Source organism: Bacillus sp. S71 (assembly GCF_016625265.1).
GTDB classification, from domain to species: domain Bacteria; phylum Bacillota; class Bacilli; order Bacillales; family Bacillaceae_G; genus Bacillus_A; species Bacillus_A cereus.
This window is the reverse complement of the sequence record NZ_JACVUW010000021.1, coordinates 1-50,186: the sequence shown is the minus strand read 5'-3', so window position 1 is coordinate 50,186 and position 50,186 is coordinate 1. Positions and strand designations below refer to the sequence as shown.

The following is a 50,186-nucleotide window of genomic DNA, read 5'->3' as shown; positions in this document are numbered from 1 at the left end:
CAAGAAATAGTAAAGCCTAAAGAAGAGGCAAAAGTCAAAGAAGAAGTAAAAGTTAAAGAGGAACCGAAAGCGCAAGAAATAGTAAAGCCTAAAGAAGAGGCAAAAGTCAAAGAAGAAGTCAAAGAAGAAGTAAAAGTTAAAGAAGAACCGAAAGCGCAAGAAATGGTAAAGCCTAAAGAAGAAGTAAAAGCTAAAGAAGAAGAAAAAGCGCAAGAAATAGCAAAAGCTAAAGAAGAAGAGAAAGCAAGAGAAATAGCAAGAGCTAAAGAAGAAGAGAAAGCAAAAGAAATAGCAAAAGCAAAAGAAATAGCAAAAGCTAAAGAAGAAGAGAGAGCAAGAGAAATAGCAAAAGCAAAAGCAAAAGCTAAAGAAGAAGAAAAAGCAAAAGAAATAGCAAAAGCAAAAGAAGAAGAGAGAGCAAGAGAAATAGCAAAAGCAAAAGCTAAAGAAGAAGAAAAAGCAAGAGAAATAGCAAAAGCTAAGGAAGAAGAAAGAGCAAGAGAAATAGCAAAGGCTAAAGAAGAAGAGAGAGCGAAAGAAGTATCAAAAAACAATATACAGTCTGCTAAACGTGAATTAACGGTAGTAGCGACAGCGTATACTGCTGATCCAAGTGAAAATGGTACATATGGTGGACGCGTTTTAACTGCGATGGGGCATGATTTAACGGCAAATCCGAATATGAGAATTATCGCAGTTGACCCGAAAGTAATCCCATTAGGATCTAAAGTATGGGTAGAAGGTTATGGAGAAGCTATCGCTGGTGATACTGGAAGCGCAATTAAAGGTAATCGTATTGATGTATTAATGGGGTCAAAAAGTAAAGCTATGAATTGGGGAAGAAAAACTGTTAAAGTAAAAATTTTATAGTAACTATAATGATCCAAATAGAAGTCAGTTCTCTTTATTGAGGCTGGCTTTTATTTTTTTAGTGGAAGTATAATAGGATTTTTAAATGACTTATTAATAAACCTGTAATAAAACATAAAAATTGTCTCATGTTTAGAAAAACTATTAAGAATGAGGTAAGGAAGTAGAACAGAAGGTTATTGAGAAGTAGAGAAGAATAGTATGTTGAAAACGAAGGGTTAACGTATAATGAAATATATAAATCGGATCAAATCGTTTACTAAACACTTTCACTCATAATAGTGTAATTAAGTTCAAAGGATAGGTGTATTTCATGAAAGAAGTAAGAGAATATATTGAAACAAAGAAACAAGGTGTATTGGAGTTGCAAATAAAAGAAACGGAAGAAAAGCTAGGTGCTGCTTTCCCAAATCAATATAGGGATCTTATTAAATTAGTTAATAATGCTGAAATAGGGGAATGGATACTATATCCGATTAAAGATAATAGAAATGTAACGAAAACTTGGGATGATATTGTTAGACAAAACATTGACATGAGAGATGAGTCTATACCAGAAAATCTTATCATAATTGGTGACGATGGTTCAGGGGATAAATTGTGCTTTAAAATAAATAATGGAAAAACGGATGATAAAATATATATTTGGTATCACGCGGATGACGAAATGGAAGAAATATCTCCGAGTTTAAAAGAATTTATTATGGAAACTATTCAGGAAGACGATGTTTTTTAGTCTTAATTATTATCATTTTGTGAATCATTCTTATAAAAGGCGAGGATAGAATATGACAATAGAATTATATGGCGCACATTGTAATGAGCGGAAAGGGTATAGAGTAATTGAAGGAAGAGGTTCATATAATCATTACTTTGGCGGTCAAGATTGTAATTTGCCAGTATGTAAGTTATGCGGTGAGAAGATGCATCAAATTCTCTGTTTTGATTTAAAAGATGGGAGACTTGCTGAACTTAAAAGTAATGAACTAAATATTTTACCATTCGTTTCACGCTTGAACTGCGCGATGGTGTGGGAACCGCAATATTTTCAGTTAAGTGATGGAGGTAAAACAGTTCAAATCATAAAGCAGCAAAATACAGAAGAATGGATAATGGAAGAGGAAGATAAGTTACCAGTTTCATTACCAAAAACAACGGTAAAGCTTATAAATATGAAAAATGAAGATATACCTACAGATGAAGATAGGTACTGGGAAGCTTTCGACTTGTTCGGTTCGGAATATGTATGTAGATTGTTAGGGGCACCATTATATGATGATCTTCCAGAGGATTTGGCGTGTCCAACTTGTTCTAAAGAGATGAAGTATGCTGCTACAATTACACAAGATATCGAGGAACGTGAACTTATTTCAGTAGTTGATTTCCAGTTTTGGGAAATGAATATCTATTTTTATTTATGTAAAGATTGTTCAATTATAAAAACGGAAACACAAAGTACATAACAAGACTAACATATTATATTAGTCTTGTTTTTGTATCGCAACATCGTTAAGAATCGCATCAAATATATCTTTTTGTGTAAAATTATCTGTAAAAATAGTTTCACTAGCAACTTCAATTGTATCGTGCGGATTATACCATTTTTGAAGGGAATATTCACCAAATTCATGTCGTTTGTCCCTTGTGTTATGTCGTCTAATGGTTTCCTCGAGTGATAAATCAAAGTAATATGTATATGCATTTCCATCAAAATAACGAATTAATTCTTTCAACATATCACCGTATCTACGATTGTTTAAAATACCTTCTAAAATAACAAACTTACATTTTCCTTTTCCGTACTTCGTAATTTCAAATAGTAGATCATGAGATAAGTTCCCCATCGTGTCGTGTACTCTTAGCATATCTCTACGCACGACGTCTTGAGAGACTAAAAGTGTACCTTGTCCGAAATGTTCTTGTAGTTGCTTTGCGATCGTTGTTTTACCACTTGCGGAGTTTCCTCTAAGAATGATTAAAGTGGATGTAAGTATATGATTAGACATAATGCATTCCCCCAACAGTATTGATTATATAGAAAATTTTAACAAATAACGTGGAGAAAGTGTATAATCAATATGATGGATATTTAAGGAGGGGATTAGATGGGGGATATATTAAAAAATGCACAACCTATATGGAAACGGACTTGGTTTCGTTATCTAGGGGCATTTTTTATTGTTCAGTTACTGTTTATTTTGTGTGAAATAACTGCGTGGGCACCAAACTTTAGGCCAGGCGGAGAGTTTTTTAATAGAATATTAAATTCTCAATTTTTCACTGAATGGTTCACACTCTATACAATCCCGCAATTTAACGTATTTACAGCATTTTTTGCGATTACATTACTACCATATGCATTAGTAGGTGCAATGAAAGATGTAACATCAAGAAAAAATATAAAGGAATAATAGAGGTATAATATGCTTTTTCAAAAAGAAGGTTTATTGATTAGATACGTAATGGAAAATGATGCAGCTATCATTTCTAAATGGTTAACGGACCCAGCAGTCCTGCGGTATTACGAAGGGCGAGATAATCCGCAATCTGTAGAAAAGGTGCTTGATCATTTTATGCATAATCCAAACAGTAATGAAAATAGATGTTTAATAGAATTTGATACCGTTCCGATTGGTTACATACAAATGTACCCAGTTGATTCAGAGTGGAAAGCGATATATGGCTATAAAGAATCACAAAATGTATGGGGAATGGATCAATTTATCGGTGAACCAGTCTATTGGGGAAAAGGAATTGGACAAAAACTCGTTCAGGCAGCAATTACATACATTATGGGGGAAATGGGAGCAGAAGCAATCGCAATGGATCCGAAAGTAAATAATGAACGAGCGATAAAGTGTTATGAAAAATGCGGATTTAAAAAAGTAAAGATTTTAAAGGAACATGAGCTGCATGAGGGGGAACTAGAAGATTGTTGGATGATGGAATACAAACAATTATAATGAATATGCAATGGCTTATATAAACGAAGGGAGCTGTGTGAAATGAAAAAAGCATTAATCGTAATTGATGTGCAAGCCGGTATGTATACAGCTGGAATGCCAGTACATAATGGGGGAAAGTTTTTACAAACATTGCAAGAGCTTATTGGGGAATGTCGTTCAAATGATATTCCAGTTATTTATGTCCAACATAACGGTCCTAAAGACCATCCGTTAGAAAAAGGTACGGATGGATGGCGAATCCATGCAACAATCGCTCCGCAAGAAGGGGATGATATTGTTGAAAAGACGACGCCAGATTCATTCCATAAGACAAACTTAAGCGAAGTGTTACAAGAGAAAGGAATTGAACACGTTATTCTTTCGGGAATGCAAACAGAGTATTGTGTAGATACGACAACGCGCAGAGCATGTAGTGAAGGATATAAAGTAACGTTAGTTAGTGATGCGCATAGTACATTTGATGCAGAAGTGTTACGTGCTGAAGATATTGTGAAACATCATAACGCAGTATTGGGAGCGTTTGCGGATGTTGTTGCATTAAAAGACTTGAAAGTGGCTGCCTCTAAATAAGAGGCAGTTTTTTTATTAGAAAAATAGCGTCAAATATTGTTGGTAAGTCGATATTTTGAAATAATCGTTTATATAATTTCACGTACCATAATAAAAATATACAAAAAAGGAGCACCACATAATTAAAAAGGGTGCTCCTGCATTAAAATGTTACTTTTTCTTGTCTTTATCCAATATATTTTGTTCTTCAGCAAACTCCGTACCATATGCAAAGCGGCGATTAATACGAATGTTATCATTGTTGTGCCTTGTATGAGAGTTAGAGAAGCGATGAACGATTACTTCAGATAAAGTGAAGACGATGGCAGAAAGGATACTGCCCCATGCAATTTGCATATAGTTGTCTAATAAAATATTACCGAAAATCCATACGCTTAAATATGTTAATAAGAAATCCGACATAATGGCACCAGTATTGCCAATTCGATTTAAAATAATTTTATCAACGAACATGTAGGATACGATTGTAACAAAGAGACTGAATGAAATAATTTGAACAAACGTTGCAGGGAAAAATAAAGCAAGCCCAATGCTAAATGCGATAATGCACGATATAAACTTGATAAGCACTACTGTGAAATCATTCAAAATTTACACCTCCGATTTATACATAGTTTTGCAATAAATTCTGGAGTTCATACATTGTAACGGATTTATTTACATAAAACTTTTTCATGTTCGGAATTTAGTCTAAATATTATAAAAATAACGAAAAAATGTTATAGTAAAATGAGAGTGTATGACATTTTTAGGTAAGGGGGAATCCAGGATGTGGATTACTTCAGAAGTAGAAATTCCAGATGAGTTAATTGATCACATTGAGCAAGGAAAGTTAGTGTTATTTGTTGGAGCGGGAGTTTCTATGAAAGGGAAATCAAACTTACCAAATTTTGATGATTTAGTTGATGAAATTGCAAAAACGTTATATGTCGAAAAGCGTGAAATAACAGAACCACATGATTATTATCTTGGTAAAATTGCGAAAACAAAAGATGTACATCAAGTCGCAAGAGATCTTGTTCATATAGAGAAATCAAAACCGAATCCATTACATTATGCAATTCCAAGGTTATTTCCTTTAGATACAGATATCCGCATTGTAACAACAAATTTTGATCAACATTTTACAACTGCAATTAAAGAAATAAATAGAGATATCAATGTTTATTACGCTCCAGCTTTACCGACTGGGAGAGCTTTTAAAGGTCTTGCTTATATACATGGTAATGTAGAACAGGAGAAAGAGGCTTTAATTTTAACAGACGGTGATTTTGGAAGGGCTTACTTAACGGAAGGGTGGGCGAGAAGATTTTTAGTCGATCTATTCTCAAATTACACCGTTTTATTCGTTGGATATAGTCATAATGACCCAGTAATGAAATATTTAGCAACTGGTTTACCACCAAGTACAAGACGATTTGCTTTTGTCGCACAAGGAGAAAATACGTACCACTGGGAACATTTAGGGATAAGACCGATTGTGTATCCGAATAAAGTGAATAATCATCAATCTCTCGTAAAAGCGGTAAAACGCTGGGCGGAATTAATGGGTGATAATTATATTACGAAAAGAATGCGTATTCGGGATATTGTAACGGTTCCCCCGTCAGTAGAACAGGAACAATTATCATACATAAAGCAATCAATTAAAAAAATTGAAACAGTTCGTTACTTTGTGGAATTTGCTCACGATTATGAATGGGTCGAATGGTTAGAAGCAGAAGGTAAATTACAAAATTTGTTTATGCTTACGCCAAACTATAATGAAGTAGATGAATTACTTGCAGAATGGTTAGTGGAACAATTTCTTTTTAGTCATCAGATAGAATTATTTCAATTAATTTATAAAAACTATTCTAAAATATCACCGTTATTATGGAGAACAATTTGTAACTACTTAAACGAAACGAAGAGTAAGATGGACCCATTGTTGTTTGCCAGGTGGACACTCCTTTTATTAGAAACTGCTGAAAAAGATAGTAGCTCTATAGAAAAGATTTCTAAGTTACTGCAAAAATGTTCTTTTCCTGAGCATAAGGAAATTGCGTTATTGTTACTAACTTTTATTTTAGACGGAAAGCTGAAGTTGAAACGTGTAAGAAAATGGGGAAATGATACGCAAGAAGCAATAGAACTCGAGGAATCGAGTCGCTTACCAGTATCAACATTTTCTCATGTGGAGCAAATTTGGAATGAAAAGATGAGGCCATATATCGCCTATTATGCTGTTCCAATTATGATGATTGGATTAGAAAAATTGAGAATGTTGTCATTAAGACAAACGGCACTGAAAAAAAGAAATACGGAAGATGTAGAAAAAGAGTTTCATCAAAATGATCTTGCATTTTTAATACAAATTGTAAAAGAGTGTCTAACTTATTTATGTGAAAACAATGAGAAAAAAGCGGATTATTATATTACAGAAATGATAGAAGCGAATAGTGTACTTCAAAAGCGAATTGCAATTGATGCGATGAATAAAAATATTTTTGTTCGTGTAGATGACAAAATGAAATGGTTGTTACAGGAAGGACTTCTTTTAGATTTCACTTATAAACATGAAGTTTTCCAACTTTTAAAAAGTCATTATGCAAATTGTTTGGAAAAAACAAAAGAAGAAGTCACTCGAACTGTAATAAAGCGTCTTACAGAAGAGAGAGTATTTGATGCATGTCTCGTATTAGACTTATTATTCAAGTGTGATTCAAATAGTCCATCTACGGCAAATGGGTATGAGTTAATGAAGCAAAAGCATCCTCATTTTCATTCTGAACGATACAGTGTACAAAAGAAAGAGGATACAGCGCAAAGCATTACTTGTAATGTAACAGCTGACGGATTATTGCAGCTGAAAGATGTTGAAATTATGAAGCAAGTTCGGCAATTTTCGCAAGATGGTGTTTTTGAACAACGCCATTTTTTAGAGATGTTATCAAAAGCATGTAAATTGAATACAGAGTGGAGTATTTCATTCGCATATCAATTAGTAGGAGTGCAAGAAATAAGTAATGAAGTATGGTTTGTTTGTATTAGAGAATGGCGAAATAACAGAGGATTGACAAATGATCAAATCCAAAAAATTATTCCGTTATTGCAGAAATTTGTTAGAAATACTGCTTTTCATTGGTTAATTAGTAGTTTTCTATATGAAATTAGTAATCGACTAGAAGAGTTAGAAGAGAATAGTATACGTGTTGTAAAACGCTTTGCTTTTTCAGTGTTTCCTCAAGTTATGAAGAGTGATACGGATTTTAAGCTTGGAAAACAAGATTTTTACAATGAATCAATTCAGCATCCTGTTGGAAAAATGACGGCTGTATTATTAAAGTTGTTATCATATGATCATTTATACGATCGTAATGTATATGAATATTTATTTTTATTTGAAGAACAAGTAAGAGTTAATTCAGTACGAACAAACTTTATGTTTGCTCGTTTAATAGCAGATATTACATTTCTATATCATATTGAAAAGCAATGGTGCCGAAAATATTTGTTACCATACTTAGATTTAAAAAAACAAAATGAAATTACGGAATATGCATGGGCTGGTTTATGTTACACGCAAATAAATTTACCTTTATTTACAGAAATGAAGCGTTTTATTAAGTATGCGATAGAACATTTGGAAGTATTACATCCGCATACGAGGGAAGCTTTCTTGAAGTGGCTTAGCTTTGTATTTATTAAATGTGTACTATATTGGGAGCAAAAAACAGATTGGTTATACCCTTTACTCGTATTAGAAAATGAAGAAAATAAAATTAAATTTATGCAGTTTTTATGCTATTACGTCAAAACATTAAGTGTAAAAGAACAACAAAAATTTTGGACAGCTTGGCTCAGTGTATTTTTGCGAGAACGACCAAAAATGGGTGAGATAACAGCGAGAGAATATGTAATGCTTTTACGTATTATTTTATACATGGATGAAATATTAGAAAAAGGATTATGTATTATGTCTCGTGCATTTTCAAGTGTAAATGGTAAATGTACAGGTGAGGAAATGAAGCAGTTATTGATTGAAATGCTTCATAAGAAAGAAAGTATGAAAGCGCATAAAGAAATGTTTGCAAATGTGTTTTTTATTTTACTACAAACATGTCAAGAAGCCGTTTTATTTGAAAAAGAAATCATAAAAATAAAAGAATTATTAGTTCAGTATGGAGTAGAGGAATATGTTTTACATTTACTAGAAAATGAAATAATTCGCATAGGAATTGTAATGGGTGATTTACAAGAAGAATTATAGGACGAAAGTGGAATTTTAAAAAATATATAAAAAGTTGTTGACAGTGTTTTGAAAAGCGTTCTATAATACGAATCATACTTATTCAATTTCAAAAACATTTGAATAAACAAAGTGCAATGAAGAGATCACAGTAGTGGTTAGTCTTACTGTAACAGAGAGCTGGTGGTTGGTGTGAACCAGTACAGGGATAATCATGAATTACAGTCTTGGAGCATCTTTTTCGTAATAAAGATAGTTTGTCTTTATGAGGAAAAAGCGGTCAATTGATCGTTAACAGTGAAGAGAGGTAGACAGAAAGTTAGTCTACAACTAGGGTGGTACCGCGATAAATATCGTCCCTACTGATTTATTCAGTAGGGACTTTTTGTATTTTAGTGGTCCAACTTGAAAATAAAATAGTCATGCATTGAAAGGAAAAGCAGTAGTTGTTGTTTCCCTGTAACAGAGAGCTGGTGGTTGGTGCGAACCAGTACAAAAACAAGAGCGAATTACAGTCCTGGAGCATCTTTTTCGTAGTAAAGATAGTATTGTCTTTATGAAGGGAAAGACGGTCAGATGATCGTTAACAATGAAGAGAGGTAGACGAAAGAAGTCTACAACTAGGGTGGTACCGCGATAAATATCGTCCCTACTGATTGGATCAGTAGGGCTTTTTTGTACAAAAAAGTGGCTTTTTAACTAGTAGTTCATGTCTTTGTACGAATTATTAGTTTAAAATAAGAAGAGGTATCGATTCCACTATAAATTTGTATAATTAACCAGTTCAGAAAATAGAGAATCTTTTATTCTCTTACTATACTTTTAAAACATTAGAGGAGGATTTCCAAATGGCAAATCATGAATTAGATCAATTACGTAAACAGGTAGATGAAATTAACTTACAACTATTACACCTTTTAAACAAACGTGGTGAAATCGTTCAAAAAATTGGAGAACAAAAGCAAGTACAAGGTACGAAACGCTTTGATCCAGTACGTGAGCGTGAAGTACTTGATATGATCGCAGAGCATAACGAAGGACCATTCGAAACATCAACAGTTCAACATATTTTCAAAACGATTTTCAAAGCAAGCTTAGAGTTACAAGAAGATGATAACCGTAAAGCGTTACTAGTATCACGTAAAAAGAAACAAGAAAATACAATCGTTGATGTAAAAGGTGAATTGATTGGAAACGGAACACAAACGTTCATCATGGGACCTTGTGCAGTAGAAAGCTTAGAGCAAGTTCGTCAAGTAGGGCAAGCGATGAAAGACCAAGGCTTAAAATTAATGCGTGGTGGTGCATTCAAACCGAGAACATCTCCATACGATTTCCAAGGTTTAGGAGTAGAAGGACTACAAATTTTACGCCAAGTAGCAGACGAGTTCGACTTAGCAATTATTAGTGAAATTTTAAATCCGAACGATGTTGAAATGGCATTAGACTACGTTGATGTAATTCAAGTTGGCGCACGTAACATGCAAAACTTCGATTTATTACGAGCTGTAGGTAAAGTTAACAAACCAGTATTATTAAAACGTGGATTAGCAGCAACAATTGATGAGTTCATTAATGCAGCGGAATACATCATTGCGCAAGGTAACGATCAAATTATTCTTTGTGAGCGTGGTATCCGCACATACGAAAGAGCAACACGTAACACATTAGACATTTCTGCAGTACCAATTTTAAAGAAAGAAACACATTTACCAGTTATCGTTGATGTAACACATTCAACTGGACGCAGAGATTTATTATTACCAACAGCGAAAGCGGCACTTGCAATTGGCGCAGATGCAGTAATGGCTGAAGTTCATCCAGATCCAGCAGTTGCATTGTCAGATTCTGCACAACAAATGGACATTCCAGAATTCCATAGATTCATGGATGAGTTAAAAGGTTTCAAAAATAAATTATCTTAATTCCATATCATATATGCGTTGAAGAGGAAACAGTAGTGCTTATCTCACTGTTAAAGAGAGCTGATGGCTGGTGTGAATCAGTACAAAGGTAAGCATGAATTACAGCCTTGGAGCATCTTTCTCGACAACTTATGGAGGGGAAGACGGTCAAACGATCGTTAAAGAAGAAGAGAGGTAGACGACAGTTGTCTACAACTAGGGTGGTACCGCGATAAACATCGTCCCTACTGAGCGCTCAGTAGGGACTTTTTTGTACAAAAAAATAGTAAAGGGGCAAGAGAAATGAGATACATTACAGCTGGAGAATCACATGGACCGCAGTTAACAGTTATTTTAGAAGGTGTACCAGCAGGTTTGACACTTACGGCGGAACATATTAATAAAGAATTATTAAGAAGACAAAAAGGTCATGGACGCGGAAGACGCATGCAAATTGAAACAGATACAGTTGAAATTGTAAGTGGTGTTCGTCACGGGATGACACTTGGATCACCGATTACGTTAATCGTAAAAAATGATGATTTCAAACATTGGACGAAAGTAATGGGTGCTGAGCCAATTTCTGAAAAAGAAAGTAAGGACATGAAACGTACAATTACAAAACCACGTCCAGGACATGCGGATTTAAATGGAGCAATTAAATATGGTCATCGTGATATAAGAAACGTATTAGAGCGCTCATCTGCAAGAGAAACGACAGTTCGTGTAGCTGCTGGTGCAGTTGCAAAACAAATTTTAAGCGAATTAGGCGTAAAAATTGCAGGACATGTTCTTGAAATTGGTGGAGTAAAAGCAAAACATATTTCAAACTTACCGATTGAAGAAATTCAAACGATAACTGAAAACTCACCAGTTCGATGTTTAGATAAAGAAGTAGAGCAAGAAATGATGGATGCGATTGACAACGCAAAAAGTAGCGGAGATTCAATCGGTGGTATTGTGGAAGTTATTGCAGAAGGTATGCCAATTGGCGTTGGTAGTTACGTTCATTACGATCGTAAATTAGATGCAAAACTTGCTGGTGCAATTATGAGTATAAATGCATTTAAAGGTGCTGAAATTGGCTTAGGTTTTGAAGCGGCAAGACAACCAGGAAGTAAAGTGCATGATGAAATTCTGTGGGATGAAGAAAAAGGATACACGAGAAAAACGAATAATGCCGGTGGTTTAGAAGGCGGTATGACAACAGGTATGCCAATTGTCGTAAGAGGCGTTATGAAGCCAATTCCTACATTATACAAACCGTTAGCAAGCGTTGATATTGATACGAAGGAAGCATTCCAAGCGAGTATTGAAAGATCTGATAGTTGCGCAGTGCCAGCAGCGGGTGTAGTAGCTGAATCTGTTGTAGCATGGGAACTTGCAGATGTACTAGTCGAACAATTCGGAAAAGATCGTATGGAATTATTAAAACAAAACATTATGCAACACAATAACTACGCAAAAGAATTTTAATAAAAAGGTGGGTTTAACGTGCAAGTAAAAGATCAACTATCATCATTACAACCATATAAACCAGGTAAATCACCAGAACAAATGAAAGAAGTGTACGGAGATCATTCGTTTGTGAAATTAGCATCGAATGAAAATCTATTCGGTTGTTCACCGAGAGTTTTAGAAGAGTTGCAAAAATCTTGGTTGGAACATGCTTTATATCCTGACGGAGGTGCTACGACGCTCCGTCAAACAATCGCGGATAAGTTGCATGTGCAAATGGAACAAGTACTTTGTGGTAGTGGTTTAGATGAAATCATTCAAATAATAAGCCGCGCCGTATTACGAGCGGGAGATAACATTGTAACAGCAGGTGCAACATTCCCGCAATACCGTCATCATGCGATTATTGAAGGCTGTGAAGTGAAAGAAATTCCTTTAAATAATGGTGTATACGATTTAGACGAAATTTTGTCAGCGGTAAATAATAATACGAAAATCGTATGGATTTGTAATCCGAACAACCCGACGGGCACATATGTGAATGAGCAAAAATTAACTCAATTTATTGAAGGCATTAGTGAAAATACGTTAATTGTCATTGATGAAGCGTACTATGAATACGTAACAGCAAAAGATTTCCCTGAGACATTACCGCTTTTAGAAAAACATAAAAACATTCTTGTACTTAGAACGTTTTCTAAAGCATACGGATTAGCTTCTTTCCGCGTTGGATATGCGATCGGACAGGAAGAGCTAATTGAGAAATTAAATGTCGTACGTTTACCATTTAACGTATCTTCATTAGCGCAAAAAGCAGCTACGATTGCTTTTGGTGATAACGAGTTTATTGAAGAAATAGTTCGTGTGAATACAGAGGGATTACAACAATACGAAAGCTTTTGTAAGGAAAATGAAATTCCATTTTATCCATCACAAACAAATTTCATCTTCTTGCCAGTTGAGAATGCAGGAGAGATTTATGAAGCTTGTGCACATGCAGGGTTTATTATTCGTCCATTCCCAAATGGTGTCCGTATTACAGTTGGAACAAGGGAGCAAAATGAAGGAGTGATTTCAGTGTTAAAACAACACTTTGAAAACAAAAAAAGTAAGTCTCGAGATGAGGCAAATGCGTAAAAAGGTAGTATTAATTGGAACAGGTTTAATAGGAGGCTCTCTCGCATTAGCGATTAAGAAAGAGCACGATGTAACGATAACAGGTTACGATATATTTAAAGAGCAAGTAGAGCGTGCAAAAGAATTACACGTAGTAGATGAAGTAGCAGTTGATTTACAACATGCATGTGAAGAGGCACATTTAATTGTTTTTGCTTCTCCAGTTGAAGAAACGAAGAAGCTATTACACAAACTTGCGTCATTCCGTTTACGAGAAGATGTTATAGTGACTGATGTTGGTAGTACAAAAGGGTCTATTATGAACGAAGCGGAAGCTTTATTTTCAAAGGAAGTTTCTTTCATTGGGGGACATCCGATGGCGGGTTCTCATAAAACGGGAGTTGAAAGCGCAAAGGCGCATTTATTTGAAAATGCATTTTACATTTTAACACCGATGAATCATGTACCAAATGAACAAGTGGAAGACCTTAAAGTATGGTTAAAAGGAACAGGATCTCATTTTCTTGTTTTAAATACAGAAGAACATGATTATGTAACAGGGATTGTTAGTCATTTCCCGCATCTTATCGCAGCAGGTTTAGTAAAGCAAGTTGAGAAACATGCAGGAGATAATCCGCTCATTCATCAACTCGCTGCTGGAGGTTTCAAAGACATTACACGTATCGCATCTAGTAGTCCGAAAATGTGGAGTGATATTGTAAAGCAAAATCGAGAGCATTTAATGGTATTATTAAAAGAGTGGATCTCTGAAATGGAAGGTTTATATAAGACAGTTTCTACCGGGGATGCAGGCGAGATTCAAAACTTTTTTGCAGATGCGAAGGAATACCGTGATTCTTTACCAGTAAGAAAGAGTGGTGCAATTCCTGCCTATCACGACTTATACGTTGATGTATTAGATAAGGTGGGGGCATTGGCTCATATTACGAGTATTTTAGCGCGCGAGGAAATTAGTATTACGAACTTGCAAATATTAGAAGCGCGTGAAGGACTGCTTGGGGTATTACGTATTAGTTTCCAAAGGGAAGAAGATCGTATGAAAGCGAAGCTAGCGCTTGGAGAAGAAGAATACCAAACTTATGAAACAATTTAAATGAGAAGGTGAAAAACGTGAAAGAAAGAACAATACAACCTGTTAATAACGGATTGAATGGCAATATTACAATCCCAGGTGATAAATCCATTTCACACCGTGCTGTTATGTTCGGTTCGATTGCAGAAGGGAAAACAACAATTAAAGGTTTCTTGCCCGGTGCAGACTGTTTAAGTACTATTTCATGTTTTAAAGAAATGGGAGTAGAAATTACGCAAAACGGTGATGAAGTTACTGTAGTTGGTAAAGGATTAGAAGGTTTACAAGAACCGAAAGTTGTATTAGATGTTGGTAATTCTGGTACAACAATTCGATTAATGTCAGGTATATTAGCTAACACACCATTTTTCTCTTGCGTACAAGGTGATGAGTCTATCGCAAAAAGACCGATGAAGCGTGTAACAAACCCATTAAAACAAATGGGTGCAAACATTGACGGCAGAGAAGAAGGAACATTTACACCGCTAACAATACGTGGCGGAGATTTAAAAGCAATTGAATATATTTCTCCTGTTGCAAGTGCACAAGTAAAGTCAGCTATTTTACTTGCAGGTCTTCGTGCAGAAGGTGTAACAGCTGTTACAGAACCACATATTTCACGCGACCATACGGAAAGAATGCTTGAAGCATTTGGTGTTAAAGTAACTCGCGAAGGGAAAACAGTGAAGCTGTCAGGTGGACAAAAATTAACAGCAACAGACATTCAAGTGCCAGGTGACGTATCATCAGCAGCATTTTTCTTAGTAGCAGGTGCAATCATCCCAAATAGTAAACTAGTATTACAAAATGTAGGAATGAATCCAACTCGTACAGGTATTATTGATGTTTTAGAGAAAATGGGTGCTACGTTCACTGTAGATATAATTAACGAAGGGGCATCAGAACCAGCTGCAAATATTACAATTGAAACATCTTCATTAAAAGGAATTGAAATTGGCGGAGATATTATCCCTAGATTAATCGATGAGATTCCTGTAATCGCTTTAGCGGCAACGCAAGCGGAAGGAATTACAGTAATTAAAGATGCACACGAATTAAAAGTAAAAGAAACAAATCGTATTGATACAGTCGTTGCTGAGTTAACGAAACTAGGAGCTCGCATAGAAGCAACTGATGACGGCATGATCATTTACGGAAAATCAGCTCTAAAAGGCAATACAGTAAATAGTTATGGTGATCATCGCATCGGAATGATGCTTGCGATTGCTGGCTGTCTGGCAGAAGGAAAAACAATTATTGAAGATGCAGAAGCAGTAGGTGTATCATATCCTACATTCTTTGATGAACTTCAAAAGTTAGCTAAATAATAAGGATGGAAAGCAGATACGTGATGTATCTGCTTTTTTTGTTAAAACGTCTTTCTAATTTCACTTACCGAACTATAATAGAAAGAATTGTGATACAATTCAAACAGGGAATGGAGGAGAATTATATGAATGTCATACAATTAAAAGAAGATAAGTTCAGAGAAGCATTACGTTTATCAGAATACGCTTTTCAATATAAAGTAGATGAGGAACGATTACAGCAGCAACTTACAAAGATGAAGGAAAGTCATGAAATATACGGCATTATGGAAGGGGAAGACTTAGCAGCAAAACTACATCTTATTCCGTTTCATATTTACATAGGTAAAGAAAAATTTAAAATGGGTGGCGTTGCAGGGGTAGCGACGTATCCTGAGTATAGAAGAAGTGGGTATGTAAAAGAGCTACTTCAAGATTCACTTCAAACGATGAAAAAAGATGGCTATACAGTCTCTATGTTACATCCATTTGCGGTTTCATTTTACCGTAAATACGGCTGGGAACTTTGTGCGAATTTAGTCACATGTCATATGACTAAGAGCGATTTAGTGATGGAAAAACAAGTAAATGGCACTGTGAAACGTTTTAATAAAGAAAATCATCCAGAAGAGGTCGAAAAGCTCTATGAAGTATTTGCAGAACGTTTTTCAGGTATGCTAGTTCGAGAGAAGAACTGGTGGTTACAAGCGGTTTATGATGATTTAACATTAGCGATTTACTATGATGAAAATAAAAAGGCAGCAGGTTACATGTTATACAAAATAGAAAACTATAAAATGACAGTAGAAGAATTTGTACCACTACATAATGAAGCACGAAATGGTCTGTGGAACTTTATTTGCCAGCATGATTCTATGATTAAAGAACTTGAAATGACAGTAAGTGAAAACGAACCGTTGTTATATTCATTGCAAGAGCCACGCGTGAAGACAGAAATAAAACCATATTTTATGGGAAGAATTGTAGATGTAGAGCAATTCTTAAAACAATATGAGTTGAATTGGAACAATGTACAGCAAGAAGTGATCCTACACATTACAGACGCATTTGCTCCGTGGAATAACGTAACAGTGAGACTTGCAAATCATGAAATAACAATTGTAGAAGAAACAACGGAAAAAGGAATAAAACTGGATATAAATGCACTATCGGCAATAATGTTTGGTTATAAACGCCCATTAGAACTAAATGAACTTGAATTAATTAGTGGAAGTGACGAGGCAATACGGTCAATTGAGAATCTAGTACCAGTGCGTAAGCCATTTATTTATGATTTCTTTTAATTTGTATGTATGAAGGTGGGCTATCCTAAGTGAAATTTCGGGATAGCTTCCTCTTATATTGTGAATTTTTGTCGGTAAGTCAATATATCATGAGAATCGCTGATATAATTTTAAGTTGCGCCAATATATCCAGAAAGTCACTCATATAATTTCATTCACAAATAGAGGATAAAAAATCACAGTTATACTTTGTCACGCACTTGACTTTTAATTCATGTAATTTATAATTAAAAACGGAATGAATTTTCATTCCTGGAAATTGAGGTGGAAAAATGGCTAAAAACAAACAAGAGGATATTTTTGATGCTGCAATACAACTTTTTGCAGAACGAGGTTATGATGGTACAACAATTCCGATGATTGCTGAAAAAGCAAAAGTAGGCGCAGGTACGATCTACCGTTATTTTGAAAATAAAGAAGCGCTTGTTAATTCTTTATTTACGAAAAGTGTTTTACAACTATCGGAATTAATAAAAAATGATTTCCCGGTCGGTGCAAATATTCGTGAACAGTTTAGCCATACATACAACCGTTTATTTGAATTTGCGAGACAAAATGCAGATGCTTTTCTTTTTACAAATTCTCACTGTGATAGTTATTTTCTAGATGAACATAGCAATGAAATATTCGAGGACTTCATGGGTTTCTTCATGAACTTGATTGAAGATGGAATCGAAAAAGGTTTGCTTCGTCCATTACCACCAATTGCTTTAATTATTATTGTATATCAACCAATTGAAAAATTAATTAAAGTAATGGAAACAGGGCAGTTAGAATATACAGATGAATTAGTAAAGGAATTGGAAGAAAGTTGTTGGAATGCTATTAGAATCATTTGATTCTATAGCATTATAAGGACAGGAATGAACATTCATTCCGAGAGAGGTATGAAAAAGAATAACAGGAGATGATAACTCTTTATAACTAAAGGAATGAATATTCATTCCGATTCACCTAGTTTAATAAAGTTAATTAATAAATTAATAGAATGATAGGAATGAACGTTCATTCCGGGAAGTGTTTCCAAAAGATTAGGAATGAATATTCATTCCACATGTGGATTTTATAATGGGAGATGATTCAAATGAGCAAGTTAAAAAGTTGGAGAAGTTTATCTTTTCTATTATGGATAGTTATTACTATTACAATGGTTGTAACGATGCCTAATATGGATAAATTAGTGAAGGAAAAAGGGAAAATTACAATCCCTAATACAGAACAAAGCAGCATTGCTGACAAGATGATTAAAGAGATGGATAAAGAAGGGGTTGAAAAGTATGAAATTATAGCCGTTTTTAATAGTGGCAATAAGGCAGCTTTAACAGATGAACAAAAGAAGGAAATAACAAAAACGATCAACGCCCTGCAAAATGAAAAAGAGCAATTAGGAATTAAGGAAGTTGTTTCGCATTTAGATAATAAAGACTTGGAGAAACAATTAGTTTCTAAAGATAATACGACTATTTTAACGCAAATATCGATAGATAAAAAACATGGTGAAATATCAAGAGTTTCAAATAATCTGCATGAAAAGGTGCAAACGAAAGGAGTAAAAACGTATTTAACAGGAAGTGACTTAATAGCGGGTGATTTTCTTAAATCCTCTCAAGAGGGAGTGAAAAAGACAGAAGTTATTTCAATCATTTTCATTCTTGTAGTATTAATCCTCGTATTTCGTTCACCAGTTGTTCCGATTGTTTCTCTTCTTACAGTCGGTGTGTCGTATTTAGTTTCAATGGGGATTATTGCTCAGCTTGTAGATCAATTTAATTTCCCATTTTCAAACTTTACACAAGTGTTCGTAGTCGTCGTCCTCTTTGGAGTAGGAACAGATTATAACATTTTATTATATACGAGGTTTAAAGAAGAATTAAGTAAACAAGAAAATGCATTTTGGGCCACGAAAGAAACATTTAAATCGGCAGGTAAAACCGTATTATATAGCGGTATAGCGGTGCTAATTGGTTTTGCATCACTTGCGTTAGCGAATTTTAAATTATATCAATCTACTTCAGCGGTAGCAATTGGTGTTTTAGTATTACTACTCGTATTAACGACTTTAAATCCATTTTTCATGGTGCTTTTAGGAAAAGGAATGTTTTATCCAGTTAAAACATTTAAAGGTCATGAGGATAGTCGCTTATGGGGATTCTTTGCGAAAAACTCAGTAGTAAGGCCATTTGTCGCTTTAATCATCGTATTTGTAATATCGATTCCTTTCATATTAAAATACTCTAATACACTAAATTACAATGATTTATTTGAAGTAGATAATAAGTATGAATCAAAGATGGGTATTAACGTAATAGAGGATCATTTTCCGCCTGGTTTCTCTTCACCGAGTACATTAGTCATTCAATCTGATAAAAAGCTGGATGAAGGAACTTCTCTACAAATTTTAGACGAATTAACTGATAAAATTTTGAAAGTTAAAGGTGTATCAGAAGTATATGCACCAACACGTCCAACTGGTGAGAAGATAAAAGAATTATATTTAAATAAGCAAGCGGGAGAATTGAATACAGGATTAGGAGATGCCGATGGTGGCATAAAGGAAATTAATGATGGATTAACGGATGCGAAAAATAAAATGGGAAGTAATGATTCAAATAGTCTTGCGAATGTTCAAAAATTAATTGATGGAACGAACGAGGCGAAAAACGGGGTATCAGCATTAGGAACAGCTTTACATCAATTATCAAATGGCATAAACGACGGTGCACAAGGGGCACAGCAAATTGAGAGTGGCTTAGCTTCAGTAAACGAAAATATAAATGTTCTATCTAATGCAACGTCGCAGCTGCATGCTGGCTATGCACAGTTAGAAAAAGGTTTAAGCTCTTACGATCAGTACTTCGGAAGCATTTCTCAAGCAATTGATGGTGCGAAAAAGGGATATGAACAAATTGAAATGTTAATGACCAATTTCGTTCAAACGAAACCAGAACTAGCGAATGATTCAAACATACAACAAACGATAGGGATTGCTAAAGAAGCTCAAAAACAATTAAATGTACTTTCAAAAGAATTAAATCAATTAGCAACGCAGCATAAAGCAGCGATGAGTTCATTTAAAGAAGCGAATCAATCGTTACTGAAAGTGGATAACGGCTTAAAAGAAATGAACAATGGAATTAATAAGTTACAAAAGGGAGCAGCGGATCTTAAAAATGGATTAAATGAAGGTTCTGCAGGTTCAAAACAAATTGCGAATAAATCAGCTGAGTTACAATCTGGATTAACGAAAATAAACGATGGGCAAGGGCAACTTTTAACGGGCCTTAAAGACCTGCAGGAAAAGATGTGGCAATTACAATCTGGTTTATCTAAAAGTACAGAAGGGCTTGGAAAAGTAAGCAATGGCCTGCATGACGCGCAGAAATATTTAGGGGAGCTCAATGAATCGAAAAGCTCTGAGAAGTTTTATATTCCAAAAGAAGTGTTAGAGGGAGACGATTTCCAAAAAGCATTGAACACGTACATGTCACAAGATAGAAAGATTGCTAAAATGACCATCATTTTAGATGTAAATCCGTATTCAAAAGAAGCAATGCCGATTATTCAAGAAATCAATAAAACAATCGAGGGCACTGTAAAGGGAACGGAATTAAAGGATGCGAAAACAGCAATTGGCGGAACAACAGCTAGAAACGTTGATTTAAAAGAAGTAACGGGGCAAGATTTCTTACGTACAGCTACGATTATGTTAATTGGAATTGCGATTGTATTACTTGTAATTACACGTTCATTATTAAATACAATATTTATTATTGGCTCATTACTATTAGCGTACTTTGCATCGCTTGGTATAAGCGAACAAATTAGTGCACATGTATTACATGTAGAGTCATTAAGCTGGAATGTTCCATTCTTTAGCTTCATTATGATTGTCGCTTTAGGAGTGGATTATAGTATTTTCGTAATGATGCGCTATAACGAGGTAGAAGGGGATTCGGTAACGAAAATTATAACTGCATCTCGTCATATAGGAGGAGTTGTATTATCAGCGGCGCTAATTTTAGTAGGGACATTTGCAGCATTAATCCCTTCAGGTGTATTAACACTTATACAAGTAGCATCAGTTGTTGGCGTTGCACTATTACTATTAGCTTTAATCGTGATGCCGATATTGTTACCTGCTTTAATGGGGTTAACGAGTAAATTGAAGAGTTATAAAGAAAAGATAATAAATACGAAATAAGTGAAGACTGTAGGGGATGATTTCTCTACAGTTTTTCTATATATAAAATTTTGAATGAAAAATGAATCCAATGTATTACAGAATGAGAAGTGAATGGTTATATGAGAAAGAGGTCAATGATATACATACAATAGCTAGGGGAATGGATAAAAACTATCCGATTTCATTATAGAAAGGTAATCAACCGTTGCTATTCATCCAGCTTCTACTATATAATAGCTATAGTCTACAATAATTGAGTCGTAATATGCGATTTTTTAAGACAATCGGTGAGAAAACGCTGAAATAAGCGGTATTAGTAGGAGGACACAAATGATTACAGTAAGTAACGTTAGTTTGCGTTTCGCGGATCGCAAATTATTTGAAGATGTTAACATAAAATTCACGCCAGGTAACTGCTACGGTTTAATCGGAGCAAACGGTGCTGGTAAATCAACATTTCTAAAGATTTTATCTGGAGAAATTGAACCATCAACAGGTGATATACATATTACGCCAGGTGAGCGTCTAGCAGTATTAAAACAGAACCACTTCGAATATGAAGAGTTCCCAGTATTAGAAACAGTAATTATGGGTCACACGCAACTTTACAAAGTAATGCAAGAGAAAAATGCTATTTACATGAAAGAAGACTTTAGTGATGAAGATGGAATGCGTGCTGCAGAACTTGAAGGTGAGTTCGCTGAGCTTAACGGTTGGGAAGCTGAGTCAGAAGCTGCAATCCTTCTAAAAGGTCTTGGTATTGGTGAAGATCTTCATGACAAAAAATTATCAGAATTGACTGGTGCAGAGAAAGTAAAAGTATTACTTGCTCAAGCATTATTCGGTAAACCTGATATTCTATTACTAGATGAGCCTACCAACCACTTGGACTTAAAAGCGATTCAATGGTTAGAAAACTTCTTAATGAACTTTGAAAATACAGTAATCGTTGTATCCCATGACCGTCACTTCTTAAACAAAGTATGTACGCACATGGCTGATCTTGATTTCGGTAAAATTCAACTTTATGTTGGTAACTATGACTTCTGGTATGAGTCAAGCCAATTAGCTTTAAAATTAACACAAGATGCTAATAAGAAAAAAGAAGAGAAAGTAAAAGAGTTACAAAACTTCATTGCACGCTTTAGCTCAAACGCATCTAAAGCGAAACAAGCAACTTCTCGTAAAAAATTATTAGATAAAATTACATTAGATGATATTAGACCATCATCACGTCGTTACCCATTCGTTGGCTTCACACCTGAGCGTGAAATAGGAAATGACTTATTAACTGTTGAAGGCCTTTCTAAAACAATTGATGGCGAAAAAGTGTTAGATAATGTGTACTTCACTTTAAATAAAGGTGATAAAGTTGCATTTATCGGTCGTAACGATATCGCGATGACAACATTATTTAAAATCCTTATGGGTGAAATGGAGCCAGATAGCGGTTCATTCAAATGGGGTGTTACAACATCTCAATCTTACTTCCCAAGAGATAACTCTAAGTACTTTGAGAACAGTGACTATAACTTAGTTGATTGGTTACGCCAATTCTCTCCACAAGATGAGTCAGAAAGCTTCTTACGTGGTTTCTTAGGCCGTATGTTATTCTCAGGTGAAGAAGTTAAGAAGAACGTTTCTGTATTATCTGGAGGCGAAAAAGTTCGTTGTATGTTATCTAAAATGATGTTAAGTGGTGCGAACGTAATCACACTTGACGATCCAACGAACCACTTAGACCTTGAGTCTATCACTGCATTAAACAACGGTTTAATTGCTTTCAAAGGTACAATGTTATTCACATCTCATGACCATCAGTTCGTACAAACAATTGCAAACCGCATTATCGAAGTAACACCAAACGGTGTAATCGATAAAGAGGCAACTTACGATGAGTACTTAGAAAATGAAGAACTTCAAAAACAAGTAGATGCAATGTACAAAGGTCAATAATATATCATGAAAAAACTCGCTCTTTTTAGAGCGAGTTTTTTTGTCGAGAAAACATAACACCACTGGTAGGGTAAATGAATAATTATTCAAATATAACATTAGTGAACATGAGGGTTTTTCATGTATGGAAGAGATGTAATGAATTTAAGATTTAGTTGAAGTAGGGAAATGTAAGATGAGCGATATAATTAAATAACATTATTTTGTCATGTGAAATATGTACCAAAATTGGAGATAGAATAGTTTGCGAATGAGTTTATAAAGGTATATAGTATGGGATGTCATAATTAGTGGATGAATCTTGGGAGAAAACAGGAAATGTTACAAATTTATTTTGTTAAATAGAAACCAAGGTCAAAATGTTTAAAAAGAAATAGTTGAATAAATACTAGCTTCAAATTATAATTACTAATATTCTTCATATAGTTAAATAAAGATAATCTATTTGAAGAAGAAAATTTGAATAGAGAGACAGACTTATAAAAAATAAGCCTTGGATGATTAAAAGAGGTGGAGAAATGAAACAGTTCTTATTAAAGAGCAAAAGTGTGTTAAGCAATCATTTTGGATTCTTTCTGTTTGCCGTTATTTTATTTTGGCTCAAAACATATGCCGCGTATGTAACGGAATTTAATTTAGGAATTTCAAACACAATCCAAAAATTCTTGCTGTTTTTCAACCCGCTTAGTTCAGCAGTTCTATTTTTAGGACTTGCATTATTTGCAAAAGGGAAACGATCTTATATTTGGTTAATCGTTATCAACTTGTTATTGTCGATTCTTTTATACGCAAACGTAGTATACTATCGCTTTTTCAGTGACTTTATTACGTTCCCGACATTAACACAAACGAATAACTTTGGAGATTTAGGTGGTAGTATTCTTGCGTTGCTACATCTTTATGATCCACTATACTTTTTAGACACGATTATATTAATTGTGTTAGTCGCAACAAAATTTGCAAATCCAAAACCAATTCGTGTTGCGAAGCATAAATTATCTCTAGTATTTGTAGCAGGTATTTTATTATTCAGTGTTAACTTAGGTCTTGCAGAGTCTGACCGTCCTGAATTATTAACAAGAACGTTTGACCGTAATTATATTGTGAAATATTTAGGGGCATACAACTACACAATTTATGATGGAATTCAAAGTGCGAAAGCATCGACAGAACGAGCATTAGCTGATGGCGATAATATGACAGAAGTACGAAATTATTTAACATCAACTTATGCAAGTCCAAATCCTGAGTATTTCGGTAAAGGAAAGGGAATGAACGTAATTTATATTCATTTAGAGTCATTCCAAAACTTCTTAATTGATTACAAATTAAATGGTCAAGAAGTTACACCGTTCTTAAACTCATTTACAAAAGATGCGAATACACTATACTTTGATAACTTCTTCCATCAGACAGGACAAGGGAAAACATCTGATGCGGAGTTTATGTTAGAGAATTCAATGTTTGGTTTACCGCAAGGTTCTGTCTTTACAACGAAATCTCATAATACGTATCAATCAGCACCAGCTATTTTAGGACAACAAGGATACACATCAGCAGTATTCCACGGTAACTACAAAACATTCTGGAACCGTGACGATATTTATAAATCATTTGGTTTTAATAAATTCTTTGATGCGTCATACTACGATATGAATGAAAAAGACGTAGTAAACTACGGATTAAAAGATAAACCGTTCTTTAATGAATCTATTCCGTTATTACAAACATTGAAACAACCTTTCTATACGAAGTTTATTACGTTATCGAACCATTTCCCTTATCCAATTGATAAGGCAGAAGCAACGATTGAACCAGCAACAACAGGTGATTCATCAGTAGATACGTACTTCCAAACAGCACGCTATTTAGATGAATCTGTAAAAGGCTTCATCGATTACTTGAAACAATCTGGTTTATATGATAACTCAATTATCGTTATGTACGGAGACCATTACGGTATTTCAGATAATCATAACGCAGCAATGTCAAAAGTAATGGGTAAAGAAATGAACTCATTTGAAAATGCACAGTTACAACGTGTACCTTTAATCGTTCGTGTACCAGGAGTGAAAGGTGGCGTACAACATCAATATGGCGGTGAAATTGACGTTCTTCCTACGTTATTACACTTACTAGGTACAGATACGAAAAACTATGTTCAATTCGGTTCAGATTTATTATCACCAGAGCATAAACAAGTCGTTGCGTTCCGTAACGGTAACTACGTAAGCCCAACTGTTACTGCACTAAACGGCAAATACTATGATACAACAACTGGAAAACCTGTAGAATTTACAGATGAAATAAAGAAAAATGAACAAATGGTTCAAAACTCACTAAAATACTCTGACCAAGTCGTAAATGGTGACTTATTACGATTCTACACACCGGAAGGATTCACTCCAGTAGATCGTTCGAAGTATAACTATAACAATCGTGATAAAAACAAAACGAAGGTAAAAACGACTCCGGAAGGGGAAGCTAAATAATAAAAAGCGCTATTCATATGAATAGCGCTTTTTATTTGTAAATATACCATCATTATTAGACAGAACTAGCTGTTGCTTTTTGTTTTGCTTTTCCGAAGAAAACTACACCGACGATGATAATAATGATAAATGTCCATTTAATGAAAGGGTTACTTTCAAAAAATCCAGCAAACCATTTCTCATCTACAATCATTTTTGCAGCAGTATAAGCTAAAACCGCTGCTCCAATCGTAATGATGACAGGAAAACGATCCACCCATTTTAAAATCAATGTACTGCCCCATACGACTACAGGAATAGAAACTAATAGACCAATGATTACTAAAGAAAAGTTACCATGGGCAGCTCCTGCAACAGCGAGTACATTATCAATGCCCATTAACGCATCAGCGATAATAATGGTTTTAATAGCAGACCAAAATCCTTCTTCGGCTTTAATATCATGATTTTTGCCCTCAGCAATCAACTTGTAAGCGATCCATATAAGAAGTATACCGCCAATTAGGAGTAAACCAGGTATTTTTAATAACCAAACGACAACTAAGGTAGCGAGGGCTCTAATAGCGATTGCCCCGACAGTACCCCATATAATAACTTTTTTTTGTTGGTCTTTCGGTAATCTTCTTGCTGCTAATCCAATTACGATGGCATTATCTCCGGCTAACACTAAATCGATTACAATGATGGCAAGCAAGGCAGACAAATATTCAGATGAGAGAAACTCCATATACATATCACTCCTTATGGTTAATATGTGCTAAAGTGTTGATAATATAAAAAGGGTTGAAATTTTATATTCAATCCATAATTTCTTACTATATTTTGATAAATCTGTTTTAATTTCGTATAAGTCGCTTTTGCAATCTTTTTTGTTTTTCGATTCTTTTTCTTAATTTTCGATTCATCTTTTTAATACGGTTTTCTTTTCTACTATTCCAGTTATCACTTCTGATTTCATTAATAGATGTATCTTCCTTAGCGCGAAAACGCCTTACTTTTTTTACGAAGGAAAGGGGAATGTTGCCGATAACACCTTGTTTTTCTAACGAATCCTCTTTATCTAGACACCAATCAGGATGAGATAATAAATAATCGAAATCAAATATTATCTCGTATTTTTTATCCATATATGTATACCATTCATCTAAAGTACACTTATTTTTTGTATGTAAATATATTGATCCATCAGTCATAGCACAGCACCAATAGTCAAAATAGCTCCATAGTACCCATTCTTTCGGTACATCTAGTGTTAAAATTACCATTTTTGAATTTGTTCTACCCCAAGCTTTATGATTTCGATTTGGGTAATTATTTGCTTCCCAGACCCAAATAGGATAGTTACCTTCGTAATGAGGCAATCTTGTTTTAGCAACGCGCACCATCCAGTCATATGAATATAAATCGTCTGGATCGATGAATTCTTTATTACCTTCTAAATAACCAAGTTTCTTAAATTGTTTCCAAGCTTCTTCAGTTTGTACTGTATATACGATCATATGGCACCTACTTATTTAAACTAAATTTTAGTATAACATGTGATTTTGAATTTTTATTGATATTAGAGAAGGGGGAATTTGAGTCGAATATACGAAGAGTAATTCCCAAAACGACAAAAAGACTTGATTCCCAGCTAAAGGGAATCAAGTCTTTTCATTACATACGATTATCATGCCAGAAGTTTAATGGGAAATGTTCGTTCTCATTATATGCTTCTAATTCATATCCTTTTTCTTTCAGTCCTTTAATAATTCCAGGTACTGCTTTTACTGATTGTGGATGAATATCATGCATAAGGATAACTTCTGTTGGATTTGTAGCACCATGTAACACGTTCTCTACAATTTTAGCAGATGCAGCATCAACTTGCATTTTGTTGTATTTCCAGTCTAAAGAATCAATTGTCCAATCCCAAACTTTTAAGCCATTTTCTACAACTTTGTTGCGAAGAGCTTCGTTTAATCCTGGCATAGAGCCGTAAGATGGACGAGTTAATACTGGTGATTTACCTAAAACACCAGCGATTAAGCCTTGGTCTTCCTTCATTTCATCTACGTAATGACCTTCTGTGTAAAGTTTCTTGTAGTTATGAGTCATACTGTGCATCCCAACGTAGTGGCCTTCAGCATCTTCGCGTTTTACAAGATCAGGGAAAGCTTTTACGTTTGAACCAATTAGGAAGAATGTTGCTTTTGCATTTTCTTTCTTTAACATATCTAAAAGCTCAGCTGTGTATTTTCCAGGACCATCATCAAATGTTAAATAAGCGACTTTTCTAACTTGTCCGTTATAATGTTTAGGAGCTTCTTTCGGAGCAAGAGATGTTTGAATCTCACTTACAAGTTGAACAGATTTTGCTTCATCCTCTGTACTAGCTAGAGCAGTATGTACTGATCCCAAAGCCGCTTCGTATGTGAATAATACCCCCGCACAAACTAACATAGCCCTTTTTACTAAAGTTGTCATTCGAATTCCATTGTGCATAATTTTCCTTCTCTCTATAAAAGTTCTACTCTACTATATTAGCAATTATAGGTAGGGAAATGCAAAAAAACTTTTTTACAAGTGTAAAAAAGTTTACTCAAAAGTATGCAAGATTTTATATCAATTGCAGTTTTGAAAAATAGGATGAATTTAAACTTTATTATTTAAACTTTCAATCATCAAATTTAAATCTTCTAATAAGGATGCATGCGCTTTTTTAGGAGAACCTGTATCAAAGGGAGGCTGAGGGTCGTATTCTAACATGAGTTGAACTGCTTTGCTTTTTTCATCTCCAAATTCCCAAGCTATTAACTGAAGGGCCATATCAATACCTGCAGATACACCAGCAGCTGTTATAATTTTTTCATGGCGCACGAATCTCTCTTCAGTTGGAATAGCTCCGAGAGAACGAAGTAAGTTAAAACAGCTCCAATGACTAGTAGCATTAACACCATTTAGTAGACCAGTAGCACCTAAGATTAAGGAGCCCGTACATACAGTTGTAGTCCACTTTGTCGTTTTATGTATTTGGAGAATCCAATTAAGAGTTTCTTCATCCTTCATAAGTTGTGTAAAGTTTGGTGGACGACATCCGGGAATAATAAGAATATCTGCTGAAGTAATTTCATTAAAATTGTAATCAGCATGTAAATAGCCCATTTTCGAATCTAATTTTATTAATCCCTTCGTTTTAGCAACAAATTTTATGTTGTTGTTGCTTTCTGCAGCAAATACTTCGTATGGACCAATAGCATCTAATGCAGTAATTCCATCATAGAGCATAATAACGATTTCCATTAAAACCTCTCCTTTATTTGTTACGAATTGAATCTAGTAACGATAAGGAAGATAAAATTATTGAATATTCTTTTATCGTTACTTTAAATATACTATACCTCTAATGTGTATCGCTTAGTGCAACTATGTCAAAGGTGTGACGAAATCTATGAATAGGTTCATTTATTTTGAAAAGATGTATTCACTTATTTAATGGGTAAAAGTTTAATTTACTTGGAATTTCTATTAAAAACGATATGCAACTTTCACAGAAAGAAGAAATGAAAAATATAGTACTTAGGCTAAAGTCTTAAAACGAAAGGAGACTAATCATACTTTCGTATCATTTCATTTTCATTCCAATTATTGATTCGAATATTTTTGCTTTTTATTAAAATATTGGTAAAGAAACAATTACATGAAAAAAGGAGTGGGAATATGGATAATTATATTTGCACTACATGTGGAGTACAGTATCCCGAAAATGAAGAAGCACCTTCTCGCTGTAAAATTTGTAATGAGGAAAGACAATATGTTAATCCAATTGGGCAGTCATGGACAACATTAGAAACGATGCAAAATAGCAATTTATACAAAAACGAAATAATAAAAGAAGAAAGCGGTTTGTATAGCATTACTACTAAACCTAAATTTGCGATTGGACAAACAGCATTTTTAATACAAAGTAAAACTCTAAATGTTATGTGGGATTGCATTAGTTATTTAGATGATAAAACGATACAACGTATATATGATTTAGGTGGTATTCAAGCAATAGCACTTTCTCATCCACATTATTACTCTACACAAGTTAAATGGGCGGAAACATTCAATGTACCTATTTATATTCATGAAGATGATAAAGAGTGGGTGGTTCGTCCGAGTAAGCAAATTAAATTTTGGTCTGGGGAGCATCTGATATTATCGGAAGAACTTACATTGCATCGCTTAGGAGGCCATTTTAAGGGCGGAACTGTTATACATTGGAAAGACGGTAATGAAGGGAAAGGCATTTTGTTATCAGGTGATATTATACAAGTAGTTTCGGATCGAAAATGGGTAAGTTTTATGTATAGTTATCCCAATCTCATTCCATTACCAGCGAATAAAGTTAGAGATATGGCAGAGAAGGTAAAAGATATCCAATTTTGTCGACTATATAATGCATTTCATGGTGTGGTGGAAGATGCGAATAAAGCTGTACAAAGATCTGCTGATCGGTATATAAAGGCCCTGCAAGGAGAACTATTTCATACGTAATAGCTTGTAATTCATCTCTACATTTATATAACTAATTTTATATGAATTTTATACTAAAGTCCTATTGTTTATTAACTAATAGGTCTTTCAACTTAGGAAGTTCACACTAATGAGGGATGTTAAAGGGAATATATGTAACCTATACTAATTACTATAAAGCTTTGGAAAATGAAAAGGAGGAGATTTGCATGAAGAATTGGGTTCAATTTAGAATTGCAAGACCAACAGATAAATTTGAAGAAGTGATAAATTTTTATGAAACAGGATTAGGTTTAAAACGTATAGGGGAATTTCACAATCATGAAGGATATGATGGGGTTATGTTTGGCTTACCAGATGAAGAGTATCATTTGGAGTTTACTACACATGTTAATGGAAGTCCATGTCCGGCACCGACAAAAGATAATTTATTAGTTTTTTATATGCCTAATAAAGATGAAATTGAAAAGATAGTGAATCGATTAAGTAATATGGGCTATCATGAGGTGGAACCAGAAAACCCGTATTGGATAGAGAAAGGAACCACAATAGAGGATCCAGATGGTTGGAGAATTGTGCTTATGAATGCATCTGAATAAAGAAACTATTTTCATATGAAATAGAGTGTAACAAAATGATTTAGACATAAATCCCTACAGTGTTTGTAGGGATTTTTATATAAGAAGATCTTATTGAGAGAGTTATTAAAATGTAGAAAGTATTTTGGCTGAGAACAAATGTAATAAATATAATTTATGAAGGAGGTATAAAAGTATGATAGTAAACCATTTTGAAGAGTTTTCTAAACATGTTGGAAATACACCTCTCATGAAATTAAAATGCGAAGAAACGAAGGACCTTTCTATCTATGCTAAATGTGAATGGCACAATCCTACAGGATCGATTAAGGATAGGGCAGCACTTGGAATGATTAATAAATATTTACAAGAAGCGGACAAAAAACAAAATATTTTAGAGTATAGTGGTGGAAGCTTAGCGAGGTCAATTGGGTGTATTTGTAATTATTTAGGGATTCAATGCACGTTAGTTTTAAGTTCTGGAACCGGTAAATCTCTATTAAATGAACTTGATCGTTATGGTGCTAACGTAATCTTAGTTGATAAATGTAAAGGGTTCTACGCAGTAATTGAGAAAACAGTAGAGATTAGTAAACAAAATCCAGAATTATACTTTTTATTCCAACATTATAATAATGCAAATCTAGTAAGTCATATAGAAGGTACAGGGCGAGAAATTATTGCACAAATGATTGGAAAACCAATACATGCATGGGTAGCATCTGCTGGTACTGGTGGAACTCTAATGGGAGTCTATACAGCAATAAAGAATTATACAAAAAATGTTGAACTACATTTAGTAATGCCTGCTGAATTGCCTTATGGTTCGGAACAACCACCAAATGATTTAAAGAAATATGCTGGATCAGGTGGGTTCGGCTTAGGAAGGAAACAACATTTCATAGAACAGGAAGAAAATTTGATAGAAAAACAATGGACTTATTCATATGAAGATACCCTGTATGAAATGGCACGTTTTTACAAAGATACTGGTATAAAAATAGGAACTTCTGCGGCAGCGAATTTATTAGCAGCTAAACAAATTGGGAAAGAAAAAGGTGCGAATTTTAATGTAGTTACAGTTTTTCCGGACGCAGGATCAATAGAAGAGTGGTCAGATGTAAAAAATTTAGTTGAAAATAGGGAATAGACCAAATGATAGAGAGGACCATTAAAAGTTCTATTGTAGTTTATATCTTATTCTACGCAAAATTGATACCATTAAAAAACTGTATGTTTAACATGTACAGTTTTTTAATGGTGTAGCTGTGCAATGTTTAGAAATTTCACATACCGTATTTTAAAAATAAATATAGGAAAACCGAAAAGTAATGTAGAATATATCGTACATACATATATACAGTCAACATAAAAGGTAAAGAGGTGGGTATATGTTACTTGAGGAAGTAATGCAGCAACTAGAGGAATATGGAACAGAACAAAATCGTAAAACGTATAAAAACCACGGAGCGAAAGAGCCACTATTCGGAGTTAGTTTTGCAAATTTAAAATTGTTAAAAAAGAAAATAAAAAAAGATCACGATTTAGCAGTTGAATTGTGGGAAACGAAAAATATGGACGCAATGATATTAGCAACTTATATTTTAGACCCAAAGAATATAACAGCAGAACAACTTAATAGTTGGGTTCAGGATGTTGATTATTACTGTTTAATGGATGTTTTTATGACATCTATATGTACTTCGCCAATTGCAAAAGAAAGAATGGAAGAGTGGACAAAGTCTAATGATGAATGGATTGGAAGAGCTGGCTGGTCTTTATTAGCAAATATATCGATTAAAAATAAAGCGTTACATGATGATTTCTTCTCTCCATACTTAGAAGAGATTAAAGAAAATATACATAATGAAAAAAATAGAAAAAAAGAAGCGATGAATAGTGCTTTAATCGCAATAGGAATTCGTAATGAAGACTTAGAGCGACAAGCGATTGAAATTGCACGTGAAATTGGAAAAGTAGAGGTTGATCACGGTGCAACATCATGTAAAACACCAGATGCAGAAAGCTATATAAAAAAAGCGAGAGAAAGAGCTCAAAAAAAGAAAGTGAAATAAGAAAAGAGGAACGGCTATGAAACCAATTGAAGCAGCACAAAGCATAATTACATCACAATTTCCGAATTGTGATGTAGCTTTACTCGGTGGAAGCGTTGCACGAGGAGAAGCGACGAAAACATCTGACCTTGATATTGTAATAGTTGATCAAAGTTTAACTTCTTGTTATAGAGAATCTTTCTATAGTAATGGATGGCCTGTTGAGGTGTTTGTTCATAATTTTACAACATATAAAACCTTTTTCAAAATGGATTGTGATCGAGGGAGACCGTCGTTACCACAATTAGTTTCAGAAGGGGTTGCATTAAAAGGGGAAAAGGAAATTGTTGAGAAATTAAAAAAAGAAGCGAATGATTTACTACATAAAGGACCAGCTAAATGGACCGAAGAAACGATTAAGCAGAAGCGATATTTTATTACGGATACTTTAGATGACTTTATTGGTGCAACAAAAAGAGAAGAAGAATTGTTTATCGCTAATTTATTAGCGGATTTAGTACATGAATATGTATTAAGAGTAAATGGTAGGTGGCTTGGGAGTTCAAAATGGTTTATTAGAGTGCTAAGAAGATATGATGAGCAATATGCAAACAAATTTGTAGCGGCTTTTGATCATTTTTATAAAACGGGAGAGAAAAATGAATTAATTCATTTTATAGAAATGACGTTAGAACAGTATGGTGGAAGAGTGTTCGAAGGATTTTCTATTGGTAAATAAAAAGGGGAGAGAAAAATGAATGTACCATATGTTCAATTAAGAGAATTGACATTAGATCATGTAGAAGATCGCTATCAATGGTCGTTAGATAGAGATGTAACAAAGCATTTAGTCGTACCAGACCAATATCCTCCGTTCACTCGTGGAGATACGAGAATCTGGATTGAAGCTTGTATAAGCCGAAAAAATGGTTATGAACAAAGGGCGATCGTTACTGAGAAAGGTATACATATTGGATGGGTAGACCTTAAAAATTTTGATAAAACAAATAAAAATGCAGAACTAGGAATTGCGATTGGAAATAAAGACTATTGGGGTAAAGGATTTGGAATGGCAGCTCTAAAGAGCATGTTACAAATAGGTTTTTCCCAGTTTGAATTGGAGAAAATTTGGTTACGTGTAGATGAAGATAATACACAAGCTAAAAAGAGTTATGAAAATGCCGGATTTGTATGCGAAGGGTTAATGAGAAATGATCGATTGAGACAGGGAAAGTTCATTCATCGCTATCGTTACAGTATATTAAAAGAAGAGTATGAATCAAAAAATAATAACCTATAAAAATATTATGTCAATTAAAAAGGGGAAGATAAAATGATTCGATTACTTACAAAAGCGGATGCAAAACAATATTGGGAGTTACGTTTACAAGCACTACAAGTAAATCCAGAAGCATTTGTAACGACTTATGAAGAAGCAGTACGTCAAGAAAACCCTCTTGAACGCGTTGCTAGTAATCTTTCATCCAACAGTAGTTTTACATTTGGTGCTTTTAATAATGAAAATCGTTTAGTTGGGGTTGTTACTTTATTAACAGAAGAAAAGGACGCATATAAGCATAAAGGGCATATCGTTGCAATGTATGTAGATACTGAAAATCGAAGAAGTGGTCTTGCACGTGATTTAATACGTAAAGCAATTGAAAGGGCAAAAGAGATGAAGCTAGAGCAATTGAATTTAGGGGTTGTGTCAACGAACGAACCAGCCAAACGATTATATGAATCAATGGGATTTAAAACGTACGGAATTGAAAAAAGGGCTATAAAAATGAATGGTGTGTATAGTGATGATGAACATATGGTGTTGTTCTTTTAAGAGAGGAAGTTTTGTATGAAAGATCTCCATTTAGAAAGAAATCTGGACCCTCAAGTAGCGATTTTGTATGCGACGGTTGCTGATACGTTTAATAGATTGCAAAGGTTAGTAGAAGGTACTGAAGAGAACGAACTATCCTATAAAGGGTCTGAAAATAATGAAAATAGTATTGGGCAGTTACTTCAGCATTTAGCAGTTGTCGATTTACATTGGGTGTATCGTTTCAAGGGAGAAGATGTTCCAACAGCATTTGAAAATAAATATGGTCCTATGTTGAATGAAGTAGGAGAAATACCGAGTTTAAGAAAATACACGTTGCAAGAGTTAATGCAAGATTATGAAGCAGTGCAAAAATTGTTTTATGAAGAATGTATGAAACTAACAGAAACTGATTTAACGCGGGAAGTTTTGTATGAAAAAGGGGAAAATACGACTATAAGATGGGGAATTTGGCATATAGCAGATCATAATCGGTATCATCAAGCACATATAAGTCGATTGAGGAAATTATATAGAGAATATAAACTACATATTCTTTAATTTTTGAATGAACAAACGCCCCTAAATAATAATTAAAGGAGGCGTTTATTTTTATTTGTTTGCTTTTCTTCCCAAGCTATCATTAAATTTTTATGATAATCTTTTGGTTTTTCAATAGAAAACCAGTAAATTGAATGTGCAATAGTTGGTAGCCATCTTTTATGGCGGATTCGTATATTTTCATGGTGAGTATAATGGGTCGAGATTAAGGTAGATTTTGACCCTTGAAAATTTTGGTATGTAATATCCTTGATTTCATACCAATACACTTTATTCCCATGCAAATCTACTACAATTCCTTCATCATCCCAATAGGAACCTATATCGTTTGCACGTGTTTTCCATAAGGTTAGGGCATACTTTAGTAGCCATAAGGAGAAAAATATTGAAATAATTCCTAGTAAATCAAATTCTTCCATTAAAGATAAAACACTTATTAGAAGGAAAACAACTCCGAAAGAAAGTACAAATAAAATAGATTGTATAGAGGCTCTGTATATTTTCAGTGTTATCACATTCATAGAAGTAACTTATTTTTAAAATTATTTCTGTTTAATGTTTTTATATTAAGTATAATAAATGAATGAATGTATTATTATCTTTTTCATTGCAAGTGAATGGAAAGTGAAATGTAAGTTTGTATGTAGATTTTTCATCGCGTATACTAAAATATATGTTGTAGAGATTAAAAATTAAATACAAGGGGTTTTACAATGAAAGCAATTGTTATAGGGATACTGGCATCATTTTTCTTTGCCTTTACTTTTGTTTTAAACCGGGCAATGGACTTAGAAGGTGGAAGCTGGATTTGGAGTGCATCATTACGGTATTATTTTATGGTTCCAATGCTATTACTTATTGTTATGTATAGAGGGAACTTAAAGCAACTCTTTCAATATATGAAAAACAATCCGAAAGAATGGTTAGTATGGAGTATCGTTGGATTTGGTCTCTTTTATGCACCGCTTAGTTTTGCTGGAGCGTTCGGACCAGGTTGGCTCGTTGCATCAACATGGCAAATTACAATCGTTGCAGGGATTTTGTTAACACCATTTTTTGCGGTGGATCCACTACATAAAAAACTTCCGATGAAGGAATTAGTTATGTCGGGCATTATTTTATTCGGTGTTGTTCTCATGCAAGTAGAACATGCTTCTTCATTAGGTATTCGTGAAACCGTTTTATGTGTAGTTCCTGTACTTATTGCAGCATTTGCGTATCCTCTTGGAAATCGAAAAATGATGCAAGTTTGTAAAGGGGAATTAGATGTATTTCAGCGAGTACTCGGTATGACATTAGCAAGTTTACCATTTTGGTTTTTATTATCTGGTTACGAAGTATCAACTGGCGGATTACCGTCAAGTAACCAAGTTTTTCAATGTTTTATTGTAGCAGTTAGTTCTGGGTTAATCGCGACAATATTATTTTTCTTTGCAACAGATCTTGTGAAAGATGATCCACAAAAACTAGCAACAGTGGAAGCGACGCAGTCTGGTGAAGTTTTATTTGCGCTAGTAGGAGAGCTGATCTGGTTATCTGCACCAATTCCGTCATCATTATCTTGGATTGGTATGAGTCTCGTTATTATTGGAATGGTACTTCATAGTTATGTGGCTGTCGTTGTAAAAAAAGAAGAAAAAATAACGGCGTAATGAGATTAGCTCTTTTTATTAAGAGCTAGTCTTTTTTCATAGAAAGGGATGAAAATATGAATTTACAGCGTGTTGAACAAATTGAAAAAGATTCAATATTAAATGTGCTACAATATGCCGTCGGTCCAAATGAAATAAGCTTAAAGAAGGCAGTATTATTTTACCAAATGAATAAAGGGACTTTGTACAAATATGAAGAAAAAGCTTGTATAGGTATTGAAGTAATCGGAGCAACTAAAGCACGAGTATGCCATATAGCAGTGGATTCAGATTATCGTCAAAAAGGAATTGCACTGCAAATGATTAAAGAAGTGGTAAGGATATATCAATTGACTTATATAGAAGCAGAGACAGATGATGGGGCGGTAGAATTTTATAAAAGAATTGGTTTTCAAGTTAAAAGTTTAGGAGAAAAATATACGGGAATCGAAAGATTTCATTGTTATTTGGAAAAATAGTATAAAAATATGCATATGGAGTATAGCTTGAAAAAATAAGATTTACATTTTTCTTCATTTGAAAAAACTCTCGCTCATCATTATCTACGATTTTAATAGAGTTTTGAGGCTTCAGTACACCCATATACATATTTTTGTAGTAATGAATATGATTAAGTTAAAAATTAAGAAAAATATGATAATATATTTATATAAAAGTTTAAATTTACGTGGCTAGTGAGGGAACCAATATGAAAATGAATGAAATAGTAGCAAGCACACAATTTCCAAATACAATCGAAACAATAACAAAAGATTTAAAAGCATTAGGAATCGAAAAAGGAATGACAATTATCGTTCATTCATCACTAAGTTCTATCGGATGGATATCTGGTGGTGCGGTTGCTGTAGTAGAAGCATTAATGAAAGTTGTTACGGAAGAAGGAACGATAATAATGCCAACGCAATCTTCGGATTTGTCTGATCCGAAACATTGGTCAAGACCACCTGTACCGGAAGACTGGTGGCAAATTATCCGAGATAACGTCCCTGCATTTGATTCACGTATAACCCCAACAAGGGGAATGGGTGAAATAGTTGAATGTTTTCGTACATATCCGAATGTAGTACGTAGTAATCATCCGTTAGGAAGTTTTGCTGCATGGGGAAAACATGCAGTAGAAATAACAATGAACCATTCATTATCAATGAGCTTTGGAGAAGAATCTCCATTAAGAAAAATATACGATTTAGACGGGTACGTATTATTAATTGGTGTTGGATATGATTCAAATACGTCTGTTCATTTATCCGAGGTGCGTACTGGTGCATGTGAGTTAATACAAGTAGGAGCACCTATTATAGAAAACGGTGAAAGAGTGTGGAAAGAGTTTGTTGAAATGGATTACGAATCTGAGAAGTTTGTAGAAATTGGTGTGGAGTTTGAGCGAAAAGGAACTGTAAAAAACGGGAAGATAGGGAATGCAACGTGCCGTCTAATGAAACAGCGTGATATAGTTGACTTTGGAACAGAATGGTTTCGTAAGAAAAATTAGTAAGGGATGGTTACAATGAAGGGGAAAAAGGTATTAATTACGAGCGGTGGTTGTCTAGAAAAATGGGATCAAGTACGCGGGCATACGAATATGGCTAAAGGTACAATCGGAAGGATAATCGCAGAAGAACTTATAGCTAAAGGGGCACATGTTATATATTTGCACGGTTATTTTGCGGAGAAACCGAGCGATGTACATAGAGGGTTAGAATTACATCCATTTGAAGGAATTGTTGATTTACAAGATAAAATGAAAAGTATCGTCACACATGAAAAGGTTGATGCGGTTATTATGGCAGCGGCTGGATCAGATTGGATTGTGGAGAAAATTTGTGATCAAGATGGTAATGTTCTTAATATGGACGGAAAAATTTCAAGTGATATAGCACCGATTATTCACTTTCAAAAGGCTCCAAAAGTATTAAAACAAATAAAAGAATGGGACCCAGAAACAGTACTTGTTGGTTTTAAACTTGAAAGTGATTTAAATGAAGAAGAACTGTTTGCAAGAGCGAAAAATAGAATGAAAGAAGCAAGGGCGAATGTAATGATTGCAAATTCACCACATTCTTTATATTCGCGTGGAGCTGTACATTATGTAATTGGACAGGATGGTAAAGGGAAGTTGTGTAATGGAAAAGATGAAACGGCGAAAGAAATTGTCAAAAGCTTAGAAGTATTATGTAATCGTGTCACTGCTTTTTAAAATTAAGTTTTTAGATAAGAATGAATCCGCATAGTAATAAGTAAGCGAAACTTTAATTGGTGGGAATTTTACTTTTACACGAATGTGAAGCGTATATCAATCAAGAGCTATACACAGAATAATTGGTGAGGAGTGGATTCTATGGAACATTTATTAAAGCAAGCTATTAAACTTAGAAACGAAAAGAAATATGCGCAGTCTAAAGAGATGCTTATAGGATTAACAAACTTTACAAAGGATGCAGAAGTACTGTATCAGTGTGCGTGGATACATGATGTAATGGGGCTAGAAACAGAAGCAGTTCCGTATTATGAGCAGGCAATCGCAAATGGACTTGATGGCGAATCCCTTTGCGGTGCTTATATTGGTCTAGGAAGTACATATCGTTGTATAGGGGAATATGAAAAGGCAATTACAGTATTAGAAGCTGGGGTGAAAAAATTCCCAGAGAACGATCCGATGAAAGTATTTTTATCATTAGCAAAATATAACGTAAACGATCACGAGTCAGCGATGAAATTATTACTTGAAACTGTCGTGAAAGTAGAGGAAGTAAAAGAATTTGAACGTGCCATTTCATTTTATAAAGACCACTTAAATGAGGTTTTTAAATAAAGGAGTGAACGTATGAATGTTACACTATCGCGAAGGCGAAAAGGTATTTGGATTGGACTCGTCTCTTTAATTATGCTATCAAACTATTTATTGTATACTCTTCCAATAGTACCAGCTGCGCCGAAAGAAGTTGTACTTGGGTCATTATTAGATTGCATGTTTGTCATTCCAATCATCACGTATTTCTTCATTATTCGAAAAAGGTACTCGTTAACGTATATAGTTCCTGTTGTAATAGCTGGTTATATTTTTGCAAGATTTATTATTCCAAGTGACTATTTACAAGATTTTTCATACGTTTCTTATATTATAGTTGCAGGAGAAATTGCTTTTGTATGTTTAGAGTTATTCCTTCTATATAAAATTGTTAGAAAGCTTCCTACCATAATAAAAAAATATAAAGAATATAAAAGTGAGTACTCTTCATTTTCTTATGCAATTGATGCTGCGTTTGACGCTACTATGAAAAGAAATAAATTAATAGATATCATTGTAACGGAGTGTAAGTTAATCTATTATGCATTTTTATCGTGGCGTGAAAAAGTACCAGAAGGTGAATACGTATACTCATATCACAAAAAGACTGGTGCAATAGGTGTATATATCATGATCATCCATGCGACCTTAATAGAAAGTATTGGTTTTCATTATTTGCTACACCAGTGGAATCCAGTAATAGCATGGATTTTACTTATTTTAAATGTATACGCGATGATTTATTTTATAGCTGAAATACAAGCGATGCGTAAAAATCCACTTAACGTAACAGAAGAACAAGTAATCATTCAAATTGGATTAGGAAAGAAAATTGTTATACCATTTACACAAATTGATAATATTGCGTTCTACAAGGGTGATGAATTGCTAACAGCAAAAGAAGGGAAACAGGTATTGGATGCAACTGTTATGGAGTTCATAAAAGAACCTGCTACTTTTGAAATAACATTAAAAGAGCCAGTGAAAGCACAGTTGTTATATGGATTTTCTAAAACAGTAAGTCGTGTGCACTTAAATGTTGATGAAGAACGAAAATTTTATGATGCGGTTAAGGAAAAGTTAAAACATGAGTAATAGTGCTGTTAGTTACATAAAAACAAATAAGCTTCCGTTAGAAGTGAAAAAATATGAAACATGGATAGTGAAAAACTCTTTCTAAATAAGAAGGAGTTTTTCTTGTGTACTTGTATAAATCATTATATAAAAAACTATATACTTCTTTATCGTTAGATAAGTGGATATAATTGAGGATAGAACTAGTATAAGGGGAAACAAAATAATGAATAAGTTACTTACATCGAAAAGTGAAATTATAGAAAGAAAAATCCGGTATAACTCAACAATAGTAGATCACAATTGTTTATTACTTGAAAAGCAATCACAAAGTATCGTTTTATTTCACGAGGTGCAGTATTCATTTACAATGACTGCAAAAGATACTAAGTTAACAATCCCAAAAGGAAGTTATACAATCGCATATTATTGGAAAGATCGTCCGTACAATTTATACGTATGGAGAGATATAAAAGGGAAGTATTTAGGTTCCTATTTTAATATCGTAAAAAATACACAAATAAAAGACGAAGTGGTTTCCTTCGAAGATTTAATCATCGATATTATGGTACTTCCTAATGGAGAATACTTCATATTAGATGAGGATGAATTACCAGAATCATTAGGGAATTTCGAAGGTGGTTATGTGAAGAAAGCTCTTTATGGACTGAAAGAAATCATTCAAAAAGAGCTTCCACAAATAGTTTTGGAGACAGCCAGGGTGCAGAAGAACTAAAATTTAATTACATAAATATTTTGAATGGAAATGAGTAGTCTCAAGTTATATGGTCTAACTTTTTTGATAAATCTAAGGTTAGTAGCATATTTCTTGAGATTACTTTTTTTGGTAGAAATTTTGTTGCTTAGTTATTAAATGGATTTAAAATTTATGAAATAATATTGACTGAATCAAGTTCAGTCATTTATGATTGAATCAGATTCAGTCGTGGTGAAAACATTGTAGGAGATGACGTATGAAAAGAATATCAAAAGAACCAGATGTAAGACGCCAAGAGTTAATGGATATTGGTTTTGAACTATATATGAAAAATGGTATGAAAGGATTTGGCATAAAAGATGTTGTGAATCATGCAGGTGTAGCAACGGGCTTATTTTATTATTACTTCAAGTCTAAAGAGAATTTTGTTGATGAAGTTTTAAATGACTGTATTGTGAAAAATATGGAGTTAATTGAAGAAATACTTGTTTCAAATGAACGGTCTGTCATGCAAAAGATGAAAGATTCACTAGATATATTTTGGACATTTATTGAAAAGTTAGCACCCTATAAAAATGTGAGCTCGTTTCAGACGGAACAACATTTTCAACTGGAACAGAAATTATTCACACGTATGCAACCGTTAATTAGACAAGTAATTGAAGAGGGAGTAAACATAGGGGTTTTTTATACTGATAACTCATTATTAGCTTCTGGGTTTATTCTATACGGTCTTAGCAGTATTGCTCATTCAGAAGTAAAATTGAATCTAGATACAAAACATGAAATGGTTAATTTAGTATTAACTACACTACGATACAATCAAAAGGAAGGAGAAAGTTTATGAAAATTATTATCAATGGAAATAATATCTCACAAGAGCAACTTATAAAATGGAAAAGAGAACGGATAAAAAAAGTATTATATACATTAGGACATAAAGAGCTTGAAATAAATGATACAGACGTCATGATAAAACAGCTAACGGAAATAAAGTTGCGATATACATACAATGAAATGTACGAAAAGTTGAAATCAAAACTTAGATTAAGTGCAATAGGTATGCGTATCTGTACTCTTTTATCTGGTGATAGACGAAAAATTTCGAAAACTAGTATTTATTTAGACGGGATTACAGCAGAAGTAGCTATACATGGAATTGATAGTTTGATGCTTGAACAATCACGTGAAAATAACAAAGTGAATTTATCTGCTTGTCCTGATCACTATGTACTAAGACCCTTTGGGGAAAATGAATTAGAGGTTATCGAAACTACTGGTAATTCTCCGTTTCCAGTTCAATTTTTCATTGTTTTTGGTGACGAAACTGGATTGAAAACACCAAGAGATAAATCTTATCAATACCAATCAACAGGTGTTGCACGTATGAAAGATGGTACTACTATTGGTGGAGTTCGACATCAATTTAAAGATACTGATACAGGGATAGAAGTAAGTCTAGTTGTTGAGTTCCCAGCCCTTTGTCCTAATAGTCTAATTAAATCCCATCAAATGCATTTAGCGTGTGAGTTTTCTTATTGGTTACAGTGGATTAAAGATCAGAAAAAATAGTAAGTAAACGATATCGTTTAAATAAACAAAAGTAAAATGTTCAAACAAATCATATGTATGTTTTAATAAAACCTAGTTGACTTATCGGAAATATTTGTATAATATGTACTTAATTCCATAACGTATTGCTGATTGGAGAAACCAAAGGCATTTTATCAACAGATAAAATGCCTTTGGTTTTTTTATTGCACAAATACTGAATCTGTTCATTTATATGAATCATTTTAAGGAGGGGAAGAAATGACTGTTTCAATTGATGGGGTATCAAAATATTTTTTGAAACAAACTGGTACGGTTCAAGTGCTAGAGAATATTAATTTTCAATTAGAGAAAGGGGATTTTGTTACAGTAATTGGTCCGAGTGGGTGCGGAAAAAGTACATTACTAAAAATTGTTGCAGGTCTAGATAATGATTTTGAAGGTGAAGTTGTTATTGACGGGGAGCCTATCTTAAAAACGAGCAAGAAACAAGGTTTTATTTTTCAAGAACATAGGCTTTTTCCATGGTTAACAGTTGAAGAAAATATAGCGGCAGATTTGTCGTTAAAAGATAAGTATGTGAAAGATAAGGTGAGAGAATGGGTTGAAATCGTTCGGTTAGATGGCTTTGAAAAATCGTATCCGAAAGAAATTTCAGGCGGGATGTCACAACGTGTTGCGATAGCGAGAGCGTTATTAAGAGATCCAAATGTATTATTACTTGATGAACCTTTTGGAGCGCTGGATGCTTTTACTCGAAGTCATTTACAAGAAGTATTGCTAAATATTTGGGAGCAGAAGAAAACAACAATGATATTCGTTACACATGATATAGACGAAGCGATATATCTTTCAAACCGAATCATCATTATGAGTGCAAAACCAGGGAAAATACATAAAGTGATTGAAAATAATTTGCCTTATCCGCGAAATAAAACTTCTCAATCGTTCCAACAACTTCGAACGAAAGTATTACAGCAGTTTGAATATGGAGGGTTGATTCAAACAAGTATATAGGAAAAGGGTGATTTTATATGTATAAAAAATTTAAAATTCTTTCTTTTGCTTTAGCTATATCAGTATTTTTATTAGGATGTGAAAAAAGTACAGTAAGTAGTAAGAAAGAAGATGTAACAATACAAATTGGTATACAGCAAGGATTAAGCCCGCTATTACTAGCAAAGAAAAAGGGATGGTTTGAAGAGGAGTTTAAAAAAGAAGGAGTTAAAGTGAAATGGACAGAGTTCCAAAGTGGACCTCCTTATTTTGAAGCAATCGCATCAAACCGGTTAGACTTTGGTGAAGTAGGGAATTCTCCAGTCATTTCAGCGCAAGCAGCAGGTATTGGATTTACCGAAATCGCCAATACAAGTTATGCGAGAAAAGGAACTGGAATTCTCGTTCAAAAAGATAGCAAGATTGCGAGTGTAAAAGATTTAAAAGGTAAAAAAATTGCAGTAGCAAAAGGAAGTAGTGCCTTTAATTTATTATATCGAGCGCTTGATAAAGAAGGTATTGATGCAAAAGATGTAAATGTCATTCAATTACAACCAGATGAAGCGCAGCCTGCATTCGAATCAGGATCAGTAGATGCATGGGCGATTTGGGACCCTTTCATATCATTACATACGTTAAATAAAGGTGCGAAGGTGATTGCAGACGGTGAAACATTAAATGTCTCTTCACCAGAATTTTTAATTACGAGGACAAAATTTGCGAAAGAACATCCAGAATTAGTTGAGAAATTCCTCAAAGTTTATGAGAAAGCACGTGTATGGCAAGAGGCTAACTTAGATGAAGCAATAAAAGTGTACACTTCTGTAAAAAAGATAGATGCAGAGATTGTAAAAGAAGTGTTTAATCATGACAAACCAATTTTAGTTCCGGTAACGAAGGAAATAATAGCAGAACAACAAAAGACAGCGGATTTTCAATATAAGATCGGTTCTATAAAGAAAGAAATTAAGACGGAAAAAGTTGTAGATAATTCTTTCGTAGAAAAAGCATTGAAAGCGAAGTGAAAAGAGGTTTTGTAAAGTGGAAAATACGAAAGCTGTTATGAAACCAGCGAGTATAACGATTAAGAAAAATGGCATAAAGAAGGTACGAAAGTTTAATGTAAAAGTTTTAGTAAGGGCGATTACTATACCGGTTATTATATTAATAATTTGGCAGTTGGCTGGCGTATTCGGTCTTGTTTCTAAAACAGTTTTACCAACACCATTAGATATTTTTCTAGCTTTCCAAGAGCTTATTAAAACAGGAGAGTTATTCGGCCATTTAAGTATTAGTGTATTCAGGGCTGCGGCTGGTTTCTTTATTGGTGGGGGCTTAGGAATCATTTTAGGAACAATTGTTGGATTTTCAACGAGAAGTGAGCAATATTTAGACCCATCTGTGCAAATGTTAAGAACTGTACCTCATTTAGCTGTTGCGCCGCTTTTCGTATTATGGTTCGGTTTTGGTGAAACATCGAAAGTGTTATTAATTGCAGATGGTGCATTTTTTCCTTTATACGTAAACGCATTTTTAGGTATTAGAGGTGTGGATTCAAAGTTATTTGATGTTGCGAGAGTGTTAGAGTTTAGCAAAAGAAAACTAATTACGAAACTAATTTTACCATCTGCATTGCCTAACCTTTTACTAGGAGCAAGGTTATCGTTAGGTGTTGCATGGGTGAGTTTAGTAGTAGCAGAACTTATGGGATCTACAGAAGGTATTGGTTATATGATTATGGATGCAAGGCAATTTTCAAATACAGATATCGTATTTGTCGGCATAATTATCTTTGCATTTGTTGGGAAGTTTTCTGACTCTCTAGTACGTTTACTAGAAGTGAAGTTTTTAAGATGGCGAGATAATTTTAAAGGTGAGACTGGGAATTAACATATAAATTATTAGGGGTAATTTATATAGAATTTGTTAGTATACGTTTCAAAATAAATAAGGGGTGTGTAAAGGTATGGAATTATTATGGTTTATTCCGGCTTATGGAGATGGTCGATATTTAGGAACGACAAAACGAGGAAGAGCAGCTGAATATGGTTATTATAAGCAAGTTGCTGCGGCAGCTGATTATTTAGGATATACGGGTGTTTTACTTCCAACTGGTCAAGGATGTGAAGACCCTTGGGTGTTAGCTTCAGCTCTTGCTGCTGAAACAGAAAAACTAAAATTTTTAGTAGCAGTGAGACCAGGACTAATGTCACCTACAGTTGCAGCGAGGATGGCATCTACATTTGATAGAATTTCAGATGGGAGACTACTTATTAATGTAGTAGCTGGAGGAGATCCAGTTGAACTACAAGGAGATGGATTATATCTTGAGCATGATGAAAGATATGAAGCAGCGGATGAATTTTTAAAGGTTTGGAAATCGACATTGCAAGGTGAAACGATCTCTTTAGAAGGAAAACATATTCAAGTTACAGATAGTAAAGTTGTATTCCCGCCAGTTCAAACACCATATCCTCCTATATATTTCGGAGGATCATCAGCTGCTGGAAAAGAAGTAGCAGCTGAACATAGTGATGTATATTTAACGTGGGGAGAGCCACCAGAGCAAGTGAAAGAGAAAATAGAAGAAGTAAGAAAACTTGCAGAAGAGAAGGGGCGTACAGTACGATTTGGCATTAGATTACACGTAATTGTAAGAGAAATAGAAGAAGAAGCGTGGGAAGAGGCAGAACGTTTAATTCAATATGTGGATAATGAAACAATTGAGCTTGCTCAAAAGACATTTGCAAGATATGATTCGGTTGGTCAAAAGAGGATGACACATTTAAATAAAGGTACGAGAGAGTCGTTAGAGATAAGCCCTAATTTATGGGCTGGAATCGGACTTGTAAGAGGTGGGGCAGGTACTGCACTTGTAGGCAATCCACATACAGTAGCAGAAAGGATAAAAGAATATGAATCGTTAGGAATTGATACGTTTGTTTTATCAGGATATCCGCATTTAGAAGAAGCGTATGAGGTCGCAGAATTGTTATTCCCATTATTGAAAGACGAGAAGAAAGAAGAAAATAAAATTGTTGGTGAAATGATTGCTGATGCATATGCATTAAAAAAATAGTGAGAAATAAAGTTTCACATATTTATTGCTTTATTTTGTTCACTGCCTGTTAATACGGGATAAAAAACCCGCAAGTTATTCGCTTGCGGGTTTTCATCGTAAATTATTAGAAAATATGGTAAAATTAAAGGGTAACTTAAGGTGCGGTTGGTTGTTCAATTATCACTTCTCCGAGTAGGAGGGGGGTGATAATACGTGAGTGAAATAGCGTTGCTACTGCAAGGTGGACTGTTTCTCGTTGCATTGTTAACGTTCGTCGTCGTTTTAATAGACAAGCTCAAAAAATAACAACCCACCTATGCTTATAGAATGTGGGTTGTTTTGTTTGTAAGAAACAAATAGGATAAATGAACAATCCAATCTGCTAAGTTACGTGGACTAGTGTGTAGCCGCACACTAGTCTTTTTTATTTATATACAATTTATAATTGGTTTATGTGATTGTATTGTTCTTTTCATACTCATTATAACACAGTGTCTTTTCATCAAGAAAGGAGACCGTATGTTCTGGTTCCTGTTATATTGTAGGTGCTTTTTCTTTAAACAGCCCATCCATATACTGTTTTAAACTTTGGACATAAAATTTCTGCGTATTCACATTATTTACACCGACAATCGGCGATGGAAGGTCAAATCTTTTTTCTGATAAATGAACGACAACATCAAAGATGTCAAACAAACGAATGAAGCAAAACAGGCCGTCTTTATCGCTAAGTAAAATAAAGTAATGATTTTCACTACTTGTATTTAGCGTATTCCATAAAGAACTTTTGCTTAAATCACGTACAATGCTTTTTTCTTTTAGTTCCACGAAATCTGCATTTGAGAGAATGGTAGAAATATCAATTGCATCTTGATCTTCAAAGTAGCCATCAACTGTTTGTACAGCGAATGTATAAGCCATTTTTAATACACTCATTTTATATTTACGGTTATCTAATAGTAATTCACGTTGAATAGAACTCGCTACTTTCGTTACACGTTCCTCCTTCCAAATTTCATTATGTAAGGAAATATCGTGCTTTTTACATAGTTTCATAATTAATGCATTAGAATAAAGAATCTCGTCGCTTACTTCGACAACATCAGTCTCAGCAGCCGCAAGTTCCTCACCGTGCTCATTCGTATAGAGTGGGGAATCAATTTGTCTTTTCATTTGTTCAATCTTAAATTGACTCAATTTATGCCTAATTAAAGGACGATCAATATTTGTTGTCATTTGTTCATGACAAGTATCACAAATTGAGTTTGTGAAATAATATCCACATAATATTTCTGGAATGACATATTGTTCACTAAGTTCTTTCGTATCTTTTCTGCAAATGATGCATTGTGTCATTTTTATCACCTTTACCTGCAAATTTGTATGTAATCTCATTGTAGTGTATTTATCGGTATTTTGGAATATTGTAAAGGAAAATATTATGTGAAATTCATGCTTATTTTGGTACAATGAATAGAAGTGCTAGTTTAAAGGAGGCCGTTTTTTTGAAATCAAAAGTGCACTTTTGGACATTAGAAGTGCTAATGGTTGTAGGAATCATATTTATTTGCACAAAAATATCATTTTTATTTCAACCGATTGGTATCTTCATATCAACATTGTTTTTCCCAATCTTAATCGCGCTTTTTTTATACTTCATATTTAATCCTGTATTAATCTTTTTGGAGAATAAAAAAGTACCTAGAAATTTAGCGATATTACTGTTATATCTTTTTATCATAACATTAACTGCGGTTGGCGTTGGAGTAGTTGTTCCTACGATTTCACAACAGCTAATGGACTTAGTAAAAAATATGCCAAGCTACATAAAAGAGGGGAAAGTATACATACAAGAATTATCACATCATAGGTTGTTTGAATGGTTATCTACACAAAACTACGTTTCCATTGAAACAATTGAAAAAAATGCGATTGAATACTTAAAAGATATACCAAATACAATTACGTCGAGTGCAACGGCTTTATTTGGTATTATCACGAACGTTGCATTAGTTGTATTTACTGTACCGTTCATTTTATTTTACATGTTTAAAGATGGACATGCCTTTCCGGGAAAAGCGGTAAGTTTATTACCTGAGTCTTACCGTGAAGAGGGGCTTCGTATCATTAAGGAAACGAACGAAACATTATCTGCATATATTCAAGGGCAAGCACTCGTTTGTATATTTGTAGGTGCGTTTACTTTTATCGGTTATTTAATTATCGATTTACCGTACGCTTTCGTTTTAGGAATTATTGCAGCATTTACAAACATCATTCCTAACTTAGGGCCATTTATTGGGGCAGCACCAGCTGTTATTGTAGGACTGTTCGTATCTCCGATGCAAGCCTTATACGTAATTATTATCGTAACAATTGTACAACAGTTTGAAAGTAATATTATTTCACCGCGTATTATGAGCTCGAAATTAAACATTCACCCATTAACAATTATTATCCTAATTTTAGGGGTAGGTAATTTTGCTGGAATCATCGGAATGATTTTAGCAGTACCAGTTTATGCAGTAACAAAAACTGTTGTTTCGAACTTAGTGAGATTGTTTAAGACAAAGAGAAGTAATCGGAAATAGTGAAACCTGAGAAAGATACACCGCTTTTTAAGTGGTGTATCTTTTGTTTATAAATAAATAATTAAAAGCGGGTTGATTTGATTTTATTATATATTTTTTATACATCAAATTCAGTGATAAACTTGTGTGATATAAGCTCTATAAAACTATGTGGAATCCCTCTGAACTATCCAAATCATTTCCTTACAGCGTGCTATCAACATCATAATCGACTCCTTTCAATTCTATATAGTTAAACGATTAAAGGTGAGTGTAGTATTTGCTTCTACGATCTCGAATTTCATCAATAACTTGTTTATATTGTCTTTCTTGTTTTAATTCATTTTGAGATATTGTTTCTTTTTGAATTGTAATCGTTAAAAAGAAAAGGTGAAACTTCATATGTGAATTCCTCCTTTCGAATTGGAATTACAGATGACTACAGTAATGACTTTGTCTTTCTTTTACATGATCTATAGCCTGATTAATTTGTCGTTCATGAAACATTTCAGACTCAGAAAATTTATTTTTTTGAATGGTAATGGTTAAAAAGAATACTTTAAATTTCATTAGATAATTGCCCCTTTATAAGTGATTTAGAAAAAACGAGTGTAATAAGAAATTACAGATGACTACAGTAATGAATTTGTCTTTCTTTTACATGATCCATAGCCTGATTAATTTGTCGCTCATGAAACATTTCAGACTTGGAAAATGTATTTTTTTGAATGGTAATGGTTAAAAAGAATACTTTAAATTTCATTGGATAATGACCCCTTTATAAGTGATTTAGAAAAGACGAGTGTAATAAGAAGATTGG

51 protein-coding genes and 3 other annotated features are annotated in these 50,186 nt (G+C 34.1%); of the genes, 40 read left to right on the top strand and 11 right to left on the bottom strand.

Translation table 11 applies throughout. The annotated features are described in order from the left end of the window. The 3 genes from IBT51_RS25760 to IBT51_RS25750 all read left to right on the top strand — a co-directional run. Positions 1-870, top strand: an 870-nt coding sequence (locus tag IBT51_RS25760; protein ID WP_200483301.1) for a 3D domain-containing protein, incomplete at its 5' end; no start/stop codon positions are given. 313 nt (positions 871-1,183) lie between these two features. After that, on the top strand, positions 1,184-1,606 hold the full coding sequence (locus IBT51_RS25755) for an SMI1/KNR4 family protein (protein WP_078401523.1): 423 nt from the start codon (positions 1,184-1,186) through the stop codon (positions 1,604-1,606). A gap of 52 nt (positions 1,607-1,658) precedes the next feature. Next, complete coding sequence (locus IBT51_RS25750) at positions 1,659-2,333, top strand: hypothetical protein (RefSeq protein WP_200458238.1); 675 nt, start codon at positions 1,659-1,661, stop codon at positions 2,331-2,333. A gap of 18 nt (positions 2,334-2,351) precedes the next feature. Here IBT51_RS25750 and IBT51_RS25745 read toward each other — a convergent pair whose 3' ends face one another. Further along, positions 2,352-2,876 (bottom strand): kinase, encoded by a 525-nt coding sequence (locus IBT51_RS25745; protein WP_098137605.1) that lies wholly within the window; start codon positions 2,874-2,876, stop codon positions 2,352-2,354. Between the two features lie 99 nt (positions 2,877-2,975). Between IBT51_RS25745 and IBT51_RS25740 the strand changes: the two genes are divergently transcribed. From IBT51_RS25740 to IBT51_RS25730, 3 genes are read left to right on the top strand one after another with little or no spacing between them, the layout of a single operon-like run. Then, on the top strand, positions 2,976-3,281 hold the full coding sequence (locus IBT51_RS25740) for a YfzA family protein (RefSeq protein WP_000502339.1): 306 nt from the start codon (positions 2,976-2,978) through the stop codon (positions 3,279-3,281). A 12-nt stretch (positions 3,282-3,293) separates the two neighbouring features. Then, positions 3,294-3,833: a GNAT family N-acetyltransferase gene (locus IBT51_RS25735; protein ID WP_000898784.1), complete on the top strand. Its 540-nt coding sequence runs from the start codon at positions 3,294-3,296 to the stop codon at positions 3,831-3,833. Between the two features lie 42 nt (positions 3,834-3,875). Further along, positions 3,876-4,406: a cysteine hydrolase family protein gene (locus tag IBT51_RS25730; RefSeq protein WP_053564161.1), complete on the top strand. Its 531-nt coding sequence runs from the start codon at positions 3,876-3,878 to the stop codon at positions 4,404-4,406. A gap of 150 nt (positions 4,407-4,556) precedes the next feature. On the opposite strand, the gene IBT51_RS25725 is transcribed toward IBT51_RS25730, so the two are convergent. Continuing rightward, complete coding sequence (locus tag IBT51_RS25725; RefSeq protein WP_000997702.1) at positions 4,557-4,994, bottom strand: YndM family protein; 438 nt, start codon at positions 4,992-4,994, stop codon at positions 4,557-4,559. A gap of 181 nt (positions 4,995-5,175) precedes the next feature. Between IBT51_RS25725 and IBT51_RS25720 the strand changes: the two genes are divergently transcribed. The 11 genes from IBT51_RS25720 (at position 5,176) to ltaS (ending at position 25,450) form a co-directional block, all read left to right on the top strand. Continuing rightward, positions 5,176-8,658 (top strand): DUF4020 domain-containing protein, encoded by a 3,483-nt coding sequence (locus IBT51_RS25720; protein ID WP_140155494.1) that lies wholly within the window; start codon positions 5,176-5,178, stop codon positions 8,656-8,658. A gap of 107 nt (positions 8,659-8,765) precedes the next feature. Further along, positions 8,766-9,001 (top strand) — a binding site (T-box leader). Between the two features lie 54 nt (positions 9,002-9,055). Continuing rightward, positions 9,056-9,291: a binding site (T-box leader), on the top strand. 194 nt (positions 9,292-9,485) lie between these two features. After that, on the top strand, positions 9,486-10,562 hold the full coding sequence (locus tag IBT51_RS25715; protein WP_001273575.1) for a bifunctional 3-deoxy-7-phosphoheptulonate synthase/chorismate mutase: 1,077 nt from the start codon (positions 9,486-9,488) through the stop codon (positions 10,560-10,562). A gap of 9 nt (positions 10,563-10,571) precedes the next feature. Continuing rightward, positions 10,572-10,791 (top strand) — a binding site (T-box leader). Between the two features lie 53 nt (positions 10,792-10,844). Beyond that, positions 10,845-12,017 carry a chorismate synthase gene (aroC, locus tag IBT51_RS25710; RefSeq protein WP_088022196.1) on the top strand — a complete coding sequence of 391 codons (1,173 nt, stop codon included), beginning with the start codon at positions 10,845-10,847 and terminating at the stop codon, positions 12,015-12,017. 18 nt (positions 12,018-12,035) lie between these two features. Continuing rightward, positions 12,036-13,136 carry a histidinol-phosphate transaminase gene (gene hisC / locus IBT51_RS25705; protein WP_200458239.1) on the top strand — a complete coding sequence of 367 codons (1,101 nt, stop codon included), beginning with the start codon at positions 12,036-12,038 and terminating at the stop codon, positions 13,134-13,136. After that, positions 13,129-14,229, top strand: coding sequence for a prephenate dehydrogenase (gene tyrA / locus IBT51_RS25700; RefSeq protein ID WP_161114647.1), 1,101 nt, complete (start codon positions 13,129-13,131; stop codon positions 14,227-14,229). The genes hisC and tyrA overlap by 8 nt, the downstream gene beginning before the upstream one ends. A gap of 17 nt (positions 14,230-14,246) precedes the next feature. Then, positions 14,247-15,536 (top strand): 3-phosphoshikimate 1-carboxyvinyltransferase, encoded by a 1,290-nt coding sequence (aroA, locus tag IBT51_RS25695; protein ID WP_088022194.1) that lies wholly within the window; start codon positions 14,247-14,249, stop codon positions 15,534-15,536. 125 nt (positions 15,537-15,661) lie between these two features. After that, positions 15,662-16,819, top strand: coding sequence for a GNAT family N-acetyltransferase (locus tag IBT51_RS25690; RefSeq protein WP_200458240.1), 1,158 nt, complete (start codon positions 15,662-15,664; stop codon positions 16,817-16,819). Between the two features lie 272 nt (positions 16,820-17,091). Further along, entirely contained in the window at positions 17,092-17,658 is a 567-nt protein-coding gene (locus IBT51_RS25685; RefSeq protein WP_001107291.1) for a TetR/AcrR family transcriptional regulator, read from the top strand. Between the two features lie 245 nt (positions 17,659-17,903). Continuing rightward, positions 17,904-21,020: an MMPL family transporter gene (locus IBT51_RS25680; protein ID WP_200458241.1), complete on the top strand. Its 3,117-nt coding sequence runs from the start codon at positions 17,904-17,906 to the stop codon at positions 21,018-21,020. A 312-nt stretch (positions 21,021-21,332) separates the two neighbouring features. Beyond that, a complete protein-coding gene (locus IBT51_RS25675; RefSeq protein WP_000633860.1) occupies positions 21,333-22,958 on the top strand; it encodes an ABC-F family ATP-binding cassette domain-containing protein in 1,626 nt (541 codons plus the stop codon). Positions 22,959-23,476: 518 nt separating this feature from the next. After that, positions 23,477-25,450 (top strand): lipoteichoic acid synthase, encoded by a 1,974-nt coding sequence (ltaS, locus tag IBT51_RS25670; protein ID WP_000808748.1) that lies wholly within the window; start codon positions 23,477-23,479, stop codon positions 25,448-25,450. A gap of 55 nt (positions 25,451-25,505) precedes the next feature. On the opposite strand, the gene IBT51_RS25665 is transcribed toward ltaS, so the two are convergent. The 4 genes from IBT51_RS25665 to IBT51_RS25650 form a co-directional block, all read right to left on the bottom strand. Beyond that, positions 25,506-26,177, bottom strand: coding sequence for a TerC family protein (locus tag IBT51_RS25665; protein ID WP_053564170.1), 672 nt, complete (start codon positions 26,175-26,177; stop codon positions 25,506-25,508). A gap of 109 nt (positions 26,178-26,286) precedes the next feature. After that, positions 26,287-26,949: a DUF3841 domain-containing protein gene (locus tag IBT51_RS25660; protein ID WP_109737099.1), complete on the bottom strand. Its 663-nt coding sequence runs from the start codon at positions 26,947-26,949 to the stop codon at positions 26,287-26,289. A gap of 157 nt (positions 26,950-27,106) precedes the next feature. Further along, entirely contained in the window at positions 27,107-27,934 is an 828-nt protein-coding gene (locus IBT51_RS25655) for a peptidoglycan-N-acetylglucosamine deacetylase (RefSeq protein WP_000551449.1), read from the bottom strand. Positions 27,935-28,084: 150 nt separating this feature from the next. Continuing rightward, positions 28,085-28,732, bottom strand: a complete 648-nt coding sequence (locus IBT51_RS25650; RefSeq protein WP_000407025.1) for a DJ-1/PfpI family protein — start codon at positions 28,730-28,732, stop codon at positions 28,085-28,087. Positions 28,733-29,149: 417 nt separating this feature from the next. Between IBT51_RS25650 and IBT51_RS25645 the strand changes: the two genes are divergently transcribed. From IBT51_RS25645 to IBT51_RS25610, 8 genes are all read left to right on the top strand, one after another. Beyond that, a complete protein-coding gene (locus IBT51_RS25645) occupies positions 29,150-29,971 on the top strand; it encodes an MBL fold metallo-hydrolase (RefSeq protein WP_069355807.1) in 822 nt (273 codons plus the stop codon). 188 nt (positions 29,972-30,159) lie between these two features. Further along, the gene (locus IBT51_RS25640) at positions 30,160-30,549 is read left to right on the top strand and encodes a VOC family protein (RefSeq protein ID WP_000800663.1); all 390 of its coding nucleotides are present in this window, start codon (positions 30,160-30,162) and stop codon (positions 30,547-30,549) included. 175 nt (positions 30,550-30,724) lie between these two features. After that, complete coding sequence (locus IBT51_RS25635; RefSeq protein WP_078401530.1) at positions 30,725-31,678, top strand: PLP-dependent cysteine synthase family protein; 954 nt, start codon at positions 30,725-30,727, stop codon at positions 31,676-31,678. Positions 31,679-31,919: 241 nt separating this feature from the next. Beyond that, positions 31,920-32,603 (top strand): DNA alkylation repair protein, encoded by a 684-nt coding sequence (locus IBT51_RS25630; protein ID WP_200458242.1) that lies wholly within the window; start codon positions 31,920-31,922, stop codon positions 32,601-32,603. A gap of 16 nt (positions 32,604-32,619) precedes the next feature. Beyond that, a complete protein-coding gene (locus tag IBT51_RS25625; protein WP_000802433.1) occupies positions 32,620-33,321 on the top strand; it encodes a nucleotidyltransferase domain-containing protein in 702 nt (233 codons plus the stop codon). A 15-nt stretch (positions 33,322-33,336) separates the two neighbouring features. Next, the gene (locus IBT51_RS25620; protein ID WP_200458243.1) at positions 33,337-33,882 is read left to right on the top strand and encodes a GNAT family N-acetyltransferase; all 546 of its coding nucleotides are present in this window, start codon (positions 33,337-33,339) and stop codon (positions 33,880-33,882) included. 33 nt (positions 33,883-33,915) lie between these two features. Then, a complete protein-coding gene (locus tag IBT51_RS25615; protein WP_000620322.1) occupies positions 33,916-34,416 on the top strand; it encodes a GNAT family N-acetyltransferase in 501 nt (166 codons plus the stop codon). A gap of 15 nt (positions 34,417-34,431) precedes the next feature. Beyond that, positions 34,432-34,956 (top strand): DinB family protein, encoded by a 525-nt coding sequence (locus IBT51_RS25610; protein ID WP_088024648.1) that lies wholly within the window; start codon positions 34,432-34,434, stop codon positions 34,954-34,956. A 32-nt stretch (positions 34,957-34,988) separates the two neighbouring features. On the opposite strand, the gene IBT51_RS25605 is transcribed toward IBT51_RS25610, so the two are convergent. After that, on the bottom strand, positions 34,989-35,375 hold the full coding sequence (locus IBT51_RS25605; RefSeq protein WP_000390805.1) for a hypothetical protein: 387 nt from the start codon (positions 35,373-35,375) through the stop codon (positions 34,989-34,991). Between the two features lie 294 nt (positions 35,376-35,669). Here IBT51_RS25605 and IBT51_RS25600 point away from each other — a divergent pair, with 294 nt between their 5' ends. The 14 genes from IBT51_RS25600 to IBT51_RS27160 all read left to right on the top strand — a co-directional run bounded on the left by IBT51_RS25600 (position 35,670) and on the right by IBT51_RS27160 (position 47,102). Further along, on the top strand, positions 35,670-36,608 hold the full coding sequence (locus tag IBT51_RS25600) for a DMT family transporter (protein WP_053564173.1): 939 nt from the start codon (positions 35,670-35,672) through the stop codon (positions 36,606-36,608). Positions 36,609-36,664: 56 nt separating this feature from the next. Then, a complete protein-coding gene (locus IBT51_RS25595) occupies positions 36,665-37,066 on the top strand; it encodes a GNAT family N-acetyltransferase (RefSeq protein ID WP_088024654.1) in 402 nt (133 codons plus the stop codon). Positions 37,067-37,296: 230 nt separating this feature from the next. Next, positions 37,297-38,100, top strand: a complete 804-nt coding sequence (locus IBT51_RS25590; protein WP_000783341.1) for an AAC(3) family N-acetyltransferase — start codon at positions 37,297-37,299, stop codon at positions 38,098-38,100. Between the two features lie 15 nt (positions 38,101-38,115). Then, a complete protein-coding gene (locus tag IBT51_RS25585) occupies positions 38,116-38,805 on the top strand; it encodes a phosphopantothenoylcysteine decarboxylase domain-containing protein (RefSeq protein ID WP_098127898.1) in 690 nt (229 codons plus the stop codon). A 141-nt stretch (positions 38,806-38,946) separates the two neighbouring features. Next, positions 38,947-39,420: a tetratricopeptide repeat protein gene (locus IBT51_RS25580; protein ID WP_000400637.1), complete on the top strand. Its 474-nt coding sequence runs from the start codon at positions 38,947-38,949 to the stop codon at positions 39,418-39,420. A 12-nt stretch (positions 39,421-39,432) separates the two neighbouring features. Further along, positions 39,433-40,491 carry a hypothetical protein gene (locus IBT51_RS25575; protein ID WP_200458244.1) on the top strand — a complete coding sequence of 353 codons (1,059 nt, stop codon included), beginning with the start codon at positions 39,433-39,435 and terminating at the stop codon, positions 40,489-40,491. Positions 40,492-40,696: 205 nt separating this feature from the next. Continuing rightward, positions 40,697-41,206 (top strand): ribonuclease FAU-1 family protein, encoded by a 510-nt coding sequence (locus tag IBT51_RS25570; protein ID WP_001037889.1) that lies wholly within the window; start codon positions 40,697-40,699, stop codon positions 41,204-41,206. 238 nt (positions 41,207-41,444) lie between these two features. Beyond that, on the top strand, positions 41,445-42,035 hold the full coding sequence (locus tag IBT51_RS25565; protein WP_000822622.1) for a TetR/AcrR family transcriptional regulator: 591 nt from the start codon (positions 41,445-41,447) through the stop codon (positions 42,033-42,035). Then, complete coding sequence (locus tag IBT51_RS25560; RefSeq protein WP_078401536.1) at positions 42,032-42,760, top strand: hypothetical protein; 729 nt, start codon at positions 42,032-42,034, stop codon at positions 42,758-42,760. The genes IBT51_RS25565 and IBT51_RS25560 overlap by 4 nt, the downstream gene beginning before the upstream one ends. Positions 42,761-43,000: 240 nt before the next feature. Further along, positions 43,001-43,756: an ABC transporter ATP-binding protein gene (locus tag IBT51_RS25555; RefSeq protein WP_000218582.1), complete on the top strand. Its 756-nt coding sequence runs from the start codon at positions 43,001-43,003 to the stop codon at positions 43,754-43,756. 17 nt (positions 43,757-43,773) lie between these two features. After that, positions 43,774-44,760, top strand: a complete 987-nt coding sequence (locus IBT51_RS25550; RefSeq protein WP_000276913.1) for an aliphatic sulfonate ABC transporter substrate-binding protein — start codon at positions 43,774-43,776, stop codon at positions 44,758-44,760. A 16-nt stretch (positions 44,761-44,776) separates the two neighbouring features. Further along, a complete protein-coding gene (locus IBT51_RS25545; protein WP_000432133.1) occupies positions 44,777-45,625 on the top strand; it encodes an ABC transporter permease in 849 nt (282 codons plus the stop codon). Positions 45,626-45,701: 76 nt separating this feature from the next. Beyond that, positions 45,702-46,814, top strand: coding sequence for an FMNH2-dependent alkanesulfonate monooxygenase (gene ssuD / locus IBT51_RS25540; RefSeq protein WP_000422251.1), 1,113 nt, complete (start codon positions 45,702-45,704; stop codon positions 46,812-46,814). Between the two features lie 195 nt (positions 46,815-47,009). Next, on the top strand, positions 47,010-47,102 hold the full coding sequence (locus IBT51_RS27160) for a putative holin-like toxin (protein WP_001289320.1): 93 nt from the start codon (positions 47,010-47,012) through the stop codon (positions 47,100-47,102). 228 nt (positions 47,103-47,330) lie between these two features. On the opposite strand, the gene IBT51_RS25535 is transcribed toward IBT51_RS27160, so the two are convergent. Then, the gene (locus IBT51_RS25535; protein ID WP_000189715.1) at positions 47,331-48,152 is read right to left on the bottom strand and encodes an HNH endonuclease; all 822 of its coding nucleotides are present in this window, start codon (positions 48,150-48,152) and stop codon (positions 47,331-47,333) included. Positions 48,153-48,301: 149 nt separating this feature from the next. Between IBT51_RS25535 and IBT51_RS25530 the strand changes: the two genes are divergently transcribed. Beyond that, positions 48,302-49,387 (top strand): AI-2E family transporter, encoded by a 1,086-nt coding sequence (locus IBT51_RS25530; RefSeq protein WP_000837894.1) that lies wholly within the window; start codon positions 48,302-48,304, stop codon positions 49,385-49,387. 240 nt (positions 49,388-49,627) lie between these two features. On the opposite strand, the gene IBT51_RS25525 is transcribed toward IBT51_RS25530, so the two are convergent. The 3 genes from IBT51_RS25525 to IBT51_RS25515 are packed head-to-tail and all read right to left on the bottom strand — an operon-like array spanning position 49,628 to position 50,129. After that, positions 49,628-49,768: a YrzI family small protein gene (locus IBT51_RS25525; RefSeq protein ID WP_000668497.1), complete on the bottom strand. Its 141-nt coding sequence runs from the start codon at positions 49,766-49,768 to the stop codon at positions 49,628-49,630. Between the two features lie 27 nt (positions 49,769-49,795). Next, positions 49,796-49,936, bottom strand: coding sequence for a YrzI family small protein (locus tag IBT51_RS25520; protein ID WP_000669802.1), 141 nt, complete (start codon positions 49,934-49,936; stop codon positions 49,796-49,798). A gap of 52 nt (positions 49,937-49,988) precedes the next feature. Further along, positions 49,989-50,129: a YrzI family small protein gene (locus tag IBT51_RS25515; RefSeq protein WP_200458245.1), complete on the bottom strand. Its 141-nt coding sequence runs from the start codon at positions 50,127-50,129 to the stop codon at positions 49,989-49,991. Positions 50,130-50,186: the final 57 nt, after the last annotated feature.

Excerpts from the sequence above, each read along its gene's own strand:
- IBT51_RS25585 (WP_098127898.1), top strand. The coding sequence starts at position 38,116 with ATGAAGGGGAAAAAGGTATTAATTACGAGCGGTGGTTGTCTAGAAAAA.
- IBT51_RS25740 (WP_000502339.1), top strand. The coding sequence starts at position 2,976 with ATGGGGGATATATTAAAAAATGCACAACCTATATGGAAACGGACTTGG.
- IBT51_RS25690 (WP_200458240.1), top strand. The coding sequence starts at position 15,662 with ATGAATGTCATACAATTAAAAGAAGATAAGTTCAGAGAAGCATTACGT.
- IBT51_RS25570 (WP_001037889.1), top strand. The coding sequence starts at position 40,697 with ATGAATAAGTTACTTACATCGAAAAGTGAAATTATAGAAAGAAAAATC.
- IBT51_RS25655 (WP_000551449.1), bottom strand. The coding sequence starts at position 27,934 with ATGCACAATGGAATTCGAATGACAACTTTAGTAAAAAGGGCTATGTTA.
- IBT51_RS25595 (WP_088024654.1), top strand. The coding sequence starts at position 36,665 with ATGAATTTACAGCGTGTTGAACAAATTGAAAAAGATTCAATATTAAAT.
- IBT51_RS25605 (WP_000390805.1), bottom strand. The coding sequence starts at position 35,375 with ATGGAAGAATTTGATTTACTAGGAATTATTTCAATATTTTTCTCCTTA.
- IBT51_RS25550 (WP_000276913.1), top strand. The coding sequence starts at position 43,774 with ATGTATAAAAAATTTAAAATTCTTTCTTTTGCTTTAGCTATATCAGTA.
- IBT51_RS25660 (WP_109737099.1), bottom strand. The coding sequence starts at position 26,949 with ATGATCGTATATACAGTACAAACTGAAGAAGCTTGGAAACAATTTAAG.
- IBT51_RS25735 (WP_000898784.1), top strand. The coding sequence starts at position 3,294 with ATGCTTTTTCAAAAAGAAGGTTTATTGATTAGATACGTAATGGAAAAT.
- tyrA (WP_161114647.1), top strand. The coding sequence starts at position 13,129 with ATGCGTAAAAAGGTAGTATTAATTGGAACAGGTTTAATAGGAGGCTCT.
- IBT51_RS25580 (WP_000400637.1), top strand. The coding sequence starts at position 38,947 with ATGGAACATTTATTAAAGCAAGCTATTAAACTTAGAAACGAAAAGAAA.
- IBT51_RS25535 (WP_000189715.1), bottom strand. The coding sequence starts at position 48,152 with ATGACACAATGCATCATTTGCAGAAAAGATACGAAAGAACTTAGTGAA.
- IBT51_RS25645 (WP_069355807.1), top strand. The coding sequence starts at position 29,150 with ATGGATAATTATATTTGCACTACATGTGGAGTACAGTATCCCGAAAAT.
- IBT51_RS25575 (WP_200458244.1), top strand. The coding sequence starts at position 39,433 with ATGAATGTTACACTATCGCGAAGGCGAAAAGGTATTTGGATTGGACTC.
- IBT51_RS25680 (WP_200458241.1), top strand. The coding sequence starts at position 17,904 with ATGAGCAAGTTAAAAAGTTGGAGAAGTTTATCTTTTCTATTATGGATA.
- IBT51_RS25650 (WP_000407025.1), bottom strand. The coding sequence starts at position 28,732 with ATGGAAATCGTTATTATGCTCTATGATGGAATTACTGCATTAGATGCT.
- IBT51_RS25625 (WP_000802433.1), top strand. The coding sequence starts at position 32,620 with ATGAAACCAATTGAAGCAGCACAAAGCATAATTACATCACAATTTCCG.
- IBT51_RS25635 (WP_078401530.1), top strand. The coding sequence starts at position 30,725 with ATGATAGTAAACCATTTTGAAGAGTTTTCTAAACATGTTGGAAATACA.
- IBT51_RS25715 (WP_001273575.1), top strand. The coding sequence starts at position 9,486 with ATGGCAAATCATGAATTAGATCAATTACGTAAACAGGTAGATGAAATT.
- IBT51_RS25560 (WP_078401536.1), top strand. The coding sequence starts at position 42,032 with ATGAAAATTATTATCAATGGAAATAATATCTCACAAGAGCAACTTATA.
- IBT51_RS25610 (WP_088024648.1), top strand. The coding sequence starts at position 34,432 with ATGAAAGATCTCCATTTAGAAAGAAATCTGGACCCTCAAGTAGCGATT.
- IBT51_RS25515 (WP_200458245.1), bottom strand. The coding sequence starts at position 50,129 with ATGAAATTTAAAGTATTCTTTTTAACCATTACCATTCAAAAAAATACA.
- IBT51_RS25630 (WP_200458242.1), top strand. The coding sequence starts at position 31,920 with ATGTTACTTGAGGAAGTAATGCAGCAACTAGAGGAATATGGAACAGAA.
- IBT51_RS25590 (WP_000783341.1), top strand. The coding sequence starts at position 37,297 with ATGAAAATGAATGAAATAGTAGCAAGCACACAATTTCCAAATACAATC.
- IBT51_RS25555 (WP_000218582.1), top strand. The coding sequence starts at position 43,001 with ATGACTGTTTCAATTGATGGGGTATCAAAATATTTTTTGAAACAAACT.
- IBT51_RS25750 (WP_200458238.1), top strand. The coding sequence starts at position 1,659 with ATGACAATAGAATTATATGGCGCACATTGTAATGAGCGGAAAGGGTAT.
- ssuD (WP_000422251.1), top strand. The coding sequence starts at position 45,702 with ATGGAATTATTATGGTTTATTCCGGCTTATGGAGATGGTCGATATTTA.
- IBT51_RS25565 (WP_000822622.1), top strand. The coding sequence starts at position 41,445 with ATGAAAAGAATATCAAAAGAACCAGATGTAAGACGCCAAGAGTTAATG.
- IBT51_RS25685 (WP_001107291.1), top strand. The coding sequence starts at position 17,092 with ATGGCTAAAAACAAACAAGAGGATATTTTTGATGCTGCAATACAACTT.
- IBT51_RS25520 (WP_000669802.1), bottom strand. The coding sequence starts at position 49,936 with ATGAAATTTAAAGTATTCTTTTTAACCATTACCATTCAAAAAAATAAA.
- IBT51_RS25665 (WP_053564170.1), bottom strand. The coding sequence starts at position 26,177 with ATGGAGTTTCTCTCATCTGAATATTTGTCTGCCTTGCTTGCCATCATT.
- IBT51_RS25600 (WP_053564173.1), top strand. The coding sequence starts at position 35,670 with ATGAAAGCAATTGTTATAGGGATACTGGCATCATTTTTCTTTGCCTTT.
- IBT51_RS25720 (WP_140155494.1), top strand. The coding sequence starts at position 5,176 with ATGTGGATTACTTCAGAAGTAGAAATTCCAGATGAGTTAATTGATCAC.
- IBT51_RS25755 (WP_078401523.1), top strand. The coding sequence starts at position 1,184 with ATGAAAGAAGTAAGAGAATATATTGAAACAAAGAAACAAGGTGTATTG.
- IBT51_RS25745 (WP_098137605.1), bottom strand. The coding sequence starts at position 2,876 with ATGTCTAATCATATACTTACATCCACTTTAATCATTCTTAGAGGAAAC.
- IBT51_RS25620 (WP_200458243.1), top strand. The coding sequence starts at position 33,337 with ATGAATGTACCATATGTTCAATTAAGAGAATTGACATTAGATCATGTA.
- IBT51_RS25675 (WP_000633860.1), top strand. The coding sequence starts at position 21,333 with ATGATTACAGTAAGTAACGTTAGTTTGCGTTTCGCGGATCGCAAATTA.
- IBT51_RS25615 (WP_000620322.1), top strand. The coding sequence starts at position 33,916 with ATGATTCGATTACTTACAAAAGCGGATGCAAAACAATATTGGGAGTTA.
- ltaS (WP_000808748.1), top strand. The coding sequence starts at position 23,477 with ATGAAACAGTTCTTATTAAAGAGCAAAAGTGTGTTAAGCAATCATTTT.
- IBT51_RS25730 (WP_053564161.1), top strand. The coding sequence starts at position 3,876 with ATGAAAAAAGCATTAATCGTAATTGATGTGCAAGCCGGTATGTATACA.
- IBT51_RS25640 (WP_000800663.1), top strand. The coding sequence starts at position 30,160 with ATGAAGAATTGGGTTCAATTTAGAATTGCAAGACCAACAGATAAATTT.
- IBT51_RS25525 (WP_000668497.1), bottom strand. The coding sequence starts at position 49,768 with ATGAAGTTTCACCTTTTCTTTTTAACGATTACAATTCAAAAAGAAACA.
- aroC (WP_088022196.1), top strand. The coding sequence starts at position 10,845 with ATGAGATACATTACAGCTGGAGAATCACATGGACCGCAGTTAACAGTT.